This window comes from Aquimarina megaterium XH134 (assembly GCF_000520975.1).
In the GTDB taxonomy this organism is placed as follows: Bacteria; Bacteroidota; Bacteroidia; order Flavobacteriales; family Flavobacteriaceae; genus Aquimarina; species Aquimarina megaterium.
Genome location: NZ_JACB01000031.1, coordinates 115,343 through 173,013, shown reverse-complemented (window position 1 = coordinate 173,013; position 57,671 = coordinate 115,343). Strand labels below are relative to the sequence as shown.

Sequence of the window (57,671 nt, the reverse complement as noted above, 5' to 3'; positions counted from 1 at the left end):
CAATTTTCCAATTAGACTCCATAGGTTCATCGTTCAAATCATAAAAATCAAGTGCATTTATGAATCCATTTTTATCATATTGGTATATTTCTTTAAAGACTTCACGATTATTAGCCATTCGCTTTCCTTTCTTATCAAAAAAAGTACGAATCTCTTCACCATCAGAGTAATCAAAAACCGTTCTATGTGCCCCTATTGTTGCTAAAGGGTGTTTTCGTTGGTCGTGATAATGATAATTAACAATCTCTATCAATTGTTTTTTTTCATTGTACTTAAAAACATAATGAGACGTATGTTGAGCTTCTTGTTGATTTATTTCGTGAATTCCTTTTATCTTCACATGTGGGGATACATGATTATATCTCATGTGCCTAAAATATTGTTCTGTTGTAGCATGTTGGGCACTAGATTTAGGAAAATGCAATACTGTTAGTAACAGAAATGCAATTATTAAAACGAGATTATTTCGTGGTGTGTTTTTCATAAATGTATCTTTTTAGTGTTTTTTACATATTGACACTTCTTACTGTATTAAATCAATACGCCCTATCTAACCAATGTATCAGATTAAGTAATAGCTGATAGTTTTCTGATGCTTCTGCAGAGTTCATTCCGACCTTAACCCTATCTCTACCCGCAATTTGAGCCGTAAACATGGCTGCTTCTCCAAATACTGCTATTCTACCTTTTCCGTATTCTAAGACAGCTCCCTGAGATAAGTTTTCTGCAGAGATTCTTGGAGTTTTTTCATTAAAAACCCACATAGTATCTGTTATAAAGACAGTATATTCTTTTTTTAAATTTAAAATAGAAGAAGCTTTTTTTGGTGCTTTAAACCCTTGTCCTGTAAAGGTTCTTATTTTGTGTACTCGTTCCTGATGATTTCTTCCATTTGTTATTACATGATTACCGAGCATTTCATTTTTTCGAGAAAAGTCAAAAATTCCTTTGTCATCGGCATCCATTACAAAGCTGTCATAAAATGTAAAACCAAAAGCTTTGGCAAGATTTGCAGAGGCCCCAGCAAAGGGCATATGATCTGCGATCAAAAAAAGAGAGCCCCCATTTTTAACCCATTCTTTTACATTATTTATTTCACTTGTCGAAAAAGCACTCTCTGTGGGAGCAACAAAAGGAGGTCTGCTATTTTCTGATAACGCATTAGAGATCACCAATATCTTAAGATCTTTTAGCTTATCTTTTTCAAATTTCCCATCAAAACCATCGACTTTATAACCATCTTCTGACACTAATTTTGCAAAAGGTAAAAACCTATTGTTCTTTGTATGAAAATTACGATGTCCTTGATCTATATGTATCGTAGTACCGGTTTTTTTAGGGTACATTTTTGTTATTATCTCGGGGCTATAGGTCGTATCTGGTATTTGTTGAGAAAATATATGACTTATAGTTAAAAGGCTAATTATAAGTACGATGTTTTTGTTCATTGTTTTTTAATTTTTAACTAACAAAAAGGGCAATTACTTTGTGAGATCACATAGTTACTATTAACAGTCATTAATTCTGTTCTATGCACCAAGGTAACACAATCATACTCTTGTAGTTAAATATTTTTGCTGAACGGTAAGATCATACCTCTATATTAAATATCTATCTCGACATTCTGTCAAAAGCTAAATATTTGTATTTCATCGAGAAATAGATGTTGTTGAGAGAAGGTAATGGGTTATATCCCTGCTTAGCTTTTTAGTTGTTTTCCGTAGTCACAATCATTCGCTAACGCTTTTGAATAGCTGGTTCTTGCATTTAGATCCATAACAAGATATACTTTTTTCTTTATGAATATAGTTACATATTCTTCTTGCCAATGTATTGTTATATCTTTCTTTTTAAGATTTTTAACATAACTATATCGATTAGCATATAAGGCTGGTAATGGTGCATCTCTTCTTTCCCGAATGTTCTTATACGATTTTACATCAGAAAATCTTGGATCAATTACTGCACATAGAAAGCCATCAAAATCAATATCTTCTTTATCTGTGCTTAGGAGATAAGCCCAAACTGCATAGTCTTCTTCTTCGATCATCAAGGTTCTACCAGAATTAGTATGTGTATCGGTCATAAAAATTTTGGAAGCACTCGTTTCTTCCTTCTTTTCTTTAGTGTTTACACTAAATAATCCATCAAAAATAGATAGTAATTCAATTTTCATTTACAAGTTTTCTTTTTGGAGTCCTTAAGCTAGAGCTCATTATATTGGACGTAATCTCACCGCAACAGGTAAGATGTAGAGTTTTTATTTATTTCTTGTTCATTTTCCGATTCTGTATTACACTAAGACATATTCACACAGGATATTAATTCTCTAACTATGAAACTTATCATTAATCAAGATTCTATTCGGTATGATTAAAAACTTTATTATCATATGTGTAATACTGCTAACCTAAGTAATTATTTCTAAAGTTATTTACGGTTTCCCTCAACAGTATTCAGTTTTTTTATCCTGTTAAATCACTGTATACCATATCAATACTCAAAAAACTCAATAAAAAAGATTCAAAAAAAATAGAAGTATAAATCACATAAACCCAAATGAAGTGTTTTTCATAGGTTTTTCTTATCATTCTGGCAGAAAAAAATATACTTTTTATTTTTTCTTCATCATAGATAATGTAAATCCTCCTAACAACAGGATCACAATACCCATAATACCCCATAGCCAGATTTTATTAGCAAATAAAGGCTTTGTTACAGAAGATTCTTCGTGACCAATCGTCGACTGTGTTTCTGGAAATAGTGTTGTCACCTCATCTGGAATCTTTGCAGATACATAATTAAGATCATAAGAAGGTTTTTTCATTTTATCATTTCCATAAACCAAATAATATGTTCCCGGATTTGTAAAACGCGTAACAAGTTCGTGTTGATATCCTTTAACAATGATTTTATTAATTTTTAAAGGTTGATTGTCATGATTATCAATCACCATTCTAAATTTCTGAGCAATTGTACTCGTATTGGTAAATACATTATCTTCTATAGAATTAAGTACTCCAGAATTAAGCTCTCGATACCTAGGTTTCCAACTGCCTTTCTGAGTCTGTATACTATCTATTACATATCGAATAGATATAGGACGATAGTAATCAAAAGTTTCTTGTACTTGGACACCAATATAACTTACGGGAACTGGAGTTTTAAGACTTACATCGATAATAGTTTTTTTGGTACCCTTAGGATTCTGAATATTTAGCTTTTCTATGCCATATTCCCTGTAATTTGCCTTTTTAATTTCATATCTGGTTACATTAGCTGATTGTAAAACTGGTTTTTTAGTACTTTTTATCAGTATCCTGAAATAGTGATACTGCGCATTAGGAAATCGTACTGTAGTGAATTGATAGTCTGTAAGTTCATTTTTTATTGAAAGTATACGATAGTCTTCTTTTATGGTATACCATTCTTTACGGTCTTGAGTCCCTTCTAAGGTAATTAACCAATCAAAATTGGATTGCTCAAAGTCTAAATGAATCTGATTAATTGGTTGTTTAGTTGGGATTTCTAATGTAATATATGTTCCTTTCTCATTAAATGAGGTATTTAAAATGGTAAAAGGTATTTTAGTAAAGGATTTTTTTTCGGTTTTTAATCGTAAAAGATAAGGGGCTTCTATTGTATCTTTCTTGTTTGTGATCCCAAAAACTCTAATATCAGATAGATTTGGTGAAACTTTACTAAAAACTTCATCGGGTAAACTAATAGCATGCCAGGTATCTGTTATCTCTGGCAACATACTTCTATAAGCATATTGGTCCATCTGAGCATAAGCCCCAAAGCTAATCAATAGCACTAGGAATTTTATAATTTTCTTTTTCATGAGTTTACACCTTTTTAATTATCTTGAATTAAGAACACATATAATTATGATACTCTCACTTTACAGGTTTTAAACATATCCTTTATAAAGAAATTTTTAAGGTTTGTTACTATTTGTTTCATCTGCAATAATATGTTTGTATTTATTGTATAAAAATGAAATAATCAAAAGAAGCACTCCTAAAGCTAAGAATACAATAGTCTTCGCAATAGTTTCCATATGTGAAATATCATAAAAGAATAACTTTATAAGTGTAATTCCGAATACTATAATTGCTAAGACACGTAGATATTTCTTTCGTTTCCATATTCCTAAAACAATGAGCAATAATGCATAAATACCCCATAAAATACTTAATCCAAGCTTATATGTTTCTGTATACCCAGACAAGTCTAACCAATGTATTAATTCGCTACTTACTATCCAGATTAATGTGCAATGCAGTATAATTTCAAAAGCAACCTTAAAGGTTCTACCCAGAAATTTTTGCCGTACATACTTATAAAAAGTAAATAGCAAACCTGCTACAAATCCAAAAGAAATATATCGAATACCTATATGAGAAAAAGCTGTCGCACTAAATTCTGTTCCTTTTAATTCTAAATAACTATCTCTAAACTCACTTAGCAAATACAATCCTCTGGTCAAAAACACAAAAAGAGCTAACAACATAAAACTAAGAGTAATATACCCCAAGGCATTATTTTTAATTTTTTGGATATTCACAAAAGACAAAATAACCAAGAACAACAAACTATAATTAATAAGCCAAATAGCTCTAAAATTTCTAGTATCTGATAATACCATATACTGTTCTGTACCATCAATATTTTGGGAAATGTAATGGTGATCTATATCTTGATAAACCTGATTCCAATAACTATCTATTTCTATCCAAAATGTAAAGTAGGTAGTACATATTAATAGTAATGCTAGGCCTATGGTAAGCATTGTATACAACCAGGGTTGTTTTGGCCAGGGAAAAGATAGTTTCTCTTTACGATGTGTGATATAAATAAATGCAAAAGACACAATACACAATATTGATGTCATAAGATAAATATTAAACACTGGCATTAGTCTGGTTTCTGGCAGTGTTGGGCTATATCTATAGTACACCACGATCCAATCATGTAAAAGGCTAAAAAAAGTTAAGGCCCACAGCGGATATGAGAGAATCTCGTATATCGGTACTTTTTTGGTTCTCCCAATCCAAAATAACAATGCTGCTTCTCCTGCCCATAACAGTGTAACCCAATTTCCATCTAGTTGTACAGGAAATGCAATCGTAATAAAAATCAAAACCATACCAGATACAAAATAAAATAGGTTGCGATCAGCTAGTTTTAATCTATATACAATAACACTTACCACAAAATGAATCACTGCATTCGCTAATGTAAATACACCTAATAAATCTTTACCATATTCGTGATTGCTTAACATCGAAAATCCAATACCATAAAAGATAAATGAATTAGATAATTGTAGAATTACATCAATGGTTTTAAAGCTTTCTTTTTTTCTGAGTTTGTATACCAAAAACATAAGATAGAATGTGATAAAAAAGACAGTAAGAAATATAAAACCAAGGGTAAAATGTTCTTCTATTGTGTATTTATCGGCATACCATGACATAAAAATGATCCAAGTAAGCAAAAAAGACGAAAAGTAAAGGGGTTTCCAGTATTTTTTGATGGCAATAATGAGAATACCTATATTAATAATCGCCATATAACTAAACAGAATTACTACTCTACCCGATCCGTCACTTAATAAAAAAGGAACTGCATAGGCTCCTACTAGTCCTATATGAGCTATAATTTGCTTATTATATTGTATTGCTGCAAAAACAGTAAATGCCGTAAATAATAGCATAAGAACAAATGTCAAAGTCTGCGGAATCAGGCCGTATAAGTCGTATGCTAAAAACGTAATAAAATATAAAATAGCCATTGCACCACTAACTAGTACCGCACTAAAGTTTTCATATTTTTTCTTTAGTTTCATCCCAATTCCCAAAAGCCCTAATCCTGTTAAATACCCCAGTATAATCCTGGTTAATGGTCCTATTAGATCATTTTCTATTGTATACTTTGCCCCAATAGCAACACCAATGATAATAATAACAATACCTATTTTATTGATTAGGTTTTCTCCAATAAACTTTTCAAGATTAGATTTCTTTTTTGGTTTATTTATTTTGGTAATAACAGGTTTTTCTTCTTTTACTAGCGTTGGTTGTACAGCCTCTGGCTTAACCGAAGAGGGTGGTTCTTTGATACTTTCTTTTGTAACTTCGGCTGTAGGTGAAACAAGAGCTGGATTTTCTGTTTTTATATCAGGCTGGTTGGTCGATGTTGTTTTTAGCTTATATATCTCATCTTTAAGGCCTTGTATTTGAGTCGAGAAATCTTGTTGTCTTTTCAGTAGGATTTCAAGCTTTTCCATAAGCTGATGTATCTGATCTTGGTTGTTTCCCATATTACAATATTATTATATTTGCCTAATGCTAAGTATTCCTCAAAACTCTTATAAATTAAGATACTACAAAATATAATAAGCTTACATTTAGCGCTATATCATCACTTCTAAGAGTACATACTACTCACTATATAAATTAAAGACCTGTTTCTTTTCAAAATTTATTTTTATTCTGTTTAGTTTTTCAAAACCATATATAGTATGCACAGTTTGAATAGTAAAACAAATATCTATAATACGTACAATTTATAGAACACTGTTTCCCGTGAAAAATATTATTTATTTCGCATGGAGTTTCAGAATAAAAGACATTTATTCTGAAAAGGTAAAAAGATTTTCTGAAACATCGTTATCATAACCAATTTTCAATTCGATATACGAGCAATTTTATCTTTAAGAAATTGTCTTTCTTGTTTGGACTGGGTGAGCTGTATTGCCTTTTGGTAATATGTTGTAGCTGTATTATTATCTTCTAATCGTTGGTAGATTTCGCCTAAAGTTGCATGATATAGATAATATTTTTCTAGTAATTTGTCGTTCTTTACACTTTCGAGTGCTGTTATTGCTTCTTTTGGGCCTTTAAGTTCTAGAATAACCAAGCATCGATTTAAAAAAACGATAGGATCATTAGCAATCTTTAATAAGAGTTCATAATACTCTAATATCATTTTCCAGTTTGTATCTGTATATTGCTTTGCACAGCAATGCTGATATGCGATAGCGGCTTCGAGGTGATATGTCGAGAGTTCTCCTCCAAAAGCAGCTTTATTTAGATATTGTTCTCCAGATCGTATTAATTCTGCATCCCATGTTGTACGATCCTGTTTAGAAAGCAAAATAAGCCTCCCTTCTTCTGTTAGCCTACTATTAATTCTAGAGGCATGAAAACACATTAATCCCATCAAAGCATAAACCTCGGGTAACTGCGTACGTTTCTCGGATAAAAGAGACCGACATAAAAACATTGCTTGACTAATTAAATCTTTACGAATCAATTGATCGGCATGAGTAGAATTATATCCTTCATTAAACATGAGATAGATTGTATTAAGTACCGTTTTGGTTCTAAGATTAATTTCATTAATAGTGGGGATTACAGGACGTATCTTACGTTTTCTGAAATATTCTTTGGTTCTATACAATCTCTTAGAAATAGTATCTTCACTGGTAAGAAAAGATCTTGCAACTTCTTTAGTGCTAAATCCACATAATGCTTTTAGAATAAATGTAATTTGATTTTCTTGTGAGATATCGGGGTGACAGCATGCATACATCATTCCCAGAAAATCATCTTTTATATGTTGTTCCTGCCAATAAGTATCCATTGTAGTAGTTAGTGTATACCCAGAAGTTAGTAGTTGTTTTTCGGGATCAGAAAAATCAATAATACTACTATGCTTATTACGCCTGATAACATCTATAGCTTTATTTTTAGCTGTGCGATATAACCACGCTCTTGGGTTATCCGGCATCCCTCTATATTTCCAGGTTTCTAGAGCTTTAACCAGAGCATCCTGTACTACATCTTCTGCTAATTCTATATTTTCGGTACCGAATATTTTAATCAATACAGCAACCATCTTTCCAGATTCTTGTCTAAAAAGATGGTTTAATGTATGATCTATGTGATCTCTATTTTCCAAAAAAGTTATTCCATTGGGCTTATTTCTCGTACTTCGACGCTACATCCATATTCAAAACCTGGACAATCCTTAGCTATTTGTGCCGCATGGTCTAGAGAGTTTGCTTTAATTAGCAAGTATCCACCAACTAGTTCTTTACCTTCTGCTAATGGGCGATCGGTTACCTTTTTACCACCTTCGGTCAATGTTTTGGCCTCGTTCATTAATGGCTGACCACCAATAAGCTGCTCTGATTTTGCTAAACCACCCATCCATTGTTGCCAATGTTGCATATGTTGTTGCATCTCTTCTGGTGATCGGTTAGCATCATGCCCGCCACGGATAATATACATAAACTCTTTCATTACTATATCTTTTTAATATTCTATTATCTTAATCTTCTGGCCATACTTCTCTTACTTCTACACAAGAATTCCATTGTAATCCCGGGCAATCTTTTGCCATTTCGGTAGCATCTTCTAGGTTGTTTGCTTTAATAACCAAATATCCTCCAACCAATTCTTTTCCTTCTGTTAATGGTCTATCTGTTACTTTGGTTCCTCCGGGATAAATTGTGTTACCGTGTGAATATAATCGCTCACCTCCAACAAATTTTTCTTGCTGAGCCATCTCACCGATCCATTGTTGCCATTTTTGCATATGCTTTTGTTGTTCTTCTGGAGATTTAGAATCCCATACTTTGTCATCTCCTCTAAAAAGAAACATAAATTCTTTCATTTGTCTGTTTTTTTAAATGGTTTATTTATTTTCTACATTACTATGACGAACACTTTTTTTATTTTTGGACAAGCAACACCATATTTTTTAGTACAATGTTGTAAAAAATATTGCAAAATGATATTTCTAATTTGATATTGTGTTATTCCCCGGCAATTAACCTCATCTCTTTGTTGATGGAATTTACGAATAATCCTCAAAATGATTTAAAAAAAATAACGAGTATATTTTCATATACTCGTTATTTTTTTTAAAATCTTGTACTATATTATTGCTTAAAAAAGACACTCATATTGAGCAATTTCTTATTTTTCTTGATATTTATTATACCACACTCTTTTTTTGTCTATATATAAAAAAAGAGAAGTTTCTGTTACTTCATAATATATACATCCTGAATTGCTAATACACACTTCACGATCTTTTGCGTTTACAGACCATGTATTCTCTGTTGTCTTTGTTTTAGACTTTTCTACTACTGTTTTATCCGATTTGAATATGATAAAAGTTTCGGGATCATCTTTCATAACCCATTCTCCTATCAATTCTGTGCCTGCAACCTGTTCAATTACAATTTCTTCAAATTTTAACGTCTGATTTTGCTGTACAGGCTTTGCCTTAAAACTCATTAGTAGTGCAGCTAATATAACAGTTGTAAAAATTACGGATATAGATTGGGGTCTTTTCATAATTTAATTTTTAATAAAATAAGGATATAAATTTAATGTTTTTTTGGTAATCTATAGTTTTGATATTTTTTAATGCTCAAATAAGGTGATAAAATTATCAATTCTTTTATCCTAATCACAAATTTTATACCAGGACTATATTATTCTTTAGATCTTGCATAGTGGAGTTCCATTTCATTCATAGTAATCACCAGCATATCTTTTCTTAGCACAAATTCTAAACACTTTTCTGTACCTCCCTCTACCGATGTCGCTTTTAAGCAAAGTTTACTATCTTTTAATAACCAATACCTTTTTAGAGGTTCTCCTAAAGACTTTTCTATAACGGTTCCATCAGATCTCAATTCTATATAAGTATTGGGATCACCATCCATTACCCATTTTCCTATTAATTCTTTTGGACCGCCTTGATATACACTAATATTTTCTTTTTCACCATCATTTTTCTGGTGTTCAGGGCTATTTTTAAAGCTGCTCAATGTTAGCATAGCTATACTAACGATGGTAAGAATTAATTTGGATTGCATAATTTGGGCATTTAGGTAGGATAAATTTAACGTTTTTTTTGGTTTTATCCCTAATACTATGTTATTAAATATCTTTCTACAGATACGATAAATGCAATACAATTGATGTAAAACAATATAATTTACCGAGACTCTCATTTTAATTTTACTATTATTTGGATTCCTACATATTAAGGTTTTTAAAAATCTTGTACTTATTTTGTTTATCCATTTTTTGGTTAAAAGCTTTAAGAACTGTTATAGGAAATTAATTAGGGGTAGGGTATTATGCTGTATAAACGTTTTATTATAAAAACGCCCATAACTTATCTATTAACGTAAATGGCTAAAAGGGAACACATAAGGATAGTGTTCCCTTTTTATGTATAAAAAAATGAAAGTTATTCTAAATATTTTAGGAGGTTCTAAAAAATTATACTCTTTCTATTTTACATATGAAACAACCAGCTTCAGCATTTCTGGCATGTAAATATGCTATATCATTATGGTCATGAAATATTTCTGGAATCAAAAGATCTACATCATCATCACCTACCAATTTTGTAAATATCATATTTTGTTTTGTATTATACCCAATTAGTGATAAAGGAAAATTTTGTTTATCTGCTTTGATTTCTGGCGGAAATTGATGATCGTTCTTATAGGGTTCGACTTCTTTTTTGTGAACAAAAATAGGGCCTGGTTGATTGAATGCATTTTTAATTTCAAAAGGACTATGGCTAATCAATAGCCGAGTATCTTTTCCCGGATCAAATTTTTTTAAAGAAATACGACAAGGTCCATAACCTGTAGCTATTTGTTCAACAACAGGATAATTAAAATCATCTACTTTTGTTTCTTTAATTCGTGATACATATTCTTTTGTTAACGGGACAATCTTAAATTTTTTCATATGTTCGTTTTATGATTTAGCTTAGATTATGTAGCAGAAAAACTTATTACATAACCTTGATATAGCAAAATTGCTAAGAATTCAAAAAGTAAAACACCCGAATCTTGCTTAGTTATGAATTAATTTTTGCAGCTTCCCAGCCAATTATAGCAGTTTTGCGTGTACTGCCCCAATGGTATTGTCCTAAATCACCTGTAGATTGGATTACTCGGTGACAAGGAATTAAAAATGCAACAGGATTACTACCTATAGCAGTTCCTACGGCCCTGGATGCTTTAGGCTTATGAATATGATTGGCTATGGTTCCATATGTTGTTAATCCTCCCTTTGGGATCTTGAGTAATGTTTCCCAAACTTTTAATTGAAAATCAGTCCCTTTAAGGTGTAGTTTTATTTGACTTAATTTTCTCCAATCTTTAGTAAAGATAAATAGAGCATTTTGTTGAGATCTATCTACGATTTGAGTAAACTTTGCTTTCGGAAAACGTTGTTGTAATGTTGTAAATGCATTGTCATCATCTGCAAATGTCATATGGCAAATACCTTTTGAGGTTGAAGCTACCAGCATTTTACCAAACGGGCTTTCGGCATAACTATAATTGATCTCCAGGTTCTGACCTCCATTTTTGTATTCTCCAGGTGTCATTCCTTCTATTTTTATAAAAAGATCATGTAATCTTCCTGTTCCAGAAAGTCCGGTCTCGTATGCCGCATCAAACAAAGTGGTTTGCTGATCTTTTAAAATATTTTTTGCGTACTCTAAACTAGTGTACTGCAAAAATTTTTTAGGACTCACTCCTACCCAATCTGTAAAGAGTCTTTGAAAATGAAAAGGACTAATGTGTACTTTTTCGGCAATCTCATCCAGGTTAGGTTGATCTTTAAAATTTTGTTTAATATACGTTATCGCCTCTGCAATACGATTGTAATGAAACTGATTTTGCTCACTTATCTTCATAATACTATAATTTTAAAAACAGTATAAAAGTATATAGCTCTTGGTAGTATTAAAACCCAGAACTTGCTTATTTCAATACAGGATAAAAATAATAGTATTATATGGTTAGAAAAATTATATGGTAATAAACTGATTTAGTCCATTATAAAACTAAATCCTCCCGAGAACAAGCTAGAGCTAAGTCCAGAGTCTCGTTCATATTGTCTAAATCGAAGATCAATACTTTTTAAACCAAGTTTCCAGATATGGAATTTTGTAAAAATATCGGTATAACTAATACCAAATCCATATTGATTTGCATCAAAACCAGATAAATCATAATCCGAAGTATAGAATTGCTGTGTAGACAAATGTTGATTAAATGGTGCAAAATAATCTGCTTTTGTTTGTGTATAAAAACGATATGAAGGGTATAGTGTAAATTTATCTGTGATTTTAATGGGTATTTCTATACTTGCAGTATGTGAGTTAATCCCCCAATCATCTGTATAATATCTATAAAATGTTCGTATTGTAAAAATTTCATTAATATAATAATGTAATCTTCCTCCTGCAGCTATTTTAAACCTAGAATCTGGCAATCTTTCTACATCATCACCATATGTAAATTCTTCAATAATTACATCGGCCACATCGGCAAATTGTACTCGCTGAAATGGGGTTGACAAAAGGCCTTCCTGTTTAATAAAATCTAATGAAAGAGATCCTTGTAACCTTTTAGACAAAATTTGTGAAAATCCTAATCCTACAGAATACGAATTACGAGATTCATCATCAAACTTCGTAAATGTAGGCTGATCTCTTAATTCTGAGGGATATATTGCTTTCCATGTATCTAGAAACACATTGGCTTTTACACTTAATTCTGTATTTTTTTCATTAAAAAGTCTTGAATAACTACCGCCAAAGCCTATAGAAAAATAGTCATACTCGGTTGCTACCGCAACATTGGCTGACCACACACTATTTCGATCATCACTACTATGACTATAACTTCCTGATATTGTCGTTAACACATCTTTTTTTGATGCTCCAGAAGAAGCTACAAAAGGATTGGCAGCGCCATTGCCATCAAAAGGGTTAACATTACTAGAAGATGCCGATGAATATGCCGATATTCCTGCATCTATAGTTAATACATCATCATCATTTAGTGGGATAGAAACCACTATTGTTGGAGTAAGATCAGTGAGTTCTTCTGTACCCACACCACCTGTAACCGCAGCGTTATCTCCGTCCTGAGTATAATAACTCATCAAAAAATCTACTTCTGCAGACTCTAATACTCTCTTTTTGTAGGTTGTTGTATCATCCTGTTGTTGCTCCTGTGCAGTTACAATCACTATAGATAATAATGCTAGTATTAAGGGAATTTTTCTCAAAGATCTTTACTTTATAAAAGTTTTTAGTATGTTTTTCAATTCTTTATTTAAGAGAAATATTATCTCCTAATTACAACCACATCCTCCGCCTGTTTTTCCTCCATTTGCTCCAGCAGCAGATTCTCTATATGCCTGAAAATTAGTTTCAAAACGATCAATTTTTTTGAGCGCTAATTCCATATCAGGATCATTAATTTGTACTTTTTCGTATTCTTTTACAGCTACACATGAGTTAAGAGAAAGTACTAGTACTAAAAGTATTGGTATCAACTTATTCATAAAGTACGTTTTATAAGAATTATTGTTATTTATTATCTATCTTAATATGATCAGAGGTATGAATATTTCCCTGGTCATCAATTATAATACATTCAATCCCTTTTAATTGATTGATTCTATTTAATCCCGTTTCAATTCCCATCACAAAAACAGAAGTTGCCAATGCATCTGCCAACTCAGCTTTTGGAGCAAAAACTGTAGCGCTTACAATACCAGTAGATGGGTATCCTGTTCTGGGATCAATAATATGAGAATACCGTTTACCATCTAAAATTACGTATTTTTCATAATTACCAGAAGTCACTACTGCTTTTTCTACTACTGGTAATAGTGCAAATGCATTATTTTTATTCAAAGGATTGGTAATTGCAACTTTCCACTCGCTTCCATCTGGTTGTTTCCCCCAGGTATTCATATCTCCAGAAGCATTTATGATTCCTGCATGTACTCCTTTACTTATTAAGAGGTTTTTGGCCTTATCTGCTGCATATCCTTTGCCAATAGCTCCAAACCCTATCTTCATCCCCTTTTGGGTTAGAAATACTGTAGATTTCTTTTTATCTAAAACAATATACTTGTACCCTACTCTTGCTACTGATGTTTTAATTTCTTCTTCAGAGGGCATTTCTTTCATGCTATTATCAAATTTCCAAATTCGATCCATAGATGCATAACTAATATCAAATGCGCCATCTGTTAATTTAGAAATCTGAATAGCTCTAAATATTAGGTCGAAAAGTTCTGTATCAACTTTCACCGGATTAACCCCTGCATTGTTATTAATTAAAGAAGTTTGAGAGTTTTTATCCCACGAAGAAATCAATTTTTCGATTCTCTCAATTTCTTCGACAGCAATATCTATGTATTGATTAGCTGTTGTTTTGTCTTTTTCGACAACGGTAATATCAAAACGACTTCCCATTAGTTTTAGGGTACGTTTATATATTTGTTGTGAAAAACTACTACTTATTGTAGCCAGGAATAAAAGGGTAAAGAAAAATCTCAAAATATTATTTAATCATTGTACTTAGCATTTCTAAGTATGCATTTGGTGTTACTTTTTTATAACCAATCGCTCCCATTTTTTTACCATTTTTATCTAAAACAACAACTAATGGAAAACCTCCACTTTTATTATATTTCTCTGCCAATGCATTATTCTGATGCTGTAAAGCTTCGGGTAATTGGTTTTTTTTCTTACGTGGGAAATCAGCTTTTAATAATACGTAATGTTTTTTGGCATATCCCTGAAATTCCTCTGTATGCAAAATCTGTTTCTCTAATTTAATACATGGTGCACACCAATCTGAACCAGCAAACACTAAAATTATATTTTTATCATTTTCCTGCGCAATTCTTTTTGCTTCTTCAAAATTGGTTAGCCACTCTTGAGCACTTACCCAATTAATTCCTGAAAATATCAGAAATACAACTACAATAATCTTTTTCATATGAATGTAAATCTACTTTATAGTAACTATTCAAATTGTTAATTAGTACTTAAAATTCGTTTGAAGGTCATAATACGTACTAAGTCTAAATAATTATTAAAAGAACAATTTTTATACCGAACAAGACTATATACTTACTCTTATTTACTACAACCTTTAATTCGGCCTCTATTTATAATACAGTTATATAAAAAAATACCCTACATTGATTAGTCATTTTTTTACAAAAAAACGGAAACACCTGTGGGTATTTCCGTTTTTCGAGAATGAATTAACATCCAAAATATATTATAAAGCCTTATAAACTAAAGCTTAGGACATCTTTTGCAATTAGATTTTCCTTTCTTTTTATATTTTTTACAACATTTTTTCTTTTTCCCTCCACAGGCTATTTCACAATTGACAGCCGGACAAGGAGAATATAATGATGGAGTACCTGAACTTTGCACTGATATAATTTTTATTGAATCTAAATAAAGTACAAAAATATAAAAAAAAGATTCCAAAAAAAGGAATCTCTATTTTATCTTTATTAACTTATTAACAATCATTTAGGCTCCTCTGCTACTTGAAAAGTGTTAATATCTCTATCAAATAAATAATGACCAGACTTATCGTCACCAATAATTTTAAGTTTATCTAACAATGTTCGTGCTGTTGCCTCTTCTTCTAGCTGTTCTGCTACATACCATTGCATAAAATTATGTACATTATAATCTTTATGTTGCAGGCACTCATATATAACATTATTAATTTTTCCTGTAACAAATTCTTCGCTTTCCAAGAACGTTTCAAAAAGCTCCATCAACGATTTAAAATCATCCCTAGGTTTGTCTACTGCAGGAATAACAGCATTACCACTTCGTTCATTAATAAATTTAACCAGCTTGGTCATATGTACTCGTTCCTCTTCTGATTGCGTATAAAAAAAATCTGCAATACCGTTATATCCACGAGTATCCGCCCAACAAGCCATCGAAAGATATTGAGCAGAAGCTTTTGCTTCATATTTTATTTGATCATTTAATAGTTGTTCTATTTCTTTTATCATGTTTTGATATTATATTTAACTAAATAACTAAAGTACGTAATTTATTACTTTTTAAAGTGTAGTAATAAGTTGTTTTATGCGATGTAATCCTGTACATCATCTCATATTTTTATAGCACTACTTAAAGATGCTTTGTCAACATTATTATAAATCATTAGTAGGAAAGAAATAAATATCATTGCCTACTTAAAAATTATGCTGCTTTCTCAAAAGCAATATAATTAACCAATTTACCGTGTTTATCCCAAACCGGAAATCCTTTAATTTGACATAAATATGGGGTTTTATCCTTTTTATAGTTTACAATCGATACTTCAAAAGGAGTCTCACTATCTATAGCAGTTCTTATTTTTGCAGATGTCTTGGTACATGTATCTTCACCCTGAAATATTTTTGGCGAATTGCCTATAACCTCATTAGGTAAATATCCACTTAGTTTTTCAATATTTTGTGAAGCGTATACTATTTTAAGATTGGGATTCGTGATAACAATAACCGATTGTTCTTGAATAAATTCTTGGTAATAGTCTGTTGTAAAATTCCAATTTTTGGTAATTTTCTTTAACATATTAAGATCTTCTTTAAAGCTTTCTAATGCTGAAAGATGTTCTCCATAAAATTCCCATGAAACTAATGGCAATACCCGATTAGGTGTTTTCTGGTAGTACTTCGCCACCATACTATCGTATTCAAAAAATTCATTCATTACAATTTCATTTTAATACATTACCACACCTAAGTTATTCTAGTGCTTACCATTTAAACTGTAAAGTTGTATACCAGGTTAAAGGCTCGGAGGGTATAATCCCTGGCCCAGGATAACCGGTCGCTCTTCTGGTAAAATAACGAGTATCTAAAACATTATTCACCCCTGTTTCCAGTTTAAATTTCCTATACCGATAAGAAATTGAAAAATCAAGGATGTGGTATGATGGAATTTCGCCAATAATACCATTACGACTATCTCCAGAAGGTGCTATAGTAGCATTAGTTACATCTGTAAACTGTTCTGACAAATACGTGAATTGTGTATTAGCAAGAAAGTTTTTGTAACCAAACTTTAATCCGGTTTTTAAATTCATTGCAGGTATAAATTCGACTTTTTTACCCTTTACCCCTGCTTCTTCAGACTCTATATATTCTGATTCTGTAAAAGATGCATTAACAAACCAATTAAATCTGAAATCTGAGTTTCCTGTATAAAATGTATTAAGAATATTCCAATCCATAAAAGTCTCTACCCCATAAATAAGTGCTTTTCCTATATTCTTCCTAACTCTATTTGCTCTGTCGTCTAATACGATCCCAATTCGATCATCGTATAGTAATCCAAAACCTCCAATATCATAAGACAGTTTATTTCCTCCTATCTTTCCTCTAACGCCAAAATCGGCAGTAAAACCTTCTTCATCAGAAATATCGGGATCAATTATAAAAGTTGGGCTTACTACTCGAATATCACTAAAAGTAACCGATCTATAATTCTGAGATAAATTGGCATATGCTTCTAAATGAGTATTTGGCTTATAACTGGCTCCAATACCAAAAAGTAAAAATGAGCGATCCAGAGTTCTGTTATCTACTAAGGCCGTATTAGATATAGGGTTTCCTGCCAGATCAAAATTAACCTGGTTATAACTTCCTTCGCTTTCAGTTTTAATATATTCAAATCTAAAACCAGGAGTTACTGAAAAGCTATCAGAAATATTAAAAATATTCTCTCCAAATATTGCTACATTCAGGTTTGGAAAATCAAAATCAGATTGGTTTGGGTAATCTGGAAATGCTTGTGTGGCAAAGTCAAAGCTTGCATTAGTTCCTATACTTCCCGGGCCTTGTCTAGAGTCATTATTAGCCTGGTAATATTTTGAGCCTATTAAAAAAACTGATTCCTTACCAAACAAATTGTATCTACTTAATAATCTAGCCTCTGCACCCCAGTTTCTAAAGTTACCTACAATCAAATCACGCGGAAAAGCATAATTACCATTAGCATCTGTTTCATCTACATCTGTGATTGGGTTTGAATTTAGCACAAAAGGATTTCCTCTAAAACCTACTGCTTTTCGAGAAGCATCAAGACCAAAAAGATTTAAACTAAAGTCAGTCTTATCAGAGAATTTATGTTCTAATTTTAGTGAGAATAATTTCCAATTTACACCAAACCAATTCCTGGTTCGATTGCTAAATTCTGGGTTTTCATCGAATTGAGTATCGGTTAGCCCTCCTGGTTGTTGTGCCAAATAATCAAGATATGTGGTTTCAAAAGTTAGTTTTGTTTTATCGGTAAAAGCATATCCGATATTTGCATAAAAGTTTTTAGAATCAAATTCTGAATTTGGTCTATAACCATCACCTTTTTTATAATTAAAATAAGTGTAATAACTAAACTTACCTAAAGTACCACTAATGCTATTAAAACTCGTAAACAAATTAAATGATCCTAATGATTGCCTGGATATAAGTTCTATTTTTTTATTAGGATTGGGTTGCTTCATTTTAAAATTGATAAGTCCTCCAAACTGAGTTCCATATTGTAATGATGCAGCTCCACGAACAACTTGTATTTCACTCAAAGCTTCTGCAGGAGGAGTATAATAGCTCTCGGGGTATCCTAAAACATCGGCACTTATATCGTAACCATTCTGTTTTATGTTAAAATTAGCAGATCGGTTTGGATCTAATCCCCTACCTCCAATATTAAGCTGAAGCCCTGCATCACTGTTTTCGTATATATTTAATCCAACCACCTGAGCATAAATCTGTCTAGAATTATTTGAAGCTAAATTACCAACGGTCTGATCTACTAAAACCACTTCGCTTTTTTTACCTGCAAAAATTGCAGTTCCTTCTACAGGTCTAAGTTGTTTAAGCCCAAAAATCTTTTCCTTTCGTTGTATGATCAAAACTTCTGAAAGTTCTTCTCCAAGGGGTTTTAATACAAAATCTTTTGATTCATCTCCTTCAATCTTTATGTGTTGTTCCAGAATTTCAAAATCAAAACTAAAAATAGTAATCAGATACTCTCCTTGTGGTAAGTCTGCAAATTTAAATTGACCATCGGTATTTGTAATGGTCTGCTGACCGTTGGTTCTGTTATATACTTCGGCATTTGCAATGGGTTGATTATCCAGATTTGTTACTGTGCCCTTAAATTGATATTGCCCAAAAACTGAGCTTATTGTTAATAATGTTCCAAAAAATATACTATAATCCCTTAATTTCATCCTTAAATGGAATAATCCAATTTTTATGTTTAAATGATTCTTTTTGTTTTCCCAAATCTACTGTTGGATCTATATATTGTGTACTTAATCTACCATTAAGTGCTACATAGCTCTCAACAAATACTTGTATGTTTTGATGCCCTTGACTTTCAAAATGTTTTTTTAGATAATGAGCATATTGTAATATAAAATCAGGTTGCGATGCCATTTGTTTTTGTTGAAAAGCGGTAAGAAAATCATCATTATCAACATAAAATCGCTTTTTTGTTATACTATCAACAATTTTAAAATTAGCATAGCCCGCTTTTTCCATCAACATTACTCTCCACGAAAACCGAAATCCTTCTTCTGTCCAAAATAACTCTCCCGGGTATAACATATATCTAAACGGTAGAAGTAATTGAATCGCAAAGAATATAGTTATAGAGGTTAAAAGAACTTTATTTTTCTTAGGAAAAAATTGTAATGCTGTATTGGTATCAAATTGTCGTTTGTTTATTTTAAATACTTTGGAAATAAAACCTAATATTTTATGATGGAGATTAGCATCAAAAAATATCAATGTGCTTACAATCATGATATAAGGGAACATTCCTATAGGAAAGAGAACTCGGGTTAAAACATGAAAGATAACAACCAGAATAAAAGCAAAAGGTCTCGTTTTTCTATATAATAATAATAGTGGAATCGTAAGATCATAAATCGCACCCGAATAGCTAAATAGATAATGCATCCATTCTTTTTGCATTAAATCTCCCAAAAGAGGCACACTGTATTTAGAAGGTAACCATATTTTAAGAGGCATTGCTTTTACCAGCCAATCAGAATTAAGTTTTGCCAAACCGGCATAAAAATACACAATCCCTAAAAGTAATTTGATAACATCAATTGTCCAGTTAGGAATTAATTGATAAGAAATTCTTTTCAGTTTTGCATCTAATGCATAATACCGATTTGCAGGTAAAAAAATCATTACAAAACTAAGTAGACTTATAAAATAGTAATGATTAAGATATGTTGTCTTATCCATCAATTCTATGTAAGTAAAACTGATAAAAAAAGTAACTATTGCAATCCTATATTTGAAACCAAGCGCTATAAAAATTGTAGAAATTCCGCATATGGCAAAAATAATGTAGGTGTAGATTCCTATAGGTTTTATCCATTCGAAACCATAATATGAGAAAAAAAACTTAGGCTGAATGTATAGTTTATCGATCCATCCGTAGCTCCAAAAACGAATAATACTAATTAGCATCATTACTCCAAAAAAAATACGAAAGACTGCAAGTGGTGCAGCCTCCGTTGTTTTTTTCAGATATTCGTTAAGTTTAAAAGTCATCTAACAATATATGCAAATTTAATCTCCATCGGCATCTACAAAATCTACACGTATAGACATTGCAGAAAGCATATCTACCTTAAGAAAAACTACATTTTTCTGTAATTCATCATAGGTTTGTGTCATTAAACTATTGTTGGTACGAACCTGGGATGAGAAATTATCATCCAGACTTGATGCTTTTGTTCTTGCGGTATTAAATTGGTTATTGATAAGCGTACTTAAATCTTCACCATTTTTAATCGTATTTAAGAAATCTAAATATGTTTTTAAACTTTCTCCTGTAGTCGTGCTACCAAAATGTTTTCCGTTAAAGAAATCTTGTAATGTATTAAGATTAGCATCAAAAAGTGCCTTAGATATATCTCCTTTATAAAAAGCTTCAACAGTAGTATCTAATGGAGAACCTGAGAATACACCTGCAGGTATTCCTATTTTTGCTGCACGTAAATGTTTTTCATAATGAAAAATAAAATCATTAGTCAACTTATCTAACGAGCTTGTAGCCGAAGATCCACTATTACTTATAAAAGTGCCTCTATAACTTCCTTTCCAATCGTTTAAAACCTGGTCGGTAAGATCACTCATACGGTTTACTAAATCAGACAAATACTTTTTATAACCGGCAGCATTAGCATTGGTAGTATAAAACTCTACGATTCCTGTATCGGTACCTGATAATCCGTTCAAAAGATAATCTAACGCTCCAAATCCTTGTTCATCCTGTTTTGTTACCGAAGTAAAATCATAAGTCCCAGAAGTAATATTAGTTTCTATTTCGGCTACAGTAACAGGGTATACATTCATAAAATTTCGTAGCGAAAGTTCTTCTGCTTTTCCTATTTCAAACATACTAACCGATTGCCATGAAGTATATGCCTTTATCCAAGCATTCCTTAGCACAACAAGATTTGCAGCATCGGTTGTAGTTATAAAAGTAGAGGTTGCGGTTTTTAAAGCAGATATATCGGTAGAAAAACTTTCATATGAAGGTATAACTATATTATCTGCTATATTAGTTAATAATGCTTTTCGGTCAAAATTATCTGTAATACCGCCTGTATCATTCGAATCATCACTCGATGAGCAGCCCGCTATAAAAAATAGCGCAACCAAAACTAAAAATAATGATTTCTTCATCTTATTTTTATTTATTCTTAATAAATTTTTGCAAATGTAAAAAAAGAGGTTGGAAATGTTATAATTTCCAACCTCTTTTTTTAAACTTTATGAATTGTTTATTATTCTAGCTACCAGCTTGTGCTACGGTAAAACTAAATTTACTTGCAATAGTTTCTGAAATTGATTGCAAAGTTGCCGGAGTTACATCCCAAAATCCGTTGGTACCTCCCATTAACTGATCTATTAGTCCTTGAACCTCGGTTCTTGTTAAATAAGGAACATTACCTTGTGGTTTTCTTGTAAATTGTAGACTATATACAAATCCAAATCCTTCAGACAGATCATGAAATGCACTAGCATAATCTACAGTAGAAGCCTCTAATGCATTTTTTCCTTGTTGTAAATAATATACTGCTCTTATTGCGATAACTTGTGATATTTTTTCTCTAATAATTGCTGCTTGCGCATCACGTACATCGTATCTCTTTGCAACAATAGCCGCTCGACCTAACTTAAATGCATCAAATATTTCTTTTGCAATACCTGCAAAATCAGAATCTCCTTCTACTCTTCCTATATATTTATTTAAAAAACTATCGTCTTGACCTATAGTTTTATTCGGATCTGTTTTATCTTGAGAAGCTCCATATAGATAACCGTAGGCTTCATCCCATTTGTGTTCCATGGTAGTATAAGGCTTACCTTCTGCTACTACTCCATTATCATTATTTGCTACATTAGAAGCTTCATCCAGAACTAAAGTTCCTAAATAGTTATTTAAAGCCTGATCAGTCATTAAAGCACCTATCAAACTCTTAGCAAATGCTTGGTTTAATTCTAACCCTTTTGCATTAACATATCTTTTAGAACCTCCTCCTGCTTCTTGAAGAACTCCTGCTACACCAGCCGAAGCATCTGTTGTCCAACTAGGAAAAACATCATCTACCTGGCTTTTTATCCAACTATCAAATTTATCCTTTATAGCTGCAGCATCTGTTGCGTTATCAGAAAAATAATCTCTTGATGCAGCCGTTTTACTTCTTACACTTTTATCAGACGCATTTAGACTAGCATCCAAAAAATCATTTGCTCCTTCTACATGAGCAAACATTGCATCCAAAATAGCTTCGGTACTTGTATTATCTTTTAATTTACTTACAATTTCTTCGGCCATTGCAATACGCGTAGTTTGACCACCAAAACTTACAGAGCTTTCATTATTACGTTCAAAAACATAGGTTGGTGGCGCCGCCACCTCTGTAGTAGAATCATCATCTGAAGAACAAGACCCTAAAATAAAGGCCCCAGATATACATACGATTTTTAGCAAATTTTTAATTTTCATTTCTTTTATTTAGACTTAATATCAATAACTTATGAGTTCGCAAATATATTCATCAAAATGAACATGACAAAGTTTATTTATTCTAAATCTAAATTAAATTTAAGTCTTAAAGAAATCATGGGGTTATTCTATTGATTTTAAAACCATTAACACTCAATGGTACATAGAAAATATTTTGGTAGCCTCGTTATGTGAAGATTCAAAACTTAGCGTTCTGATATTTGTTTCGGCATGTACTGTTGTAAAATATGAGATCATACGCTCGGTAGGCATATTACCTGTTAATTCGTCTTTTGCCATTGGGCATCCTCCAAACCCTTGAATAGCTCCATCAAACCTTCTGCATCCTGCTTTATATGCAGAATCTACTTTCTCAAACCAGGTTGTTGGTGTAGTATGTAAATGCGCTCCAAATTCAATTTCTGGATAAGCTGGAATTAAATTCGAAAACAAGTAATCAATAATTTCTGGTGTAGAAGTACCAACAGTATCTGATAATGAAAGAATCTTCACTCCCATCTTGCTTAATTTCTCGGTCCACTCTCCTACTATTTCTACACTCCATGGATCTCCATAAGGATTACCAAATCCCATAGAAAGATAAGCCACTACTTCTTTATTTGCTTTATCTGCGATGTGTAATATTTCTTGTAATGTAGCTACAGATTCTGCAATAGTTTTATGTGTATTTCTCATCTGGAAATTTTCTGAAATCGAGAAAGGGTATCCCAAATAATCGATTGCTTTATGCTGTACTGCATCATTAGCACCACGTACATTAGCAATAATTGCCAACAATTTGCTTCTGGTATCAGAAAGATCCAATTGAGACAAAACCTCTGCGGTATCTACCATTTGCGGTATTGCTTTTGGTGAAACAAAACTCCCAAAATCTATAGTATCAAAACCACACCGTAACAATGACTGAATATACTGAACTTTTTTTTCGGTAGGAATGAATTCTTTTATACCCTGCATAGCATCTCGAGGGCATTCAATAATTTTTACGTTTTCGGTCATTTTAGAGTAGCAAACTAAGAAATATTCAATTGTGTGTATAAAAGTATGATTATTTTTTAAAATCTAAAGCGTTTCGACACGATTAGAAACCTCATCTGATTTTCTCATTTTACAAAAACTATGTAAAAAAGGATTTCATAAAAGAAAACGTATTGTATTTATTTTTTCTTACTGTATTCATTAGGTGTACAATGATACATTTCTTTAAAACACTTACTAAAATATGCATGATCATTAAAACCAACACTATACCCTACTTGAGATACATTAATATTAGATTTTTTAAGTAATTGTGCCGCTAACTTTAGGCGTTGAGAACGAATAAATTCTGAAGCAGACAACCCTGTTAGTGCCTTTAACTTTCTGTGCAGTTGCATACGACTCATACCTAATGCCTGACTAAACAATTCAATCGAAAAAGAAGATTCTACTAAATTTTCGTCCAATACCTTTTGCATACGATTTAAAAATTGCTCTTCTACAGAGGTTATAGCTACATCTTTTGGTCTTAAAATAACTTCTTGGCTATATCGCGATTGTAATTTTTTACGAACTTCTATCAGTTTTTTAATACGTTCTTTTAGTACCCCTTCGTGAAATGGTTTAGTGATATAATCATCTGCACCTGTCTTTATCCCTTCTAATTTGTTTTCATCTCCTGCTTTTGCAGTTAATAGAATAATAGGGATATGACTGGTACGTTCATCACTTTTTAATGTATTACATAACTCAACACCATCTTCTACTGGCATCATAATATCACTAATAATAATATCTGGGATATGTACTATGGCTTGTTCAATTCCTTCCTTTCCATTTTTGGCTTTTACGATGGTATAACGTTTTGTAAATATATGTTCTACATAACTTCGAATATCATCGTTATCATCTACAATGAGCAAAATGGGCAAATTTTCATTTGTTTTATCAGCTTCTACAGCTTGTTCTTCTTTATATTCACTAGCAGAATTACCTGTTTCTTTTCTGGAAATAGCAATAGAATCATCTATAAATTCTTGTTTAGAAAACGATTTTTTAGCGATAGGTATTGTTACAGTGAAGATCGTCCATTCATTAGGAATGCTTTCTACACGTATAGTTCCTTTATGCAATGAGACCAATTCCTTTACCAAAGCCAAACCAATACCAATTCCTTCTTTGTTTTCGTTAATCTGATAAAATCGTTCAAAAACCATGATTTCTTCTTCTTTGGTAAGTCCTTTTCCTGTATTTTTTATTACAAAATGTAATTCATTTTCTTTTACCATAGTATTACAGACTATAGATCCCTGGTTTGGTGTATACTTTATAGCATTAGATACCAGATTTACAACTACCTTTTCTACTATATCCTTATCAAACCATGTTATAGTTTGGGTTTTATTCATATATGTTAGATAGTTAATATTCTTTTCTGTAGCCAAATACGTAAAACTATCGGCTATGCTTCCTATAAAAGAAATTACATCTTGTTGATTGACTTTAAGTTTTAAATTTCCAGTTTCTATTTTTGACAGATCTAACAGCTGGTCTACAAGAGAGAGTAACTTAACTGAATTGCGTTGTGCCATTTCAAAATTGGCACGTTCTATCGGGTCAAGTTTTTCTTTTTTAAGTTGCTGTTGAATAGGTCCCGAAATTAGGGTAAGAGGTGTACGAAATTCATGTGAAATATTAGCAAAGAATTTAGATTTTGCTTTATCCAGTTCTTGTAATTTTTTAGCAGTTTTTCTATAGGCACTATATCTTCCCAATAAATATATTGCTATCAAAAGAAAAAGAATACAACTACCAATAAAATATATAGATTGATAAAAAGGTTGATGGATGGTAAATGCTATTTCTCGTGCCGCTAATACATTTTCATCCTTATCAAGTGCTTGTATAGCCAAATTCTTTTTACCAGCAGTTAGATCAAAAAGGCTTAGTACATTTTGTGTTTTTACAGGAATCCATTTTCCCGTATTTAATCTATATTTATATAGTATAGAGTCTAACACATAAGGCTTCGAAATAGAAAAATCCAATACTACATTTCGTTCTCCTTCTTTAAGATCTATAGTAGAATAACCATCGATAGAAGGTCTGCTTTTTAAGACATTATTGGCGACAAAACTACTTATATCAATGCTATGTTTAAAGCTCTGATTGACTTTAACCACAGGTCGGGTAGAACGAAATATTCTTCCTCGTTTAGACCCCCATACAAACCCACTTCTATCTAAGTTTAAGAAAACACCATCTTTCATAGGCTCTGGTGTTTCCAACCACTCATATTTTTTTGCATGCCTATTGTAAAGTGCATTTCCTAAATTAACTACATTAACCAACAAAATACTATCGTTCAAAGGAACTGCAGATCGAATAACATTATCTGCTCGATCCCATTTTTCATGTACTTTAGTCTCAAAACGTAAAAATTGTTTGGTCTCTGTATTAAACTCTACCATACCTAAACCATGAGTAGGCATTAAAAACACGTTATCATAGCGTATAATATCATGAAAATTATGAGGATAGATATAAGGAGCATCTTTAATCTGGTACTGTTCTATATGGTCATTTTTGATGTTAATTTTATAAAAACCATCTGGTAATGCAGCCCAAATGATATTATTTTCTGTATCAACAAAAAAAGATTCTACAGCGTGCGAACTATTGCGATGTCGAATATCAATCCCGTTGGTTAAATACTTCTTTAAAACAGTATTCGATTTTTTGTCTACGATATAGATCCCATTAGAAGTACCTACGTATAATGTATCAGCTGTTGATTTCAATTGTAAAATGAAATTTCGCCAATTAGGAAAGTGTAACGGTTCTTCTAAAAATATTTTTTCTGAAGTACGTTTTTTTAGATTTATTTTATACAATCCTTTACGTTCTCCATACCAAATAATATCATTATCAATCAAAAATCTCGTTCCAGCCTGATTTCCAACATCCAGATTATGAAAACGAGATAAAAAACTAGTCACATTTACAGCAGAATGCCCATTATACCGATATAAACCATCTTCTATAAGCGACCAAATAATCCCTTCTTCATCTTCATAAAATACATCAATATTTTCCCATGCCTGAAGCCCATCATCAGAAGTGATAATTATTTCTTCAAATAAAACCTTTGTCGAATTTACTACAGGTTCCTGTGTCCAACATAAGTAAGAAGAGGTAAGAAATAACAAAAAAATGTATGAGAAATTTTTGATACTAAAGATAAATTTAAGTTATACAAACAGTTATAATCAAAATTACAATGATACATTATTTTGATTAGCATCATTATACCATATGTAACCAATATTGTTACATAATTTATAGAATTGCTATCTGTTAAAGTACAAAAAGTTTATTTCATTTTTAGAAAGAAAACCAAAAGAAGTAGGCTATTTATATTTCAAAAAACACCCCTAACAAAAGGGGTAACTCCCCTATTCTCTTAATGTTACATGATTCATAGTCTTTGTTACATACCTTATACAGATCCTCTTTTACATATTCTAGCTTTACACTCATCAAGTCTAAAAACAAAGTCTGATTCATTGATCGATATGCAGGCATGAATAAAAAAAGAAAGATTTATAAAGGGCACCTCAATCATTCTCCTACAAATAGTATATATCTAAATATAAACCATTTAGAAAACGGAACCTATACATTAAAAATCACACATAAAAACAAAATCATTAAGGAAGTAAAATTCAAAAAGTAAGAGATCAACAAGGGTAACAATATTCGTTGCGTAATGATATAAAGGTGTAAAACTCTAAAAGTAAAAAAAATGAAAACAAAAATTTTCAATGTAATATTATTAACTATCCTTACAGTCGCTCATTTTTCATGTGACTTAGATGATGACAATACTACTCCTATACGAGGAGAAGGAGGAGGAGAACTTTCCTTAAGATTTACAGTACAGACCGAAGAAGATCAAATGGGTGAATTTGCAGGAGTTGCAATGGCAATTTTTGATGGAAAAATTTATGCTGCCGGAGGTTATAATGCATATGGTAGCTCTGGATCTCATTTCCTTTGGTCCAGTAGTAATGGTGTTAATTGGGCTACCGTTCCCCTTTCTAGTAGTACTCCAGCCAGTTTTACATCTTTTCGTTCGGGAGCTACATTAACTACGTTTAATGATCAACTTTGGCTTATCGGTGGTAAAGACATTACAGATGCTCCATATACCAATATATGGCATTCTGCCGATGGGGTTTCCTGGAGTGAATTATCACCTCCTTTTGGAGATTTACCAGCTCACGAAACTATCGTATATAACAGCAAAATGTATGTAACAAAAGGTAATCATACAACTAACCAAACCGAAGTATGGTCTACAACAAATGGTATAGACTGGATACAAGAAACCAATAATGCTTTCCCCGGAAGAGGAGGACAAAAAGGTGTCGTTTTTAATGATGCAATGTATTTACTGGGAGGAGAAGATATAGCCAGTAACAAAGTAAACGAAATATGGACCAGTACCGATGGTAGTTCGTGGGCAGAAGTTAGTCCCACTACGCTGTTTTCTGAAAGAAATGCGCATTCTGCAACAGTTTACAACAATAAAGTATGGGTTATAGGTGGTAAAGATAATCTTACCGAGTTTAACAACGAAATATGGTATTCATCAGATATGATTACCTGGACCAGATATGAAGGAGACAGACCAGGAACAGATGGTATCAACAGCCACACCGCATTATTATTTAACGATGAGATATGGATTTTTGGAAGTAATCGTAGTGATGGCACAGGTGGTACACATAGAAATGGTGAAATAAGCAGTATTAAAGAAGATTAAGAACTGTTCTTATATAAACAAAATACATTTCATCATTATTAGCGAAGTAAATGACAGAATTAAAATTTAGAAATCATGAAACCCATACAACTCATAATTATAGCACTTTTTATCGCACAATGGGCAAATGCACAAAGTATAGATACTAGTAAAACAAGAAAAAAAACTGTAAAAAAAGATAATCTTTTAGATATGCAAACCAACTTATTATCTGGTGTATTTGGAGAAAATCTGGATGGAAAATCAAATGGGAAAACAATAAATTTCTTAGAACTACTTGAAAAAATGGATATCCCTGCAGAGCAAAAACTAGAGTATAAGAACATGTATTATTTACAAGCTAAAGAACTTACTCAAAAACAAAAAGATTCTTTGGGTTCTGCAATCGAGAAAAAAATAATAGAAGCCAAAAAGCATCAGTAAAAATAATTAGGGGGGAAATAAAACACAAATCGATGAAAACTACAAAAACACTTTGCATTCTTGTTGCACTATGTAGTATCACAACAAGCAATGCTCAATTATTAGAAAGGCTGGGTAAAAAAGCAGAAGAAGCAGCAAAACGTACTATTGAAAAACGTGTAGAGCGAGAAACAGAAAAAAAGACCAACAAAGGTCTTGATGATATTTTTGAAGGAAAGAAAAAGAAAAAGAAAAGAAAAAAGAAGAAGAAAAAAGGAGGAGTAATTATCGGAAGCTCTAAAAGTTATGAAATCAATCGTGCTTCTGATTTTACATCAGGAAATATTGTCGTATTTGAGGATGATTTTGTAAATGATCAACAAGGAGATTTTCCTGCCAAATGGGACACCAATGGCTCTGGTGAAATCGTAAAGATTGATGGCAAAAAATGGTTGCGTTTAGGAGGTAACTCTAAGTATGTCCCAACAATTAAAGAGTCACTTCCTGAAAATTACACCATAGAATTTGATCTTCTAACTCAGGGCTTAGATAAAAAAACCAGTTCTCAGGCCTGGATTAAACTTCTACTCGAAGACAACACTGGTTTTCAGCGATCCAAAAACTGGTGTATGGCAGAGTTATCTCCCTGCCAGTTTATAGAATCTCCCGGTGTTGTAGAAAAAGTAACAAATGGGCAACGCCAGATCCGAAATAAGATAGGTAAAGATTATCGTACTGCAATACAAGGAATATCTCATATAGCTATCGCTGTCAACAAGACCCGAATGCGAGTATGGCTTAATGAAAATAAAATCGTAGATGTTCCAAGATTAGTTCCCCAAAAAGCAAATGTATTTAAAATATACACCAAAGGATTACGAGATGCAAGCGATAAAGACGAGGTATACATATCTAATATCAAAATAGCCAAGAGTGGTCAGGATAATCGAAGTAAACTTATTACAGAAGGACGTTTATCTACCAATGCCATCCTTTTTAAAACAGGATCCTCAACCATCACAGGAGGATCCGAAACCATCATAAAAGAAGTGGCTATGGCTTTGCAAAGTCTACCCGATATGAAAATAAAAATCATAGGCCATACAGATTCTGATGGGAATGCAGAAAGCAATAGAAAACTATCTGAACAACGTGCAAAAGCTGTTAAGATGATTCTTGTAGAGCAACATGATATCCGGTTTAGCAGAGTTCAAATCGAAGGAAAAGGAGAAGCAAACCCAATAGCAGATAATACTTCAAAAGCCGGAAAAGCAAAAAACCGAAGAGTAGAATTTATTAAAATCTAAATCTTAGAAAATGAAAACATCAAAATCTATTTTATATACATTTTTATTATCGCTATCGATTGCCATATTCTTGTCTTGCTCTAACGATGATAACGGCCCCGGAATAGACCTTAATCAAGAAATCATATTAGCAACATTTGATTATTCTAATCTTAGCGTAAACAGTGTACCTAATATGTTTATAGCCAACAATGCAGAAGGAGAGATTTTAGCTACTGTAGAAACTAATAAAGTACCAGGAGTTTACACGTTAACTGCAAAAGGATATACCTCAAATAGTTTTATGCTTACTACCCTTTTAGAAACAGATAGTTATAAAGGTCTAATCACTATCAAAGACGTACCTGTAGGTAGTAGTGCAATTGCTCCTAATCGCCACCCCACTAGAAATGGTAGCATAAAATTTACGCTAAACTTAACCGGAGCTACACGTATCAGGCTTTTTGTTTATGGACTAAAAAGCAGAACTAGTACAGATGGAGTCGATCCTCTAACCAGTGCTCCTACCAAAACTTATGAATATAATAAAGAAGGTTCTGGTGATAAAATTCTTCTAAAAATAAGGTATAAGCCAAATGATGTAGATCCTGAAGTTTACGGATATACATGGATTGATAACTATAAAGAAATTGAAAATAGAACGTTAAGTTTTGCAGATTTTAACATCGTACCTACAAGCACTATAACTGTAAATGATACTTCAGATGGAAGTCGTACCGATCTTTATGCTATTTATGATACCAACAGATCTGTTAATCTCGAAGGTGACTTTTCGCAATATTTGAAAATCACAGAAGGTTTTGAGTACTACTTAACATATTATGAAGCATCATACCCTAATAATGTACACCATAGCAAAGCAATTAAAACTAATGTTTTTCCTGAAATAGTATCCGTTACAAAACCTGATTGGAATTTTTCATACACCTCAACATCAAACAGTCTCCAAGTACAACCATCTGGCATTTATTTATGTACTAATATTAGAACAGAAATTATAAATCCCGCTGCCAAAAACCTTTCATGGCACATTACAATCCCGAATAATGGTGCAAATAAAATAACACTACCACAACTACCAGAAAGTCTTTCTGATTATACTAATTATTTTGAAGACACCTCTCGTTTCGAAGAGAATTCTGTGGATTTGATCAATTTATCTAATGATTTCAATTATGCAGATTATATAAAAGATGCAATTGATAGAACCTATGAACTGGAGGAGCAAAATGGAGAATCTATTTCAATTCGGTTTAATCCATAAAACCATCATGACACGTATCAAAAAAACGAAGTAACGATTAATATAATAATCTATGAAACATATAGCTTTTTTAATTGCAATACTGATACTCACATCGGTTTCTGCTCAAAACAACAATTGTAGTAAGTTTTATGCTAGCGAGGAAGGTAAAAAACTAATTATCCATCAATATGATAAAAAGGAACGTCTTTCTACCATAACCGAATTTAAGGTAACCGATGTAAAAAACACAGCTAATCACAGTGTTATTACTATTGCCATGAATCTAAAAGACGGCAAGAACAAAAAATCAATTATCACCTCATCATTTAAAGCCCGTTGTTCGGGAAAGACGACCCGTTTAGATCCCGAGTCTTTTATTGCCCCTGGCATACTTGATCAATATAATGACATGGAATATAGTATTACGGGAGATGACATCTCTTTCCCTAATAGCTTAGCCATTGGCCAGGAATTACCCAATGCATCTGTACATATGTCTGTAAATGCAGGAATCATGAACATAAATATGACCACCAATATGCTAAACAGAAAAGTAATTGCAAAAGAACAAGTTACTACCCCTGCAGGGACTTTTGATTGCTATGTAATTACCTATACCAACGAGTTAACTATGGGAATGACCACGACACAATATTCTAAACAATGGATTGCAGAAGGTGTCGGTATGGTAAAAGAAGAAACACGCAAAGCAAACGGAAAACTAATCACAAAAAGCATCTTATATCAAATTAACTAAAATTAATTCATTATGAAAAAAGTAGCCACATTAATCGTATCATTCATTTTTATAGTTTCATCCCAGGCACAAGACTCTGGATTTGACGCAAAAACAAAGGGGAGTTTTATTGCTAACGGAAGTGTCAATGTTTATTTCACCACTCGAAAAAGAAATGATGACAAAGCAACCGCATTTACCACCAGAATAACGCCAAAAGTTGGATATTTTGTAATTGATAATCTTGCCGTGGGTCTCGAATTAGGCATTAATACAAACAAAGAAAAGCAAGATTCTGATTTTGGAGATATAGAAACGACTACTAATGGTTTTGGTATTGGGCCTTTTGCCCGTTATTACCTGCAAAACAACATCTATTTCGAAGGTCTTATCGGAATAGGAAGCTCTAAAACAACTACTGATGGAGGATTACTTGGTTCAACAGATATAAAATCAAATATTTTTGGTTTTAGAGTTGGGGCTGGCTATGCTTTTTTTCTTGGAAGTCATGTTGCCATCGAACCCAGTGTAAGCTATTCCTGGGAAGATATTAATCCCAATAATGCACCATCTGGTTACAAAGAAAGCCTGTCTTCTATTTTTCTGGGGATTGGTATTTCTGCTTTCTTTTAACCCAAATTATTAATGTTTGTTTAGTTAAGTTTTCAGTTGTCAATCAGAGCTCTTCGATAAACTCAGAACAGGCCTGTCGAAGACATTTAAAAACACAAATTTGGAACCACTTCGACAAGCTCAGTGTGACATATTGATTTCATATTATCCCTATGAACAACATTACCAATAAAAAAAGGTACGCCTAAAAATAAAATTGATAGTAATCTATATACCTAATACAACGCTAACCTATACTAACATAGATTAAAATTTTAAAAACAATAAAGTAAGAACAGATGAAAACAATAAAAAATAGTATAGTTATATTGCTAGTACTACTACTGGCAAATTGTAGTTGTAGCAGTGATGATAATGGTAATACCACACCTCCCCCTACGTTACCCATCGCAACCCTAAGCAACATAAGCCCTACCAGTGGGCCAAAAACCACCATTGTCACCATTAATGGTAATAATTTTGGCAAAGATATCAGTAAAGTACAGGTATTTTTTAATGATAAAGGAGGTACTGTACAATCGGTAAGTAATACTCAAATTAAGGCAATTGTGCCCGCCAGAGCATTTACAGGCTTGGTAACCCTTTCTGTAAATGGCACAACACTTACCGGTCCAGAATTTTCTTATATCATTACCGAGGTACATGTAAGTACTATAGCTGGTAGTACTCAAGGATTTGTAGACGGCACCGGCACCATGGCGCAGTTTAGTAGACCTAACGGGATTACAATAGATACAGGCGGTACCCTATATGTGGCGGATAATAATAATCACAGAATAAGAAAAATAACACCGCAAGGGGTCGTTAGCACCCTAGCAGGAAGTACAGAAGGCTTTGCAGATGGCAGTGGTACTACCGCGCAATTTACTTTTCCTACAGGGATTGCAATAGACACAGACGGCACATTATATGTAACAGATACTGGAAATCACAAAATAAGAAAAATAACACCGCAAGGAGTGGTAAGCACACTGGCAGGCAGCTCCTCAGGATTTGCAGATGGCCAAGGCAGTGTTGCCCAGTTTAATAGACCTTATGGTATTGCAATAGACACAGATAATAATATATACATAGCTGACTCTTACAATCATAAAATAAGAAAAATAACACCAGAAGGGGTGGTAAGTACCTTGGCTGGTAACACTGAAGGTTTTGCAGATGGCACTGGTACTATGGCCAAGTTTAGCTATCCTCTAGGTATTACAATAGACATAGATAGTAATCTGTATGTGACAGATTATGAAAACCATAAAATAAGAAAAATAACACCGCAAGGGGTAGTTAGCACCATAGCAGGAAGCACTCTAGGTTTTGCAGACGGCATTGGCACTATAGCTCAGTTTAGTTTTCCCCTAGGTATTACAATAGACACAGATAGTAATCTATATGTGGCGGATACTGAAAATCACAAAATAAGAAAAATAACACCAGAAGGAGTCGTTAGCATTCTGGCAGGAAGTACAGAAGGCTTTGCAGACGGTACAGGTACTACGGCACAATTTACTTACCCATACAGGATTACAATAGATACAGGCGGCACTCTATATGTGGCAGATAATAGTAATCACAAAATAAGAAAAATAACACAAGAATAAAGTAAGAACACATGAAAACAATAAAAAACAGTATAGTTATATTGCTGGTACTAGTGCTAGCAAGTTGTAGTAGTGATGATAATGGCAATACACCAGTAGTAGTACCACCAATAGCAACTCTAAGTAATATAAGCCCTATCAGTGGGCCAAAAACTACTATTGTCACCATCAACGGCAATAATTTTGGTGAAGATATCAGTAAGGTACACGTATTTTTTAATGAAAAAGAAGGTACTACACAATCAGTAAATAATAACCAAATTAGGGCAATTGTACCCGCCAGAGCATTTACAGGCCCGGTAACCCTTTCTGTAAATGGCACAACACTTACCGGCCCAGAATTTACTTATACTGTTACCGAAGTAAATGTAAGCACTATAGCAGGTAGTACTCAAGGTTATGCAGATGGAGCAGGTAACGCTGCCCAATTTGATAATCCCGCAGGTATTACAGTAGATACAGACGGTAATCTATATGTTGTAGACATAGCTAACCATAAAATTAGAAAGATCACAGCTCAAGGAGTAGTAAGTACCCTAGCTGGTAATACTCGAGGCAATGCAGATGGAACCGGTAGTATGGCTCAATTTAATTTCCCTACGAATATTGCAATAGATACTGGTGGCAATCTATATGTGGCCGATACCTGGAACCACGCCATAAGAAAAATCACACCTCAGGGAGTAGTAAGTACTATTGCAGGAAGTGCTCCTGGTTTTGCAGATGGGACTGGTACTATGGCTCAGTTTAATTTTCCTTATGGTCTTGTAACAGATGCTTTAGGAAATATATTTGTTGCCGATTCTGGGAACGATAAAATAAGAAAAATAACACCACAAGGAGTAGTAAGTACCATAGCAGGTAGTACTACAGGTTATGCAGATGGAACTGGTAGTATGGCTCAATTTAATTTCCCTACAGGTATTGCAATAGATAAAAATGATACTCTATATATAGTAGAACGGGGTAATGATAAAGTACGAAAAATCACACCTCAAGGAGTAGTGAGTACCTTCGCTGGTAACACCTCTGGTTTTGCTGACGGCAATGGTACCGCGGCCCAATTTAACTCCCCTACAGGCATTATTGTCGATACAGCTGGAGTTATCTATGTTGCTGATGCCGGGAATGACAAGATAAGAAAAATCACACCTCAAGGAGTAGTAACTACTCTGGTAGGAAGTACCCCTGGTTTTGCAGATGGCACAGCAGTATCTGCTCAATTTGATTCTCCATTTGATGTTACAATAGATACCAATAATCATCTTTATGTTTCCGATTCCAGCAATGATAAAATTCGAAAAATCACGCAAGAATAAAATAAGAACAACATGTAATTATTTTTTAGGACGAGACAAGCTTTGACGCCACTAGCCAAGAGGTATACCGGGAACGATCCATGACACGCTAGGAGCAGCGGGGTTAGCCACAAACCGAATCCCCATCACCACAGGACTAAAATATGTTTTCGCATCATTACATGGAAAACTATATGCCGTAGCTGGTGGTTCTTCACCAGGTCTAACAAACAATTCTGTTTGGATTCTTAATTAAATATATCACTAAAACTTTACATCATGAAAACAAAAAAATCAAAACTAAAGTCAATTCTTTTAGTGTTTACTATTCTTTTTACATATAGCTGCTGTTGCAATGGAGAAGATGGCGCGATTGGGCCCGTTGGTCCACTTCGATCTTTTACATATGATCTTTCTACAGTATCGGGGACATTTCACGATCAATCTATACCAGAATTATCACAGGTAGTACTTGATAATGATGCGATTTTGGGATATCTAAAATTTAACGGAAGTACTAATTTATACCCTATACCAACTACTAAAACCCCATTAGGGATAGATATCAGAACCTTTATATCGTTGGGAAACTACTCTATGAATTTTTTTATACAAAATGAAACTACCACATTTTCTGTTACTGCCGGGCAACTTGAAGAACTAAGAATAGTAATCATAGCATCGACAAACATAAACGGTAAGCAGGTTGATATCCTACCCAAACTAAAAGCAGAAGGAGTTGATATCAATGATTACTATGCTGTGATGAAACACTTTGGCAACTAAGAACTGCTATTATCAAGTAGCAACGTATTATGACTTACCCCATTAACTCCATTACCTATCTAAAGAACCAAGGCATGAGTCTTGGTTTTTTTACCTCCATTTATTTCCCCGAAATAAGAATAAAAACTCCTATCCCGATAAAGACAATAATCTGAAGCCATTTTAGAACAACTCCAATTTTCGAACTCTTTTTTAAATACTCTGCAATAGATCCAGCCAGAACAGCTATCAGACCAAAAATGATAAATGAAACTACAATAAAAAGAAATCCAAGTATATAAAATTGTATTACATTACTTATGGTTTTACTAAATAAGAATCCAGGGAAAAATGCTAAAAAGAATATAGATACTTTAGGATTTAAAACATTCATTATAAATCCCTGCTTAAATAATTGCCCGAGGCTTTTCTTAGGCATACTATTTTCTGAAAGACTCACCTCTGCTTCACTTCTAAACACTTTGTAAGCCAGAAAAAACAAATACAACGCTCCGAGTAATTTAATAGTAAAAAAGAGCATTTCACTTTGTTTAATAATTGCAGATACGCCAAAAGCAACCAACGTAGTGTGTATTAAACACCCAGACATTAGACCAGCCACCACAGCCAATCCATACTTTTTGCCGTTTACCACACTTTGCATTAGCACAAATATATTATCGGGCCCTGGTGAGATTGACAATGCCAATGTTGCTATAACAAAGGTGTAGAGAATTTCGTAATTCATATTCTAAAAGCTTAGCTACTAAGTATTGCTTTATTAATATCCCTGATCAATTTGGGACCTTCATAAATAAAGCCTGTATATAATTGTACCAGACTTGCTCCAGCCTCTAATTTCTCTATAGCATCGGTAGCACTATGTATTCCTCCTACTCCAATAATCGGAAACGCCTTGTTGCTTTTTTCTGATAAATATTTAATCACTTCTGTGCTTTTATTTTTTATGGGTTGACCACTTAAGCCTCCATTACCTATTGCATTTAATCTATTTTCAGAAGTCTTTAGTCCTTTTCTGGTTACAGAAGTATTACTTGCAATAACTCCATCTAAATTAGTATCTGCTACTAATTCTATAATTTCATCCAGTTGATTTGTATTTAAATCGGGTGCAATTTTCAGTACAATAGGTTTTTGTTTTTCGAACGTTCTATTTTCTTCTTGTACGGCTACTATTAATTCGTTTAAGTATTCTTTATCATTTAGCTTTGCATGGCTCCCTACATTTGGGCAACTCACATTAAGAACAAAATAGTCTACATATGGATGTAATATCCGAAAACACTCCAGATAATCTTTGGTATAATTCTCTGGTAACGTATCTGTATTCTTTCCTATATTTCCTCCTATAATAAGTTTACCTTTATTTTTTCGAAGTTGATTTACGACTGCCTCAAGGCCTTTATTATTAAATCCCATTCTATTGATAATCCCTCGGTCTTCTTTAAGTCTAAACAACCTCTTTTTAGGATTACCTTCCTGACCTTTGGGAGTCACCGTTCCTATTTCGATAAACCCAAATCCAAAATTAGCCAATTCATTATACAAAACTGCATTCTTATCAAATCCAGCAGCTAGTCCTACAGGGTTATTAAATTTTAATCCAAAAATTTCTCGCTCTAATCTTGGGTCATCTACCTTATATAAATTTCTAAAAACTAATGGCACAAGAGGTATTTTTGAAAAAAACCGAATCATTCTAAAGGTAAAATGATGCACATTTTCTGGATCAAACAAGAATAGTAAAGGACGTAGTAAGAATTTATACATTAAATATAATTTTGCTTGTGCAAAAATAAGTTATCCAAGGTTCTAATAAAAGTGTATTTTTGAATTCTTCAAATATTAAAATAGTAGCAGCAATGATTTCAAAACAGCACATCATAAATAGGTTCATAAGTTACGTGACTATTGACACCGAAAGTGATCCCGAAAGTAATACAACTCCCAGTACCGAAAAACAGTGGGATCTTGCTAATAAATTAGTCGAAGATTTAAAAGATATTGGCTTAGAAGACATTAGTATAGATGAGCATGCCTATATCATGGCTACATTACCTTCTAATATTGATCAAGAAGTACCCACTATTGGTTTTATATCGCACTTTGACACTAGTCCTGATTTTACAGGTGCAAATGTAAATCCACAGATTATAGAAAATTATGACGGTAAAGACATCACACTAAACGCATCAGAAAATATTATACTCTCTCCTGATTATTTTGAAGACTTAAAGCAGTATAAAGGTCAAACACTTATTACTACCGATGGCACAACACTATTGGGAGCTGATGATAAAGCGGGGATTACAGAAATAATAACTGCGATGGAATATCTTGTACAACATCCTGAGATTAAACATGGTAAAATTCGAATAGGATTTACACCCGATGAAGAGATTGGTCGTGGTGCTCATAAATTTGATGTTTCAAAATTTGGTGCAGATTGGGCATATACTATGGATGGTAGCCAAATTGGGGAACTTGAATATGAGAATTTTAATGCGGCCGGTGCTGTGGTAACTATAAAAGGGAAAATCGTACACCCTGGTTATGCAAAAGGAAAAATGATTAATAGTATGTACATCGCACAGGATTTCATCAATTCGCTGCCAAGGATGGAAACGCCTGAACATACAAGTGGTCGAGAAGGTTTTTTTCATTTACATACTATAAAAGGTAATGTTGAAGAGACTCAGTTACAGTATATCATTAGAGATCATGATAAAGAGCATTTTGAAGCTAGAAAAAAAGTAATGAAAAATCTGGCAAATGAAATTAATGCTCAACATGCCAAAAAGGTTGTGCATATAGAAATCAAAGATCAGTATTTTAATATGAGAGAAAAAGTAGAACCTGTAATGCATATTGTAGATATTGCAGAAGAAGCTATGAAATCTCTCGATATTACTCCTATTATAAAACCTATACGAGGAGGGACTGATGGATCACAATTAAGTTTTATGGGACTGCCATGCCCAAACATTTTTGCAGGCGGGCATAATTTTCATGGGCGATACGAATATGTTCCTGCAGAGAGTATGATCAAAGCCGTAGAAGTAATCGTTAAAATTGCTGAATTAACGGCAAAGAAGTAAATTAATAATTTTACCCAGATTAAAAATTATTGATAGTATTGTTTCTTTCGTGGTAGTCAGAAAAAGCAATAATAAAACCTATAGAAAACAAAAAAGCGCGGTAAAATTAAATTAATTTCATCGCGCTTTTAACAAGTAGGCTAGTTATTACTTCTTATCTGCTGGTTGATTTAATTTTTGACTCATCTCCAACGAAATTGCAGATTTATCATACGTTAATTTACCAGATCCTGTTTCAATAATAATAGCATTATTTTTCTCACTGAAGTCAAAAACTTTACCGTGAAGTCCACTTTTTGTTACGACACGATCTCCTTTTTTTAAGTCTTCAGCAAATTTTTTCTCCTTTTTTGCTTTTTGCATCTGTGGTCGTATCATAAAAAAATACATTACGACAAATATGAGTATAAAAGGAAGAAATGATTGTATTTGCTCCATAAATTATTCGCTTACTGGTGTTCCACTTACGGGTTTAGCCTTTGGAGTTACCATAGCTTTAATCTTAAGAATTTCTTTTCCAGCCTCGGTATTAGCAGTTATAGTAACTTGCTTAGTTTGCTGATTTGGTTTTCCGTTAGAGTTAAACTTCACTAACATCTCTCCTGTTGCTCCTGGTGCAATTGGATCTTTTGGCCATTCTGGCACAGTACATCCACAACTACCTTTTGCACTTACGATTACCAAAGGTGCTTTACCTGTATTGGTAAAAGCAAACTTATGCTCTACAACATCTCCTTCATTGATAGTTCCAAAATCGTGTTCCGTTTCAGTAAAAGTCATCACAGGAAAATCTGCGTTCTTTGCGTCTCGATCTGCTGCTATTTCTACATTTTCTTCTTTAACTTTTTCTGCGGCATTGTCTTTACAAGACATAACTGTCATAGCAAAAACTCCGGCTAAAATTAAGATTCCTTTTTTCATTACTTGGGTTTTTTAATTATTTGAGGGTTAAAAATACTATTTTTTCTAAAATATTACATTAATCCACGACCTACTTTGTTTAATTTACCATTTTCCTGGTATTCTTTAGAAATTTTATCTAAAATTCCATTGATAAAAATACTACTTTTAGGCGTACTATATTCTTTTGCAATTTCTAAATATTCGTTAATTGTTACTTTTACCGGTATTGACGGGAACTTTACAAACTCGCAAATGGCCATTTTTATGATCGCTTTATCCAATTCTGCAATACGATCTTGATCCCAGTTTGGTGTTTTACCATCAATTTCTTTTGTAAACTCTACACCATTAAGCGTTGTTTTTCTAAAAATATCAGTTGCAAATTTCTTATCTTCTATATCCTTATACAGCTTAGGTAATGTCATTTGCTCATCATGAGATGATTTAACTTTTCTAAGCATTTTGATAATCGATGTATTTACCAATGGTAAATCATCAACCCACGTTAGCTTTTTATCTTCGATATATTCATAAAGTTTATCATTGGGAGCTATAATCTCTTTGAAAACATCGAGTACAAAATCTTTATCTTCTCTAAAAGAGCTAAGTTTAGTACTCATATAATCTGTATACAGCTCACTTTCTTTAATCTCTTTCCATAATATAGCCACATACTCATCATCTAATTCCCAGCAATTCAATTTTTTCTTCTCAATTTCTGTTTTGAGTTGAATATTTTTCTCTAGCAATAACAGAACTTCGTTATTGATAAATTTGGTATTAGGATTTTTTTCTTCGGAGGTAGCAAGGTATTTTTTTTGACTTTTTGCCAAAAACTCAGCTGCATGTTTTCTAATTTCTACCAGAAGCTGAAGATTTATAATAAATAATTCATACATCTGATCAATACTATAAAGAAGGAATTTCTCTTCTTTACCAAGATTGTCACTTTGCGTCTGCTCCATCGAATAGAGAGACTGCATTACTTTTACTCTAATATGTCTTCTGGTTAACATAGAAAATTACAAAGAACTTTATATTAAAAAAGGGCAAAAGTATGTTTTAACTTTTGCCCTGCAAAAATACTATTATTTTTAATCGTACCTACCTTAAAACTTCTTTTTTTATGAGGTAATTGTATTTTAAAATTTTATCGGTTTTTCTTTAATTCACTTTTCTTGTGTTACAAAACCGTCTTTAATTTTTTTGAGGTATGATTACATTTCCTTTTTTCGTGCTGCAATTCTATCTTCTGCTATACTAATTGCTGCTTCATTTGTAGTCACATTGGTTGCTTTTGCTTTGTTTAAAATATCTAAAGTAGTATCATAAATCTTCTCGGTTTTGGCTATAATTTGATCTCTGCCATATCCTTCGATCTCTGCATATACATTGATAATACCTCCTGCATTAATCAAAAAGTCTGGAGCATACACGATTCCTTTCTTTTGTAATAAAGGACCATGAATATTTTCGTTAGCTAATTGATTATTTGCCGCTCCGGCAATCACTTTTACTTTTAATTTATCAATTGTTTTATCATTAACAGTTGCGCCAAGAGCACAAGGAGCATAAATATCTGCAGTTTCTGCATATAGATCATCTCCTCTATAAATATCAACACCATACTTAGTACTTACTGCTTCGAGTCTTTCTTGGTTGATATCACTAATTATTACTTTTGCTCCTTCTTCAGAGGTTAAACGCACCAATTCTTCTCCTACATGTCCAATTCCCTGAACCAAAATTCGTTTTCCTTCTAATGTATCATTTCCATAGGCAAATTTACTAGCTGCTTTCATTCCCATATACACACCATAAGCTGTAACCGGAGAAGGGTTCCCTGCTCCTCCTTTTGATTCGGAAATTCCTGTTACATAAGGAGTGACTTCTCTTACAGTATCCATATCAGAAGTTTCCATACCTACATCTTCTGCAGTATAGTACTTACCACCTAGTGTATGCACAAATTTACCAAAGCGTTTCATTAGCTCTGGTGTTTTTATTTTTTTAGGATCTCCGATAATTACTGCTTTCCCTCCTCCAAGATTCAAACCTGTAATAGCAGCTTTATACGTCATTCCTCGTGATAACCTCAATACATCATTAAGTGCATCCCACTCTGTTGCATAGTCATACATTCTAGTCCCACCTAAAGCTGGTCCTAAAATTGTGTTATGTACACCAATTATTGCCTTCAATCCTGTATCTTTGTCCTGACAAAAAACAACTTGTTCGTGATTATCAAAAGATAGTTGACCAAATACTGGAGCTTCTTTTTTAAGTTGATTTGCAGTAAACACTTCGGTTATCATGTTATAAAATTTTTAAATATTACAATTATATTATACTCAAAATAAGGGTGCTAAAATAGCATATTTTTATCAATTTGAAATTTAACACTGTTAAACTTTACGGATTTATTAATAAATTCACTTATAAATATTAATCTTTTATGCGCGCATTACGCCATTTGAACAAATACTTTTTAAAATATAAATACCGACTTATCATTGGATTGGTAATTACTATAATCGCAAGAGTTTTTGCTACAATAGTTCCTACATTAGTTGGTGACTCTGTAGATGTTGTAGAACAATATATTAATAAAGAGATTACTGATATTGCCGAGGTAAAAAGCGGGCTTATCATAAATATTCTTCTTATTGCAGGGGCATTACTTATTTCGGCATTATTTACTTTTTTAATGCGTCAGACTTTTATTGTAGTTTCTCGATTTATTGAGTTTGATCTTAAAAATGAGGTTTTTCAACATTATGAGAAACTATCTCTTAATTTTTATAAGAAAAACAGAACAGGTGATCTTATGAATCGCATTAGCGAAGATGTATCTCGAGTTAGAATGTATGTTGGTCCTGCAATTATGTATAGTGTAAACACTATTACTCTATTTGTTGTGGTGATAGGATATATGATTAGTATAGCTCCTGAGCTTACTCTATATACTGTTACTCCTTTACCCATATTATCGGTTTCTATTTATAAATTAAGTGTTGCAATTCATAAACGTAGTACTGTAGTGCAAGAGTTTTTATCTAAACTAACCACTTTTACTCAAGAATCCTTTAGTGGTATTTCTGTAATCAAAGCATACGGTCTGGAATCTCCCACCCAGAAAAGTTTTACCGAATTATCTGATAAGAGTAAGGATAAGAATCTTGATCTGGCCAAAGTACAAGCATTGTTTTTCCCCCTAATGGTTTTACTGATCGGTTTTAGTAATATTCTAGTCATTTATATTGGAGGAAAGCAATTTATCGATGGTACGATACAAGATCTAGGTGTAATTGTAGAATTTATCATTTTTGTTAATATGCTTACCTGGCCTGTAGCCACAGTTGGATGGGTTAGTTCTATCGTTCAGCAAGCAGAAGCCTCTCAAGTAAGAATTAATGAATTTCTTAGTCAGGAACCAGAAATCACTAATACAGTAACTCAAAAAACACCAATTACTGGAAATATTAATTTTGACAATGTTTCTTTTACCTATGATGATACTAATATCACTGCCCTAAAAAATATTAGTTTTGAAGTTAAAAATGGAGAAACAATAGGTATTATAGGAAAAACCGGTTCTGGAAAATCAACAATATTAGATTTAATAGGCAGGCTATACGATGTTTCGTCGGGTGAAATACGAATAGATGGAGTTCCTCTAAAAAACCTCAATTTAACCGATTTAAGAGAGAGTATTGGTTATGTCCCTCAAGATGCATTTTTATTTAGTGATAGTATACAAAACAATATAAAATTTGGCAATGAGAATGCGACAGATGATCAAGTATATGAAGCTGCCAAAAATGCAGTAGTACATAAAAACATAATAGGTTTTAGTAAAGGGTATGATACTGTTTTAGGAGAGCGTGGGATCACATTATCCGGAGGTCAAAAACAGCGTGTTTCTATAGCAAGAGCAATACTTAAAAATCCTCCTGTACTCCTTTTTGACGATTGTTTATCTGCTGTTGATACCGAAACAGAAGAAGAAATCCTTAACAATCTTCACAAAATTTCTAAGAATAAGACAACTTTTATAGTAAGTCATAGGGTATCTACTGCAAAAAATGCAAATAAAATTATTGTCTTAGAAGATGGCGAAATAATCCAACAAGGCTCTCATAATCAACTAATAAGCACCGAAGGATATTATAAAGATCTCTATTTAAAACAACTTAGTGAAAAAGAAATTTGAGTTTTTTTTGTGAGGTTAACAATTTTTTTGGATTTTTGAAACCATCATAACATATTAATTAATTAATAAATACGGATTATGAGTGATAATGAAATGATGGATAAAGAAGAAATTTTCTCAAAAGTTTTACGAGCAGGAAGAAGAACATATTTCTTTGACGTAAGAGCTACAAAAGCAGGAGATTATTATCTAACAATAACAGAAAGTAAAAAGTTTACCAATGATGATGGATCTTTTCACTATAAGAAACATAAGATCTACCTTTACAAAGAAGATTTTGTTGGTTTTACAGAGATCTTAAATGAAATGACTCACTTCATTGTCGATGAAAAAGGAGAAGAAGTAATAAGTGAACGTCATCAAAAAGACTTTCAGAAATCATATGAAAAAGATGGAGTTGAAAATAAAGTTGCTGAAGAAGTTTCTGCATCAACAGAAAGCTTTACAGATGTAAGTTTTGACGATATCTAGACAATAATACGACTTTAAGTTAAAGTTATGTAAACCGCTTCATTCACTGAAGCGGTTTTTTTTATATTCACCCATCAAAAATAATTACAAAAAAATAAAACGTATGAAACATATTTTTACTGTTTTTTTTGCACTATTAAACTTTGTCTCTTTTTCTCAAGATGATTTATCTTTAGAATATTACCTTCCAAAAAATGTTACATACAATCCTGATATTCCTACTCCGCAAAGTGTACTTGGTTATGTCCCGGGAAAATGGCATGTAACCCATGATAAACTTGTAAATTATATGCAGGTTCTTGCCAAAGCATCTTCAAGAATAACAATTGAAGATAGAGGAAAAACTTTTGAAGATCGCCCAATACTATTACTTACGATAACCTCAGAAAAAAATCACCAAAACCTTCAGGAAATACAAAAAAAGCATGTAGAACTTACCCAAAATGGCTCTACTGCAATACATATAGAAGACCTACCAGCAATTGTATATCAAGGATTTTCTATTCACGGTAACGAACCTAGTGGTTCTAATGCATCATTAGTTGCAGCATACTATCTTGCTGCTGCACAGGGACAAGAAATAGATAATCTTTTAGACAATGTTGTTATTTTATTCGATCCCTCATTTAATCCCGATGGCTTACAGCGTTTTGCTTATTGGGCTAATACCAATAAAAGTAAAAACATTAGTACAGACCCTCAAGATCGAGAATACAGTGAAGTATGGCCTGGAGGAAGAACAAATCATTATTGGTTCGATATGAATCGTGATTGGTTACCAGTACAATTACCAGAATCCAGAGCTCGTATCAAGACTTTTCATAAATGGTACCCCAATATTCTTACCGATCATCATGAAATGGGATCTAATAGCACTTTCTTTTTTCAACCAGGAATTCAATCACGAACACATCCTTTAACTCCTAAATTAAATCAGGAACTCACCAAAAAAATTGGTAATTATCACGCTAAAGCGTTAGACAATATTGGTTCACTATATTATACCGAAGAGAATTTCGACGACTTTTATTATGGTAAAGGATCTACTTTCCCTGATATTAATGGTAGTATTGGTATTTTATTTGAACAAGGTAGTTCGCGTGGTCATGCTCAGCAAACCGATAATGGGCTACTCACTTTTCCTTTTACAATAAGAAATCAATTTACCGCAACACTTTCTACATTAGAAGCTGCAAAATCAATGCGTAAAGAGTTATTAGAATATAAACGAAGTTTTTACAACAATGCAAGAAAGGAAGTAACTAAAGATGCTTATATTTTTGGTAACGAAAAAGATGCAGCTTCATCTTATCATCTTGCCGAAATCCTTAAAAGACATCAAATCAAATTATACGAACTTAAACAAGATATAGCCATTAAGGGTAATTTTTTCAAAAAAGAGTATAGCTATATTGTTCCTAAGAACCAGCGACAAAAAAGGTTATTAAAAGCTATTTTTGAAAAAAGAACAGCATTTCAAGACAGTCTCTTTTATGATGTTTCTGCCTGGACATTTCCTTTGGCCTTTAATCTGGACTATTCTGACAATGCAGCTATTTCTAATATAGGTAGCGAAATATCAGATCTCACGTATCGCAAAATCAATCCGGTTAATAAAAGTGATTATGCATACCTGATACAATGGCATGAGTATTACACTCCAAAAGCTTTATATCAAATCCTAGCTAATGGATTGCGAGCCAAAGTTGGGATGAAACCTTTTTCTTTAGAAAACAATGATTATGACTATGGTACAATTTTAATACCGGTTCAGAATCAAAAATTAAATAAAGAAGAGCTTCATAAATTGTTACAAAAAATAGCTGCAGAGAATCATATCGATATCACTGGTGTTTCTACAGGACTGACAAAGGGGATTGATCTGGGAAGTAATCAATTTCGTGCTTTATCACTTCCAAGAATAGGATTGTTTACAGGTAGTGGAATCACACCTTATGATGCTGGAGAAATCTGGCATTTAATGGATCAACGTTATGATATTCCTATCACAAAATTAGAAACACGTAATTTTAACAGAATCACTTTATCAAAATACACACATATTGTATTACCAAATAGCTGGAGACAGTCTTTTGACAAAGAAAAAGCAGAAAAATTAAAAACTTGGGTTCGTAATGGCGGGACACTAATTGGATATAGAAATGCTGCCCAGTTTTTTAAGAATAACGAATTCATGAAAATCGAATTTGCTACTCCAAAAAATGATGCAAAAAACATATCCTTTGAACAAAGGCAAGATTTTAATGGTGCACAAGTAATTGGTGGAGCTATTTTTGAAGCCGAAATAGATCGTTCTCATCCCATTAATTTTGGATATAAAAACAATACGATTTCACTATTTAGAAATACAAAATTATTTATTAAACCAGATAAGCAGAGTTACAACAATCCAATTCGATATACAAAAAAACCATTGTTAAGTGGATATATTAGTAAAAAGAACTTGGATTCTCTATCAGGAACAGTCCCTTTTAAACATAATGATTTCGGAAAAGGAAATATAATCTTGTTTACCGACAATACTAATTTTAGAGCTTTTTGGTATGGGACGAATAAATTACTAATGAATGCTATTTTCTTTAGTGATGAAATGTAAGAAGTATTAAGTGAACTACTCATCTTGTTTTTTTTTGCACCGTAGCTTATACCCTATAAAAAGGGTATCATTAAGGATTAAAAGCCTTATGTTTTTACAAACAGAAAAAATCAAGATGAGTTCAATGTTTAAAATTGTAAATTACAGTTGTAACTAAGGTCTGTTTTTGTAGACTTATATGGTATAATAATGTAATTTTGGAACCTTTCAAAAAAAAAATCATGGCTCGTACTCCTTCTAACATGTTACCTCTTGGTACTATTGCACCCGATTTTACACTTGTAGACGCTGTTACCAATGACAAGTATTCTCTTAACGATGTAAAAGGCGAAAAAGGAACTGTGGTTATGTTTATCTGTAATCATTGCCCTTTTGTGATTCATGTTAACGAAGAAATAGTACGTATCGCTAATGACTATCGGGTTCAGGGATTTGGTTTTGTGGCTATTAGCAGTAATGATATTGAAAAATACCCTCAGGATGCTCCTAAAGAAATGTGGAAAACTGCTCAAAAAAACAACTATACATTTCCATATCTATTTGATGAAACTCAGGATATTGCTAAAATATATGATGCTGCCTGCACTCCTGATTTTTACTTATTTGATTCAGAGTCAAAACTTATTTATCGAGGACAACTAGATGATTCTCGACCTGGAAACGGAATTCCTGTAAATGGCCGCGATCTTCGTCAGGCGCTTGATGCAGTACTTCGCAATGCCAAAGTTTCTGAAGAACAAAAACCAAGTATTGGTTGTAATATTAAGTGGAAAGAATAGATATAACTTATAAAAATTGCTACAATATCGTAGTTTCAAGATATGCAAGAAGTAGTTTTTAAAGAATGCTCTACTAAAGATATTAGAGAGTTGAGTAAAATAAGTCAACAATTCTACCCCGAACATTATGCCCATATTTGGGAAAATAATGATCCCAGTTATTATGTAAATCTAAGTTTCAATCAAAAAGCTTTTGAAGAAGATTTTAAAACAGATACCATTGTTTATTTTTTAATTCAAAAAGCAAATACATCTTTAGGATTACTAAAAATAAAAAAGCAGGAAGCCATCAAAGGGTTTGATGCTTCTATAACATTACAACTAGAAAAAATATATCTTTTAAAATCAGTCACTGGTTTAGGCATCGGTAAAAAGGGGATTGAGTTTGTTAAAAATTATGCTATTAATCTAGGTAAGAAAATAGTTTGGCTAGATGTAATGAGTACCAGTCCCGCACTATCTTTTTATAAAAATATGGGATTTGATACTGTTTCTTTTTATGACCTAGAGTATCCTGGTCTAAAAGATGAACATAGGGAGATGCAAAGAATGGTATTATCTCTTTAAATTAGAGCTGAGCAATAATTTGCAAATGTGCAAAATGATGATTACCATGCCATGCATAGATACCAATATCTTCGCCCAACGAAATTGATATATCTCCTTCTGGATGTATAAACTCTTTTTCGAGATCATGAGCAGATAAACCTTTTAAGAAGTATACCCATTTAGCATGTAAAGCTTTTATCAAGTCTAGGGATAAATGAATTGGTGCAGACTTGGTATCAAATAATTCGGCCCATAATTGCTCATCATAGGCCTTAATCATGGGTTTATTTTCTGTTAATGCCCACTTAAATCGAATATATCCATTATGATGACTATCATGAATATGATGTATTACTTGCCTGGCGGTCCATCCACCAGGACGATATTGTGTTTCTAACTGTTGTTCACTAAATGTGGAAACCAGATTTAATAATTTCGTCGGTAACTCTTCTACATCATATATCCATCTTTGGATATGATCCGAAGTTATAATTTTTGGACATTCAAATTTTCCTATAGGATATCTTAAATCCATAGTTTAAAAAATCATTCTACTTTAGCATAAACAAATTCTTCTTTAGAGAAAAGATCTGTTAATGTAAGCATATTATCGTTTAAGTCATTGATTTTATATCTATAAATACGATCATCCATTGGGAAAAAACAAACCAATACGCCTCCATCTTCTATTCTGGTTTTCAAACGATTTGCAAATTTTCCGTTATAAAAATTAAATCGTATTGTTCCTTCAAAAATCAAATAATCATCTGTATTCTGAATAAAAAGCCATTTTCCCTGCAGTGCTTCATATGTATCTCTATTATAGAATTTGTTATCCAATAGCGCTTTCATTTTATACGCATATTTGATAAACTCTTCTTCGGGCTCCATATCATCCATAGGTTGGCCGATTTCTTTTTTTTCTAGCTCTTCATCATTTTTAAAATAATGCTTCGACTCATACTTAGTAAAAGCACTAGAATAGTCCATAATTCGTTGACCATTCTCGTTTTTTGTTTCTAAATAAGGGCGTTGTTTGTAGTTTACATGAATAAGTTGGTCATTCCAAAAATAAAATACCGTTACAACATCTGCTGTTCTGGTACCAACTTTTCTAACAATCTTTTTGAGTCGTTCATGCTCATAATATCCGTTTAGTTCTGCGCCATGATCAGCCATCTTATCAAGAAACTCTTCTGGATCTAAGAAAAAAGTTTCAAATTCTATATAACCATCTATCATCTCTATTTGATCATTGATGTTTACTAGAATGTCTGCCTTTTCTTGACCGAGAGCAAGATGAATATTACACAGAATCAAAAAAGTAATAAGTCCTTGTTTCATATCTAGGGGGTATGCAATTTGGGTTAAAATATAAATAAAAGAGGATTTAAACCTCCTAATACATTTTTTTAACAAAATGATTTTAAAAAAATCGCAATGTTAAAAATAATAAAAAACTATGTTAAAAAAAATACAATTCATTAAAAATAAAGCTTTTAATATAAAAAAACACTAGGGATATAATAATTTATGCTTTCATTATTCTCACATTATTATCAAATCATAAATATGAGGGGTCTATTTTTATGTACCAGATAAAACAAGTAATAAAAAAAGTCCCTGTGTTAGGGACTTTTTTAAATTTTGTATGTAATGAACTAAAGTTATTTCACTTCTACCAACTCAACATCAAAAATAAGTGTTGCATTAGGTGGAATAACTCCTCCGGCACCTCGGTCTCCGTATCCAAGGTATGGTGGAATCACAAATCTTGCTTTATCTCCTACTTGTAACAGTGCAATCCCTTCATCCCATCCAGAAATTACCTGTCCCATTCCTAACGGAAAGTCAATAGGCTGATTACGTTTATATGAAGAATCAAATACTGTGCCATCAGTCAGACTCCCTTTGTAATGCACAGAAACAGTCTTTCCCTTTTCTGCTTTTGCCCCATCTCCTTTTTGAATAATCTTATACCTTAAACCGCTATCGGTTTTTTCAAATCCCGCAGCAATTTCTTCTAATAAATCTTCGGCTTTTTTTCTGGCTGCGGCTTCTCTTTCTGCTTTAGCTCCATTAAAACTTCTAAAAGTTTCAACAGCATTAAAACTTTCGGCTTCTGCTCCTACCCTCTGTATCTCTACAGATTCGATTTCATCGCCTTGTTCTATTGTATTTACAACTTCTAATCCTTCTACTACTTTACCAAAAACAGTATGTTTTCCATCTAACCAAGATGTTTCTACATGAGTAATAAAAAACTGGCTTCCGTTTGTCCCTGGGCCAGCATTAGCCATAGATAATACTCCCGGGCCATCATGCTTTAAATCTGAGTGAATCTCGTCATCAAATTGATATCCTGGTCCACCTGCTCCAGTTCCTTGAGGATCTCCTCCCTGAATCATAAAATCTGCAATCACTCTATGAAATTTTAGACCATTATAATATGGTTTTCCTTGAGGAATAGCCTGATTATCTATATTACCTTCTGCCAGGCCAACAAAATTACCTACTGTTCCTGGTGTTTTTTTATATTCTAGATTTACTAATATACTTCCTTTTGAAGTATTAAATTTTGCGTATAATCCGTCTTGCATGACAGTCTTTTATTTAAGTTTAAACAAGTTGCAAAGATAGGAAATTGTAGGTGGTTTTAATCTAAAAATAAAACAAAGAAATATTTTTTTTAAATATCCAAAACAAGCTCTTAAGGCAAGTAATTTAATAATTAACAAATAATTAAGAGTAACATTAACTCTGATAAGAACATAAATAAATAGGCATAACACTCGAGTGCCTCAAAACATTTCGAGATTACACAAAATCATTATTTAACTTTATTTATGTTTAAAAAAATCTTAGAAGTAGAAGGAGTTCAAAAATTGAACAAAGACAAACAAAAATCAGTAAAAGGAGGGCGCCCTACCCTAATTCGATGCACTTATAGTTGCAACGGTACAACTGCTCGACTCAACAATGGTAATTACCTAAATTGTGCCGCTATAATATATGATGCTGTGCAATGTGGAGGAAATGGAAATGGAGGTGGAGTCTGGGCTTAACATAATTCATTTCCTAATTCAAATCAAAAAAGGCTTTGGAGGAACTCCAAAGCCTTTTTCTATATTGTATATCATATTATATCTAGCAACATCTATAATTATCAATCAATCTCTTTCAAAAGTTGCTGCGCTTCGTTAAAATTATAATTGTTTTTATCTGCAATTATATATTGTAAAGTTTCTAATAGTTTGTTTTTATCCTTTTGTTTCAAAAAGACCATTACTTTATACCAATCTGCTTTCTTACTTTGTAATGTGTTAGATTTTGACAATTGCTCAAACTGAAGTAATGCATTATCATATTGATGTAATTCTAGATATGAAACCCCCAAATAAATATATGTTAACGGGTTGATCGATGTCTCATTTTGTTGATATTCTTTAAACTTACGAATTGCTTCCTTATATTTTTTATTTTCAAATTCTAATTGTGCTTCTTCAAGTAGTGTATTAGTATCTCCTCTAGAAACCAAAGAAGGTATATTGTCAATATTGATATAGTCTGTATATAAATCTTGATAAGAAGGGTTTTTAAATAAGAATACCGAAATGGCAATTAAAATAGCTACGGTAGCAGCTATACTTAAGAATAACGAATTTCTATTTCCAGAATTGGATCTATTTTGTGATACTACTTCTTCAATTGTATTCTTTAAAATATTAGCCTCCTCACTTTTAAAAAAAGATAGCATTTGCTGTGATTTCTTTTTTTCTAATACTTTTTTATCTCCTTCTAACCATTTTTGATTATTATAAATAACACGCATTTCTTGCTGAAATTTTAATTCCCTGGCTAGCAAAGGATCAGAATCAATCTTTGTTTCAAACGTCTGTTTTTCTATGTCAGACATCTCCCCATCTAAATATTTATCTATTTCTAACAAAGAGTTATTCATAATTCTTTTATATCATTATACCGTGGATCTTTCTTGATCAATTTGGCAAGTTGAGATTTGCAATTAAATATACGTTGTCTCACCACATTATCAGAACTATACCCTAGTTTTTGTACAATTTTCTTATAAGGGGTTTTTTGAAAAAATAATTGAAGTAATTGTTTACAATTATCGGATATTTCATTTAGTTTTTCCTGAAACAACTCCCATTTTTCTTGTTCCAAAGCAGCCATAGTCATATCATCTTCTTCTCTAGATAGTTCGGCTATGGAATCATTTGTTACCCTCTTTTTTTCTTTATTTAACTCTCTTCTCCACAAATTCTTGCAAACTGTAAAAAGATAAGCCTCAAAAGAGGATTCTATAATAAAGCTTTTTACTTTATATCTTGCTATTAATTGTAACAATGCTTTTTGAAAAATATCTTCTGCATCTGCTCGATCTCCTTTATTTTTTAGAATAAAACTTACAACTTTAGGAAAAACAGCTGTATACAATCCCTGTATAACAATCTCATTTCCATCAGCTAATTGTTTTAAAATGTTTGTTTCTTCTTTGGGCATCAAAAACGTATTTAACATTTTTTACTTTTGCATGGTAACAAAAGTTATATTGAGGAAACATACTAATAAATTTAGTAAACAAAAAACATTAAGAATGAAAAAAATCGCATTATTATGCTTAGCAGTAGTTTTTGTAATTGGGATACAAAGCTGCTCTAAAGATGAATTACCTCTAGAAAAACAAGAAGATGTTATTATAGACAAATTAACAACAGGAGGTCCTGAAATAGAATTTTGTAGTAACAAAATTTATGTACGTTATGGGGTTTCGAGAAGCAATAATTACAAACGGGAATTTGCTAGTATTGGGAGAAAGCATTGGTTTAGATATGTATTAGTAGCCGAAACCGATTGCCCATCTATTGATATATGGTATATTCCTTGTGATCAGGCTCCTTCTCCTCCAAAAAACGAAAACGAAGCGGTCCTTGATGCCGAAAGCAGTGCTACCATCGGTGAAGGAGGTGCCCCACCACCACCTGATATTTCTGAGAATCCCGTATATGATAACAACGACACTACTAATTATAATAATTTATGTAACCTTGATTTAATCTTACCAAGATCAATCAACACCAATCCTAAAACACCAAATAAATAATTTTATTTTTATTTTTACCTCATACTAGCGATATAATAGCATGAGGAAATATGTAGTAATTTTATTTTTCTGTATATCTTATTTCCTGACTTTTTCTAGCAGAGGTCAGGAAATATCTTTTAGTCTTGATTCTATATCTAAATTACCTGGTAGTAATTATGAAAAACTGAATAGTTATAATACACTATTGGATAGCTATAAAAAAAGTAATAATCTTACCCAACTAGGATTTGACGCGCATCAATTAGCCAAATGGATACACAAAGAAAAAAAGTGGGACAAGGCAATAGAAATTGCAAAAATAGCATATCTAGCGAGAGAAAAAGCAACTCCTTTTAATCCAGAGTTATTAAAAAGAAGTTATTACAATTACGCAAATTTTAATAGGCGAAAAGAGAACTACACTATAGCAATTCGTTATTTCAGAAAAATGATTGAAGTAAAGGGTTCTGATTTCTTTAATGGAAAAGCCTATGCATTAATCGGAGAATGCTATGGTAAAATAGGGGATTTATATCAGGCAGTAGAAAATCAACTTCAAGCATTTGTAGATTTTGAATCAAAAAAACAGAAAGCATATATTATTTCGAATCACATCAACATTGCTGTATCGTATAGAAATATTCGGAATCGAAAAAGCAATCAAAAGGTTGTTAGCCATTTACTAATTGCAGATTCTTTGATACATACCTTAGAAAAACCTAATTCACGCGATCTCTATGCCATATACAACAATCTAGGCTTGTACCATAAAGAAGCAATTAAAGATCATAATAAGGCTATCGAATACTTCGAAAAAGCTCTAGAAATAGCAGAAAAAATGGGAGTCGACAGAAATTTGGGGCAAATTCATTATAACTTGGGTATCTCAAATATCAACTCTGACAATACAATAGCAGAAGAGCATTTCAAACAATCTTTATCTTATTCTAAAAATGTAAACTACTTGATTCCTAAAATTTATATGGGATTAGGCATATCTGCTTTTACTAAAGAAGAATATAACGTCGCACAAGAACAGTATAGGAAAGCATTCTCTTACTATTTTAATGTCGACATCCCTAATACAGATTGGCTACCTAAAAAAGAGCATCTGGCTCATATAAATGATAAGGCCACTCTTCTTGAGTTATTAAAAAGAAAAACTCAAGCATATCTAGAACATGGTAAAAAAGAAAAGGATTCGTCTAGTCATTTATCTGCTATTAAAACAGTTATGACCAGCGATCTACTTATTGATATTATCATGAAGGAAAACCTATCCTATAAATCCAAATTATTTTGGAGAAGTTTGATCTCAGAGGTTTATATTTTAGGATTAGAAGCATGCATTAATTCTAACAATAAGGATGCTGCATTCTATTTTATGGAAAAAAATAAAGCTTTACTATTAATACAAGACATTACTAAAAAGAAAATTAGTATCCCTGAGGAGGTTTTAGAACAAGAAAAAAAATTGGAGAATGAAATTGTTAAATTTCAAAATCAGTTCAAGAACTCTTCTAAGACACAAAAAGATTCTCTCTCTGCAATTATTTTATCCAAAAAAAGTGAATTATATCACTATAAAGACTCTCTCTCATATACCTACCCCAAGTATTTTTCTTCGTATACAATCCCTAAAATGATTTCTCTATCGGATATAAAATTAAAAGATAATCAAATAATCATCAATTATACTATGGCAGAAGAAGTTTTAGGAGCACTACCTAATGCCTATGGGATGGTTTTATCTAATAAACATAAAAAAGTTTTCAAAATTGAGAACATCAATCAATTAACGGATAATATATATGATTTAAGAAAAAAATTAAAAAAACCATTTAAAACATGGGATGATATTCGTAGGTATAGAGAAGTTTCACACCTACTATACAACACTCTTATATCCTCTAATATCAGAAAAGAGTTAAAAAACAAAAAGGTCACCATCATTGCAGATCACAACATAAGCCTTATCCCTTTTGAAGCTCTGGTTACCGACATTGAATTGGGAACTTACCTCATAGAAGAGTCAGAAATTAATTATGCATATTCATTGTCTTTCCTAAAAGAAAATAAATCTATTGCGAGAACTTCTACTCAAGATTTTTTAGGGATCGCTCCTATTAATTTCTCGAATAACCTGACTACTTTATACAGTAGTGATGAAGAAATTAATACTGCAAACACATATTATGATGGTTCATTGTATACTAAAGAAAATGCTACAAAGAAAAACTTTATCAAAGAAGCTAATAAATATAAAATTCTACATTTGGCAACTCATGCAGATGCTTCAGATTCAATCGCTCCTTGGATTGCGTTTTATGACAATAAACTAATAGCAAACGAGCTTACTACCATAAAAAATAATGCCGAATTGGTAATCCTAAGTGCTTGTAATACTTCTTTAGGAAAATTAAATCGTGGCGAAGGTCTTATGAGTTTAGCTAGAGAATTCTTTAAATCAGGAGCTAATACTGTGATTCCTTCTCTTTGGAACACCAATGATAAATCAACGGCTACTATAACTTCTGATTTTTATAAGAATTTAAGCAACGGTAAAACAAAGTCTCAAGCACTTCGAATTGCTAAACTAAATTATTTGAAATCCAATTCTGATGCTGACGCATCTCCTTACTATTGGGCTTCATTGGTGCTTATAGGTGATACAGGAACTTTAGTTCCAAAATCCAATTACAATCTTCTCATATATAGTACAATTATAATAACAACAATTATAGTATTACTCTTATTTTTTAGATATAGAAGACATAAACAAAAGGCTACAGTAACGCCTTAAGAAGTTCAAAACTACTTGTCTCTACTTATTTTCTTTTCCCTTTAAAAATAAAAGAATTATCTCTTTTTATTCTCTAAAGCTATTTTTTTTGATTTTTCTATAGTAACAATTCTTTTTTTCCTGAACATTATAAAAACAAGTATTAATCTAATCATTTCATAAATGACATAGAGCGTATTTGTTTTTCAATATCAACTAGATATCATCTGAAATTATTAATTATTAAAAACCAACATCATGTCGAAAAACATTTTAAGTATTAAAGGAGCTAATTATCTAAGCAAAATTCAGCAAAAACGAATTAAAGGAGGAGTATTACCCGAGTGCCCTATATTTTTCCCAAGAGGT

Annotated in this window: 55 protein-coding genes (2 of these 55 running past the window's edge); 19 read left to right on the top strand and 36 right to left on the bottom strand. The window is 32.5% G+C overall.

Features of this window, described 5'->3' with window-relative positions; all coding sequences use genetic code 11:
- The 24 genes from Z053_RS30265 to Z053_RS30260 form a co-directional block, all read right to left on the bottom strand.
- On the bottom strand, positions 1-484 hold the 5' portion of the coding sequence (locus Z053_RS30265) for a nuclear transport factor 2 family protein (RefSeq protein WP_025666052.1). 818 nt of this gene lie to the left of the window's left edge; the window shows 484 of its 1,302 coding nt (coding positions 1-484); it begins with the start codon at positions 482-484; the stop codon falls past the left edge of the window.
- A gap of 52 nt (positions 485-536) precedes the next feature.
- On the bottom strand, positions 537-1,448 hold the full coding sequence (locus Z053_RS0116265) for a hypothetical protein (protein WP_025666051.1): 912 nt from the start codon (positions 1,446-1,448) through the stop codon (positions 537-539).
- Positions 1,449-1,699: 251 nt separating this feature from the next.
- Positions 1,700-2,176 (bottom strand): hypothetical protein, encoded by a 477-nt coding sequence (locus tag Z053_RS0116260; protein WP_025666050.1) that lies wholly within the window; start codon positions 2,174-2,176, stop codon positions 1,700-1,702.
- 438 nt (positions 2,177-2,614) lie between these two features.
- Positions 2,615-3,844 carry a DUF3999 family protein gene (locus Z053_RS0116255; protein WP_025666049.1) on the bottom strand — a complete coding sequence of 410 codons (1,230 nt, stop codon included), beginning with the start codon at positions 3,842-3,844 and terminating at the stop codon, positions 2,615-2,617.
- A 96-nt stretch (positions 3,845-3,940) separates the two neighbouring features.
- Positions 3,941-6,328 carry a DUF2339 domain-containing protein gene (locus Z053_RS0116250; protein WP_025666048.1) on the bottom strand — a complete coding sequence of 796 codons (2,388 nt, stop codon included), beginning with the start codon at positions 6,326-6,328 and terminating at the stop codon, positions 3,941-3,943.
- A gap of 365 nt (positions 6,329-6,693) precedes the next feature.
- A complete protein-coding gene (locus tag Z053_RS0116245) occupies positions 6,694-7,971 on the bottom strand; it encodes an RNA polymerase sigma factor (protein WP_025666047.1) in 1,278 nt (425 codons plus the stop codon).
- 5 nt (positions 7,972-7,976) lie between these two features.
- Positions 7,977-8,303, bottom strand: coding sequence for a YciI family protein (locus tag Z053_RS0116240; RefSeq protein ID WP_241459838.1), 327 nt, complete (start codon positions 8,301-8,303; stop codon positions 7,977-7,979).
- A gap of 40 nt (positions 8,304-8,343) precedes the next feature.
- On the bottom strand, positions 8,344-8,688 hold the full coding sequence (locus Z053_RS0116235) for a YciI family protein (protein WP_025666045.1): 345 nt from the start codon (positions 8,686-8,688) through the stop codon (positions 8,344-8,346).
- A 305-nt stretch (positions 8,689-8,993) separates the two neighbouring features.
- Positions 8,994-9,377: a hypothetical protein gene (locus Z053_RS0116230; protein WP_035096305.1), complete on the bottom strand. Its 384-nt coding sequence runs from the start codon at positions 9,375-9,377 to the stop codon at positions 8,994-8,996.
- A gap of 140 nt (positions 9,378-9,517) precedes the next feature.
- Complete coding sequence (locus tag Z053_RS0116225; protein WP_025666043.1) at positions 9,518-9,904, bottom strand: hypothetical protein; 387 nt, start codon at positions 9,902-9,904, stop codon at positions 9,518-9,520.
- Positions 9,905-10,316: 412 nt separating this feature from the next.
- Positions 10,317-10,796 (bottom strand): DUF1203 domain-containing protein, encoded by a 480-nt coding sequence (locus Z053_RS0116220; protein ID WP_025666042.1) that lies wholly within the window; start codon positions 10,794-10,796, stop codon positions 10,317-10,319.
- Between the two features lie 112 nt (positions 10,797-10,908).
- Positions 10,909-11,754, bottom strand: coding sequence for a bifunctional helix-turn-helix domain-containing protein/methylated-DNA--[protein]-cysteine S-methyltransferase (locus Z053_RS0116215; protein WP_196909622.1), 846 nt, complete (start codon positions 11,752-11,754; stop codon positions 10,909-10,911).
- A gap of 134 nt (positions 11,755-11,888) precedes the next feature.
- Positions 11,889-13,136 (bottom strand): DUF3570 domain-containing protein, encoded by a 1,248-nt coding sequence (locus tag Z053_RS28755; protein WP_035096303.1) that lies wholly within the window; start codon positions 13,134-13,136, stop codon positions 11,889-11,891.
- A 66-nt stretch (positions 13,137-13,202) separates the two neighbouring features.
- Positions 13,203-13,415: a DUF4266 domain-containing protein gene (locus Z053_RS0116205; protein WP_025666040.1), complete on the bottom strand. Its 213-nt coding sequence runs from the start codon at positions 13,413-13,415 to the stop codon at positions 13,203-13,205.
- A 25-nt stretch (positions 13,416-13,440) separates the two neighbouring features.
- Entirely contained in the window at positions 13,441-14,421 is a 981-nt protein-coding gene (locus Z053_RS0116200; RefSeq protein ID WP_407637491.1) for an FAD:protein FMN transferase, read from the bottom strand.
- Positions 14,422-14,425: 4 nt separating this feature from the next.
- Entirely contained in the window at positions 14,426-14,866 is a 441-nt protein-coding gene (locus tag Z053_RS0116195; RefSeq protein WP_025666038.1) for a thioredoxin family protein, read from the bottom strand.
- A 547-nt stretch (positions 14,867-15,413) separates the two neighbouring features.
- Positions 15,414-15,917: a ferritin gene (locus Z053_RS0116190; protein WP_025666037.1), complete on the bottom strand. Its 504-nt coding sequence runs from the start codon at positions 15,915-15,917 to the stop codon at positions 15,414-15,416.
- Between the two features lie 193 nt (positions 15,918-16,110).
- Positions 16,111-16,623, bottom strand: coding sequence for a PAS domain-containing protein (locus Z053_RS0116185; RefSeq protein ID WP_025666036.1), 513 nt, complete (start codon positions 16,621-16,623; stop codon positions 16,111-16,113).
- 46 nt (positions 16,624-16,669) lie between these two features.
- Positions 16,670-19,144: a TonB-dependent receptor domain-containing protein gene (locus Z053_RS0116180; protein WP_025666035.1), complete on the bottom strand. Its 2,475-nt coding sequence runs from the start codon at positions 19,142-19,144 to the stop codon at positions 16,670-16,672.
- Positions 19,125-20,486, bottom strand: coding sequence for an HTTM domain-containing protein (locus Z053_RS0116175; RefSeq protein WP_025666034.1), 1,362 nt, complete (start codon positions 20,484-20,486; stop codon positions 19,125-19,127). Before Z053_RS0116175 ends, Z053_RS0116180 begins: the two co-directional genes overlap by 20 nt.
- An 18-nt stretch (positions 20,487-20,504) precedes the next feature.
- A complete protein-coding gene (locus Z053_RS0116170; RefSeq protein ID WP_025666033.1) occupies positions 20,505-21,626 on the bottom strand; it encodes an imelysin family protein in 1,122 nt (373 codons plus the stop codon).
- 106 nt (positions 21,627-21,732) lie between these two features.
- Entirely contained in the window at positions 21,733-22,953 is a 1,221-nt protein-coding gene (locus Z053_RS0116165; protein ID WP_035096302.1) for a DUF4856 domain-containing protein, read from the bottom strand.
- Between the two features lie 153 nt (positions 22,954-23,106).
- Positions 23,107-23,973: a hydroxymethylglutaryl-CoA lyase gene (locus Z053_RS0116160; RefSeq protein ID WP_025666031.1), complete on the bottom strand. Its 867-nt coding sequence runs from the start codon at positions 23,971-23,973 to the stop codon at positions 23,107-23,109.
- A gap of 158 nt (positions 23,974-24,131) precedes the next feature.
- On the bottom strand, positions 24,132-27,161 hold the full coding sequence (locus tag Z053_RS30260; protein WP_025666030.1) for a response regulator: 3,030 nt from the start codon (positions 27,159-27,161) through the stop codon (positions 24,132-24,134).
- 596 nt (positions 27,162-27,757) lie between these two features.
- On the opposite strand from Z053_RS30260, the gene Z053_RS0116140 reads away from it, so the two are divergent.
- From Z053_RS0116140 to Z053_RS28745, 8 genes are all read left to right on the top strand, one after another.
- Entirely contained in the window at positions 27,758-28,780 is a 1,023-nt protein-coding gene (locus Z053_RS0116140; protein WP_025666029.1) for a Kelch repeat-containing protein, read from the top strand.
- A 75-nt stretch (positions 28,781-28,855) separates the two neighbouring features.
- A complete protein-coding gene (locus Z053_RS0116135; RefSeq protein ID WP_025666028.1) occupies positions 28,856-29,203 on the top strand; it encodes a hypothetical protein in 348 nt (115 codons plus the stop codon).
- A 32-nt stretch (positions 29,204-29,235) separates the two neighbouring features.
- Positions 29,236-30,489: an OmpA family protein gene (locus Z053_RS0116130; RefSeq protein WP_025666027.1), complete on the top strand. Its 1,254-nt coding sequence runs from the start codon at positions 29,236-29,238 to the stop codon at positions 30,487-30,489.
- A gap of 10 nt (positions 30,490-30,499) precedes the next feature.
- Positions 30,500-31,753, top strand: a complete 1,254-nt coding sequence (locus tag Z053_RS0116125; RefSeq protein WP_025666026.1) for a hypothetical protein — start codon at positions 30,500-30,502, stop codon at positions 31,751-31,753.
- A gap of 52 nt (positions 31,754-31,805) precedes the next feature.
- On the top strand, positions 31,806-32,492 hold the full coding sequence (locus tag Z053_RS0116120; RefSeq protein WP_025666025.1) for a TapB family protein: 687 nt from the start codon (positions 31,806-31,808) through the stop codon (positions 32,490-32,492).
- A gap of 12 nt (positions 32,493-32,504) precedes the next feature.
- Positions 32,505-33,104, top strand: coding sequence for an autotransporter outer membrane beta-barrel domain-containing protein (locus Z053_RS0116115; RefSeq protein WP_025666024.1), 600 nt, complete (start codon positions 32,505-32,507; stop codon positions 33,102-33,104).
- A 278-nt stretch (positions 33,105-33,382) separates the two neighbouring features.
- The gene (locus Z053_RS0116110) at positions 33,383-34,699 is read left to right on the top strand and encodes an NHL domain-containing protein (RefSeq protein ID WP_025666023.1); all 1,317 of its coding nucleotides are present in this window, start codon (positions 33,383-33,385) and stop codon (positions 34,697-34,699) included.
- 11 nt (positions 34,700-34,710) lie between these two features.
- On the top strand, positions 34,711-36,018 hold the full coding sequence (locus tag Z053_RS28745; RefSeq protein WP_025666022.1) for an NHL domain-containing protein: 1,308 nt from the start codon (positions 34,711-34,713) through the stop codon (positions 36,016-36,018).
- A 51-nt stretch (positions 36,019-36,069) separates the two neighbouring features.
- On the opposite strand, the gene Z053_RS31580 is transcribed toward Z053_RS28745, so the two are convergent.
- Positions 36,070-36,231, bottom strand: coding sequence for a hypothetical protein (locus Z053_RS31580; RefSeq protein WP_160170111.1), 162 nt, complete (start codon positions 36,229-36,231; stop codon positions 36,070-36,072).
- A 45-nt stretch (positions 36,232-36,276) separates the two neighbouring features.
- Between Z053_RS31580 and Z053_RS0116095 the strand changes: the two genes are divergently transcribed.
- A complete protein-coding gene (locus Z053_RS0116095; RefSeq protein ID WP_025666021.1) occupies positions 36,277-36,783 on the top strand; it encodes a hypothetical protein in 507 nt (168 codons plus the stop codon).
- 100 nt (positions 36,784-36,883) lie between these two features.
- On the opposite strand, the gene Z053_RS0116090 is transcribed toward Z053_RS0116095, so the two are convergent.
- Together Z053_RS0116090 and Z053_RS0116085 are read right to left on the bottom strand one after the other, a co-directional pair.
- Positions 36,884-37,510, bottom strand: coding sequence for a LysE family translocator (locus tag Z053_RS0116090; RefSeq protein WP_025666020.1), 627 nt, complete (start codon positions 37,508-37,510; stop codon positions 36,884-36,886).
- 11 nt (positions 37,511-37,521) lie between these two features.
- Positions 37,522-38,553 (bottom strand): quinone-dependent dihydroorotate dehydrogenase, encoded by a 1,032-nt coding sequence (locus tag Z053_RS0116085; RefSeq protein WP_025666019.1) that lies wholly within the window; start codon positions 38,551-38,553, stop codon positions 37,522-37,524.
- A 92-nt stretch (positions 38,554-38,645) separates the two neighbouring features.
- On the opposite strand from Z053_RS0116085, the gene pepT reads away from it, so the two are divergent.
- On the top strand, positions 38,646-39,881 hold the full coding sequence (gene pepT / locus Z053_RS0116080) for a peptidase T (RefSeq protein ID WP_025666018.1): 1,236 nt from the start codon (positions 38,646-38,648) through the stop codon (positions 39,879-39,881).
- Between the two features lie 147 nt (positions 39,882-40,028).
- On the opposite strand, the gene yajC is transcribed toward pepT, so the two are convergent.
- The 4 genes from yajC to Z053_RS0116060 form a co-directional block, all read right to left on the bottom strand.
- Positions 40,029-40,319 (bottom strand): preprotein translocase subunit YajC, encoded by a 291-nt coding sequence (gene yajC, locus Z053_RS0116075; protein WP_025666017.1) that lies wholly within the window; start codon positions 40,317-40,319, stop codon positions 40,029-40,031.
- Positions 40,320-40,322: 3 nt separating this feature from the next.
- A complete protein-coding gene (locus tag Z053_RS0116070; RefSeq protein WP_025666016.1) occupies positions 40,323-40,802 on the bottom strand; it encodes a DUF1573 domain-containing protein in 480 nt (159 codons plus the stop codon).
- Positions 40,803-40,855: 53 nt separating this feature from the next.
- A complete protein-coding gene (nusB, locus tag Z053_RS0116065; protein ID WP_035096300.1) occupies positions 40,856-41,767 on the bottom strand; it encodes a transcription antitermination factor NusB in 912 nt (303 codons plus the stop codon).
- A gap of 234 nt (positions 41,768-42,001) precedes the next feature.
- Positions 42,002-43,099 carry a Glu/Leu/Phe/Val family dehydrogenase gene (locus tag Z053_RS0116060; RefSeq protein ID WP_025666014.1) on the bottom strand — a complete coding sequence of 366 codons (1,098 nt, stop codon included), beginning with the start codon at positions 43,097-43,099 and terminating at the stop codon, positions 42,002-42,004.
- Positions 43,100-43,239: 140 nt separating this feature from the next.
- On the opposite strand from Z053_RS0116060, the gene Z053_RS0116055 reads away from it, so the two are divergent.
- From Z053_RS0116055 to Z053_RS30255, 5 genes are all read left to right on the top strand, one after another.
- Positions 43,240-44,997, top strand: a complete 1,758-nt coding sequence (locus Z053_RS0116055; protein WP_025666013.1) for an ABC transporter ATP-binding protein — start codon at positions 43,240-43,242, stop codon at positions 44,995-44,997.
- Positions 44,998-45,075: 78 nt separating this feature from the next.
- Positions 45,076-45,468: a PUR family DNA/RNA-binding protein gene (locus Z053_RS0116050; protein ID WP_025666012.1), complete on the top strand. Its 393-nt coding sequence runs from the start codon at positions 45,076-45,078 to the stop codon at positions 45,466-45,468.
- Between the two features lie 103 nt (positions 45,469-45,571).
- Positions 45,572-48,085 (top strand): M14 family metallopeptidase, encoded by a 2,514-nt coding sequence (locus Z053_RS0116045; protein ID WP_025666011.1) that lies wholly within the window; start codon positions 45,572-45,574, stop codon positions 48,083-48,085.
- Positions 48,086-48,306: 221 nt separating this feature from the next.
- A complete protein-coding gene (locus Z053_RS0116040; protein ID WP_025666010.1) occupies positions 48,307-48,864 on the top strand; it encodes a thioredoxin family protein in 558 nt (185 codons plus the stop codon).
- Between the two features lie 42 nt (positions 48,865-48,906).
- A complete protein-coding gene (locus Z053_RS30255) occupies positions 48,907-49,431 on the top strand; it encodes a GNAT family N-acetyltransferase (protein ID WP_051476077.1) in 525 nt (174 codons plus the stop codon).
- A 1-nt stretch (position 49,432) separates the two neighbouring features.
- Here Z053_RS30255 and Z053_RS28735 read toward each other — a convergent pair whose 3' ends face one another.
- The 3 genes from Z053_RS28735 to Z053_RS0116020 all read right to left on the bottom strand — a co-directional run bounded on the left by Z053_RS28735 (position 49,433) and on the right by Z053_RS0116020 (position 52,013).
- A complete protein-coding gene (locus tag Z053_RS28735) occupies positions 49,433-49,948 on the bottom strand; it encodes a YfiT family bacillithiol transferase (protein WP_035096298.1) in 516 nt (171 codons plus the stop codon).
- Between the two features lie 11 nt (positions 49,949-49,959).
- Positions 49,960-50,757, bottom strand: coding sequence for a hypothetical protein (locus Z053_RS0116025; protein ID WP_025666009.1), 798 nt, complete (start codon positions 50,755-50,757; stop codon positions 49,960-49,962).
- Positions 50,758-51,080: 323 nt separating this feature from the next.
- Positions 51,081-52,013: a peptidylprolyl isomerase gene (locus tag Z053_RS0116020; protein ID WP_025666008.1), complete on the bottom strand. Its 933-nt coding sequence runs from the start codon at positions 52,011-52,013 to the stop codon at positions 51,081-51,083.
- A 246-nt stretch (positions 52,014-52,259) separates the two neighbouring features.
- Here Z053_RS0116020 and Z053_RS0116015 point away from each other — a divergent pair, with 246 nt between their 5' ends.
- Entirely contained in the window at positions 52,260-52,478 is a 219-nt protein-coding gene (locus Z053_RS0116015; RefSeq protein ID WP_025666007.1) for a hypothetical protein, read from the top strand.
- 101 nt (positions 52,479-52,579) lie between these two features.
- Here Z053_RS0116015 and Z053_RS0116010 read toward each other — a convergent pair whose 3' ends face one another.
- Both Z053_RS0116010 and Z053_RS0116005 read right to left on the bottom strand, forming a co-directional pair.
- Positions 52,580-53,374, bottom strand: coding sequence for a tol-pal system YbgF family protein (locus Z053_RS0116010; RefSeq protein WP_025666006.1), 795 nt, complete (start codon positions 53,372-53,374; stop codon positions 52,580-52,582).
- Positions 53,371-53,937, bottom strand: coding sequence for an RNA polymerase sigma factor (locus tag Z053_RS0116005; RefSeq protein WP_025666005.1), 567 nt, complete (start codon positions 53,935-53,937; stop codon positions 53,371-53,373). Before Z053_RS0116005 ends, Z053_RS0116010 begins: the two co-directional genes overlap by 4 nt.
- Positions 53,938-54,031: 94 nt before the next feature.
- On the opposite strand from Z053_RS0116005, the gene Z053_RS0116000 reads away from it, so the two are divergent.
- From Z053_RS0116000 to Z053_RS0115990, 3 genes are all read left to right on the top strand, one after another.
- Positions 54,032-54,538: a hypothetical protein gene (locus Z053_RS0116000; protein WP_152538323.1), complete on the top strand. Its 507-nt coding sequence runs from the start codon at positions 54,032-54,034 to the stop codon at positions 54,536-54,538.
- A gap of 40 nt (positions 54,539-54,578) precedes the next feature.
- Positions 54,579-57,323: a CHAT domain-containing protein gene (locus tag Z053_RS0115995; RefSeq protein WP_025666003.1), complete on the top strand. Its 2,745-nt coding sequence runs from the start codon at positions 54,579-54,581 to the stop codon at positions 57,321-57,323.
- A gap of 237 nt (positions 57,324-57,560) precedes the next feature.
- A protein-coding gene (locus tag Z053_RS0115990; protein WP_025666002.1) for a hypothetical protein crosses the window boundary here: on the top strand, positions 57,561-57,671 show its 5' portion. It continues 75 nt past the right edge of the window; only the first 111 of its 186 coding nucleotides appear in the window; it begins with the start codon at positions 57,561-57,563; its stop codon lies off the right edge, out of view.

Coding starts and splice junctions, on each gene's coding strand:
- Z053_RS0116025 (WP_025666009.1), bottom strand. CDS start 50,757: ATGAAACAAGGACTTATTACTTTTTTGATTCTGTGTAATATTCATCTT.
- Z053_RS0116095 (WP_025666021.1), top strand. CDS start 36,277: ATGAAAACAAAAAAATCAAAACTAAAGTCAATTCTTTTAGTGTTTACT.
- Z053_RS0116175 (WP_025666034.1), bottom strand. CDS start 20,486: ATGACTTTTAAACTTAACGAATATCTGAAAAAAACAACGGAGGCTGCA.
- Z053_RS0116040 (WP_025666010.1), top strand. CDS start 48,307: ATGGCTCGTACTCCTTCTAACATGTTACCTCTTGGTACTATTGCACCC.
- pepT (WP_025666018.1), top strand. CDS start 38,646: ATGATTTCAAAACAGCACATCATAAATAGGTTCATAAGTTACGTGACT.
- Z053_RS0116115 (WP_025666024.1), top strand. CDS start 32,505: ATGAAAAAAGTAGCCACATTAATCGTATCATTCATTTTTATAGTTTCA.
- Z053_RS0116130 (WP_025666027.1), top strand. CDS start 29,236: ATGAAAACTACAAAAACACTTTGCATTCTTGTTGCACTATGTAGTATC.
- Z053_RS0116015 (WP_025666007.1), top strand. CDS start 52,260: ATGTTTAAAAAAATCTTAGAAGTAGAAGGAGTTCAAAAATTGAACAAA.
- Z053_RS0115995 (WP_025666003.1), top strand. CDS start 54,579: ATGAGGAAATATGTAGTAATTTTATTTTTCTGTATATCTTATTTCCTG.
- Z053_RS0116260 (WP_025666050.1), bottom strand. CDS start 2,176: ATGAAAATTGAATTACTATCTATTTTTGATGGATTATTTAGTGTAAAC.
- Z053_RS0116235 (WP_025666045.1), bottom strand. CDS start 8,688: ATGAAAGAATTTATGTTTCTTTTTAGAGGAGATGACAAAGTATGGGAT.
- Z053_RS0116160 (WP_025666031.1), bottom strand. CDS start 23,973: ATGACCGAAAACGTAAAAATTATTGAATGCCCTCGAGATGCTATGCAG.
- Z053_RS0116070 (WP_025666016.1), bottom strand. CDS start 40,802: ATGAAAAAAGGAATCTTAATTTTAGCCGGAGTTTTTGCTATGACAGTT.
- Z053_RS0116135 (WP_025666028.1), top strand. CDS start 28,856: ATGAAACCCATACAACTCATAATTATAGCACTTTTTATCGCACAATGG.
- Z053_RS0116185 (WP_025666036.1), bottom strand. CDS start 16,623: ATGAATGAATTTTTTGAATACGATAGTATGGTGGCGAAGTACTACCAG.
- Z053_RS30255 (WP_051476077.1), top strand. CDS start 48,907: ATGCAAGAAGTAGTTTTTAAAGAATGCTCTACTAAAGATATTAGAGAG.
- Z053_RS0116225 (WP_025666043.1), bottom strand. CDS start 9,904: ATGCAATCCAAATTAATTCTTACCATCGTTAGTATAGCTATGCTAACA.
- nusB (WP_035096300.1), bottom strand. CDS start 41,767: ATGCAGTCTCTCTATTCGATGGAGCAGACGCAAAGTGACAATCTTGGT.
- Z053_RS0116090 (WP_025666020.1), bottom strand. CDS start 37,510: ATGAATTACGAAATTCTCTACACCTTTGTTATAGCAACATTGGCATTG.
- Z053_RS0116230 (WP_035096305.1), bottom strand. CDS start 9,377: ATGAAAAGACCCCAATCTATATCCGTAATTTTTACAACTGTTATATTA.
- Z053_RS0116005 (WP_025666005.1), bottom strand. CDS start 53,937: ATGCCCAAAGAAGAAACAAACATTTTAAAACAATTAGCTGATGGAAAT.
- Z053_RS0116085 (WP_025666019.1), bottom strand. CDS start 38,553: ATGTATAAATTCTTACTACGTCCTTTACTATTCTTGTTTGATCCAGAA.
- Z053_RS0116265 (WP_025666051.1), bottom strand. CDS start 1,448: ATGAACAAAAACATCGTACTTATAATTAGCCTTTTAACTATAAGTCAT.
- Z053_RS0116165 (WP_035096302.1), bottom strand. CDS start 22,953: ATGAAAATTAAAAATTTGCTAAAAATCGTATGTATATCTGGGGCCTTT.
- Z053_RS0116190 (WP_025666037.1), bottom strand. CDS start 15,917: ATGATAAAAGAAATAGAACAACTATTAAATGATCAAATAAAATATGAA.
- Z053_RS0116215 (WP_196909622.1), bottom strand. CDS start 11,754: ATGAAGATAAGTGAGCAAAATCAGTTTCATTACAATCGTATTGCAGAG.
- Z053_RS0116255 (WP_025666049.1), bottom strand. CDS start 3,844: ATGAAAAAGAAAATTATAAAATTCCTAGTGCTATTGATTAGCTTTGGG.
- Z053_RS0116010 (WP_025666006.1), bottom strand. CDS start 53,374: ATGAATAACTCTTTGTTAGAAATAGATAAATATTTAGATGGGGAGATG.
- Z053_RS0116060 (WP_025666014.1), bottom strand. CDS start 43,099: ATGATAACCGAAGTGTTTACTGCAAATCAACTTAAAAAAGAAGCTCCA.
- Z053_RS0116205 (WP_025666040.1), bottom strand. CDS start 13,415: ATGAATAAGTTGATACCAATACTTTTAGTACTAGTACTTTCTCTTAAC.
- Z053_RS0116020 (WP_025666008.1), bottom strand. CDS start 52,013: ATGCAAGACGGATTATACGCAAAATTTAATACTTCAAAAGGAAGTATA.
- Z053_RS0116125 (WP_025666026.1), top strand. CDS start 30,500: ATGAAAACATCAAAATCTATTTTATATACATTTTTATTATCGCTATCG.
- Z053_RS0116170 (WP_025666033.1), bottom strand. CDS start 21,626: ATGAAGAAATCATTATTTTTAGTTTTGGTTGCGCTATTTTTTATAGCG.
- Z053_RS0116180 (WP_025666035.1), bottom strand. CDS start 19,144: ATGAAATTAAGGGATTATAGTATATTTTTTGGAACATTATTAACAATA.
- Z053_RS0116195 (WP_025666038.1), bottom strand. CDS start 14,866: ATGAAAAAGATTATTGTAGTTGTATTTCTGATATTTTCAGGAATTAAT.
- Z053_RS0116055 (WP_025666013.1), top strand. CDS start 43,240: ATGCGCGCATTACGCCATTTGAACAAATACTTTTTAAAATATAAATAC.
- Z053_RS0116110 (WP_025666023.1), top strand. CDS start 33,383: ATGAAAACAATAAAAAATAGTATAGTTATATTGCTAGTACTACTACTG.
- Z053_RS0116050 (WP_025666012.1), top strand. CDS start 45,076: ATGAGTGATAATGAAATGATGGATAAAGAAGAAATTTTCTCAAAAGTT.
- Z053_RS0116240 (WP_241459838.1), bottom strand. CDS start 8,303: ATGTATATTATCCGTGGCGGGCATGATGCTAACCGATCACCAGAAGAG.
- Z053_RS0116220 (WP_025666042.1), bottom strand. CDS start 10,796: ATGAAAAAATTTAAGATTGTCCCGTTAACAAAAGAATATGTATCACGA.
- Z053_RS0116140 (WP_025666029.1), top strand. CDS start 27,758: ATGAAAACAAAAATTTTCAATGTAATATTATTAACTATCCTTACAGTC.
- Z053_RS0116000 (WP_152538323.1), top strand. CDS start 54,032: ATGAAAAAAATCGCATTATTATGCTTAGCAGTAGTTTTTGTAATTGGG.
- Z053_RS28735 (WP_035096298.1), bottom strand. CDS start 49,948: ATGGATTTAAGATATCCTATAGGAAAATTTGAATGTCCAAAAATTATA.
- Z053_RS0116120 (WP_025666025.1), top strand. CDS start 31,806: ATGAAACATATAGCTTTTTTAATTGCAATACTGATACTCACATCGGTT.
- yajC (WP_025666017.1), bottom strand. CDS start 40,319: ATGGAGCAAATACAATCATTTCTTCCTTTTATACTCATATTTGTCGTA.
- Z053_RS0116250 (WP_025666048.1), bottom strand. CDS start 6,328: ATGGGAAACAACCAAGATCAGATACATCAGCTTATGGAAAAGCTTGAA.
- Z053_RS28745 (WP_025666022.1), top strand. CDS start 34,711: ATGAAAACAATAAAAAACAGTATAGTTATATTGCTGGTACTAGTGCTA.
- Z053_RS0116045 (WP_025666011.1), top strand. CDS start 45,572: ATGAAACATATTTTTACTGTTTTTTTTGCACTATTAAACTTTGTCTCT.